Annotated in this window: 41 protein-coding genes (2 of these 41 running past the window's edge); 26 read left to right on the top strand and 15 right to left on the bottom strand. The window is 67.2% G+C overall.

The window, feature by feature from the left end; translation table 11 throughout:
• A protein-coding gene (locus tag ABE463_RS10680) for a TonB-dependent receptor (RefSeq protein ID WP_346468148.1) crosses the window boundary here: on the top strand, positions 1–1495 show its 3' portion. Its footprint begins 635 nt before the window's first position; only the last 1495 of its 2130 coding nucleotides appear in the window; its start codon lies off the left edge, out of view; it ends in the stop codon at positions 1493–1495.
• 1 nt (position 1496) lies between these two features.
• On the opposite strand, the gene ABE463_RS10675 is transcribed toward ABE463_RS10680, so the two are convergent.
• Positions 1497–1838 carry a hypothetical protein gene (locus ABE463_RS10675; protein ID WP_346468147.1) on the bottom strand — a complete coding sequence of 114 codons (342 nt, stop codon included), beginning with the start codon at positions 1836–1838 and terminating at the stop codon, positions 1497–1499.
• Positions 1839–1982: 144 nt separating this feature from the next.
• On the opposite strand from ABE463_RS10675, the gene ABE463_RS10670 reads away from it, so the two are divergent.
• The 3 genes from ABE463_RS10670 (at position 1983) to ligD (ending at position 5974) form a co-directional block, all read left to right on the top strand.
• Positions 1983–2378, top strand: a complete 396-nt coding sequence (locus ABE463_RS10670) for a hypothetical protein (protein WP_121043771.1) — start codon at positions 1983–1985, stop codon at positions 2376–2378.
• Between the two features lie 95 nt (positions 2379–2473).
• Complete coding sequence (locus ABE463_RS10665) at positions 2474–3415, top strand: Ku protein (protein ID WP_346468146.1); 942 nt, start codon at positions 2474–2476, stop codon at positions 3413–3415.
• 6 nt (positions 3416–3421) lie between these two features.
• A complete protein-coding gene (gene ligD / locus ABE463_RS10660) occupies positions 3422–5974 on the top strand; it encodes a DNA ligase D (RefSeq protein WP_346468145.1) in 2553 nt (850 codons plus the stop codon).
• Here ligD and ABE463_RS10655 read toward each other — a convergent pair whose 3' ends face one another.
• From ABE463_RS10655 to adh, 4 genes are all read right to left on the bottom strand, one after another.
• The gene (locus tag ABE463_RS10655) at positions 5975–6370 is read right to left on the bottom strand and encodes a hypothetical protein (protein ID WP_346468144.1); all 396 of its coding nucleotides are present in this window, start codon (positions 6368–6370) and stop codon (positions 5975–5977) included. It lies immediately after the preceding gene.
• 56 nt (positions 6371–6426) lie between these two features.
• Positions 6427–6804 carry a DUF779 domain-containing protein gene (locus ABE463_RS10650; protein ID WP_313210550.1) on the bottom strand — a complete coding sequence of 126 codons (378 nt, stop codon included), beginning with the start codon at positions 6802–6804 and terminating at the stop codon, positions 6427–6429.
• Between the two features lie 23 nt (positions 6805–6827).
• The gene (gene adhP / locus ABE463_RS10645; protein WP_346468143.1) at positions 6828–7856 is read right to left on the bottom strand and encodes an alcohol dehydrogenase AdhP; all 1029 of its coding nucleotides are present in this window, start codon (positions 7854–7856) and stop codon (positions 6828–6830) included.
• An 86-nt stretch (positions 7857–7942) separates the two neighbouring features.
• Positions 7943–9472, bottom strand: a complete 1530-nt coding sequence (gene adh / locus ABE463_RS10640) for an aldehyde dehydrogenase (protein WP_346468142.1) — start codon at positions 9470–9472, stop codon at positions 7943–7945.
• Positions 9473–9710: 238 nt separating this feature from the next.
• Between adh and ABE463_RS10635 the strand changes: the two genes are divergently transcribed.
• On the top strand, positions 9711–11594 hold the full coding sequence (locus ABE463_RS10635) for a sigma-54-dependent Fis family transcriptional regulator (RefSeq protein ID WP_346468141.1): 1884 nt from the start codon (positions 9711–9713) through the stop codon (positions 11592–11594).
• Between the two features lie 19 nt (positions 11595–11613).
• On the opposite strand, the gene eda is transcribed toward ABE463_RS10635, so the two are convergent.
• A complete protein-coding gene (gene eda, locus ABE463_RS10630) occupies positions 11614–12252 on the bottom strand; it encodes a bifunctional 4-hydroxy-2-oxoglutarate aldolase/2-dehydro-3-deoxy-phosphogluconate aldolase (protein WP_346468140.1) in 639 nt (212 codons plus the stop codon).
• On the bottom strand, positions 12239–13255 hold the full coding sequence (locus tag ABE463_RS10625; RefSeq protein WP_346468139.1) for a sugar kinase: 1017 nt from the start codon (positions 13253–13255) through the stop codon (positions 12239–12241). The genes eda and ABE463_RS10625 overlap by 14 nt, the downstream gene beginning before the upstream one ends.
• A 271-nt stretch (positions 13256–13526) precedes the next feature.
• Here ABE463_RS10625 and ABE463_RS10620 point away from each other — a divergent pair, with 271 nt between their 5' ends.
• From ABE463_RS10620 to ABE463_RS10610, 3 genes are all read left to right on the top strand, one after another.
• Positions 13527–16286: a TonB-dependent receptor gene (locus ABE463_RS10620; protein ID WP_346468138.1), complete on the top strand. Its 2760-nt coding sequence runs from the start codon at positions 13527–13529 to the stop codon at positions 16284–16286.
• Positions 16287–16551: 265 nt separating this feature from the next.
• Positions 16552–19731, top strand: a complete 3180-nt coding sequence (locus ABE463_RS10615) for a TonB-dependent receptor (protein ID WP_346468137.1) — start codon at positions 16552–16554, stop codon at positions 19729–19731.
• A 151-nt stretch (positions 19732–19882) separates the two neighbouring features.
• The gene (locus ABE463_RS10610) at positions 19883–23701 is read left to right on the top strand and encodes a LamG-like jellyroll fold domain-containing protein (protein WP_346468136.1); all 3819 of its coding nucleotides are present in this window, start codon (positions 19883–19885) and stop codon (positions 23699–23701) included.
• A 45-nt stretch (positions 23702–23746) separates the two neighbouring features.
• Here ABE463_RS10610 and ABE463_RS10605 read toward each other — a convergent pair whose 3' ends face one another.
• From ABE463_RS10605 to ABE463_RS10590, 4 genes are all read right to left on the bottom strand, one after another.
• Positions 23747–24337, bottom strand: a complete 591-nt coding sequence (locus ABE463_RS10605; protein ID WP_259260703.1) for a cysteine dioxygenase family protein — start codon at positions 24335–24337, stop codon at positions 23747–23749.
• Between the two features lie 116 nt (positions 24338–24453).
• Positions 24454–25272 (bottom strand): rhamnogalacturonan acetylesterase, encoded by an 819-nt coding sequence (locus tag ABE463_RS10600; protein WP_346468191.1) that lies wholly within the window; start codon positions 25270–25272, stop codon positions 24454–24456.
• 44 nt (positions 25273–25316) lie between these two features.
• A complete protein-coding gene (locus ABE463_RS10595) occupies positions 25317–26939 on the bottom strand; it encodes a carboxylesterase/lipase family protein (RefSeq protein ID WP_346468135.1) in 1623 nt (540 codons plus the stop codon).
• Positions 26932–27930: an alpha/beta hydrolase gene (locus ABE463_RS10590; protein ID WP_346468134.1), complete on the bottom strand. Its 999-nt coding sequence runs from the start codon at positions 27928–27930 to the stop codon at positions 26932–26934. The genes ABE463_RS10595 and ABE463_RS10590 overlap by 8 nt, the downstream gene beginning before the upstream one ends.
• A gap of 148 nt (positions 27931–28078) precedes the next feature.
• Here ABE463_RS10590 and ABE463_RS10585 point away from each other — a divergent pair, with 148 nt between their 5' ends.
• The 10 genes from ABE463_RS10585 to ABE463_RS10540 all read left to right on the top strand — a co-directional run bounded on the left by ABE463_RS10585 (position 28079) and on the right by ABE463_RS10540 (position 38639).
• Positions 28079–28900 (top strand): 2-keto-4-pentenoate hydratase, encoded by an 822-nt coding sequence (locus ABE463_RS10585; RefSeq protein ID WP_346468133.1) that lies wholly within the window; start codon positions 28079–28081, stop codon positions 28898–28900.
• Positions 28901–28937: 37 nt separating this feature from the next.
• Positions 28938–29942, top strand: coding sequence for a TRAP transporter substrate-binding protein (locus tag ABE463_RS10580; RefSeq protein ID WP_123730974.1), 1005 nt, complete (start codon positions 28938–28940; stop codon positions 29940–29942).
• A gap of 12 nt (positions 29943–29954) precedes the next feature.
• Positions 29955–30485 (top strand): TRAP transporter small permease, encoded by a 531-nt coding sequence (locus tag ABE463_RS10575; RefSeq protein WP_019184090.1) that lies wholly within the window; start codon positions 29955–29957, stop codon positions 30483–30485.
• A 3-nt stretch (positions 30486–30488) separates the two neighbouring features.
• Positions 30489–31772, top strand: coding sequence for a TRAP transporter large permease (locus ABE463_RS10570; protein ID WP_123730975.1), 1284 nt, complete (start codon positions 30489–30491; stop codon positions 31770–31772).
• Positions 31745–32902, top strand: a complete 1158-nt coding sequence (gene pelA / locus ABE463_RS10565) for a pectate lyase (protein ID WP_346468132.1) — start codon at positions 31745–31747, stop codon at positions 32900–32902. The genes ABE463_RS10570 and pelA overlap by 28 nt, the downstream gene beginning before the upstream one ends.
• Positions 32903–32940: 38 nt before the next feature.
• Entirely contained in the window at positions 32941–34521 is a 1581-nt protein-coding gene (locus tag ABE463_RS10560) for a family 43 glycosylhydrolase (protein ID WP_346468131.1), read from the top strand.
• A gap of 43 nt (positions 34522–34564) precedes the next feature.
• A complete protein-coding gene (locus ABE463_RS10555; protein WP_123731196.1) occupies positions 34565–35623 on the top strand; it encodes a LacI family DNA-binding transcriptional regulator in 1059 nt (352 codons plus the stop codon).
• 140 nt (positions 35624–35763) lie between these two features.
• On the top strand, positions 35764–36612 hold the full coding sequence (kduI, locus tag ABE463_RS10550) for a 5-dehydro-4-deoxy-D-glucuronate isomerase (protein ID WP_346468130.1): 849 nt from the start codon (positions 35764–35766) through the stop codon (positions 36610–36612).
• 66 nt (positions 36613–36678) lie between these two features.
• Positions 36679–37434, top strand: a complete 756-nt coding sequence (gene kduD, locus ABE463_RS10545; RefSeq protein ID WP_259260694.1) for a 2-dehydro-3-deoxy-D-gluconate 5-dehydrogenase KduD — start codon at positions 36679–36681, stop codon at positions 37432–37434.
• 101 nt (positions 37435–37535) lie between these two features.
• A complete protein-coding gene (locus ABE463_RS10540) occupies positions 37536–38639 on the top strand; it encodes a GDSL-type esterase/lipase family protein (protein WP_346468129.1) in 1104 nt (367 codons plus the stop codon).
• A 112-nt stretch (positions 38640–38751) separates the two neighbouring features.
• On the opposite strand, the gene phhA is transcribed toward ABE463_RS10540, so the two are convergent.
• The gene (gene phhA / locus ABE463_RS10535) at positions 38752–39648 is read right to left on the bottom strand and encodes a phenylalanine 4-monooxygenase (RefSeq protein ID WP_346468190.1); all 897 of its coding nucleotides are present in this window, start codon (positions 39646–39648) and stop codon (positions 38752–38754) included.
• A 127-nt stretch (positions 39649–39775) separates the two neighbouring features.
• Between phhA and ABE463_RS10530 the strand changes: the two genes are divergently transcribed.
• On the top strand, positions 39776–40258 hold the full coding sequence (locus ABE463_RS10530; protein ID WP_121043838.1) for an Lrp/AsnC family transcriptional regulator: 483 nt from the start codon (positions 39776–39778) through the stop codon (positions 40256–40258).
• Between the two features lie 30 nt (positions 40259–40288).
• Here the strand turns inward: ABE463_RS10530 and ABE463_RS10525 are convergent, their stop codons facing one another.
• Positions 40289–41284, bottom strand: coding sequence for a patatin-like phospholipase family protein (locus ABE463_RS10525; protein WP_346468189.1), 996 nt, complete (start codon positions 41282–41284; stop codon positions 40289–40291).
• 239 nt (positions 41285–41523) lie between these two features.
• On the opposite strand from ABE463_RS10525, the gene ABE463_RS10520 reads away from it, so the two are divergent.
• The gene (locus ABE463_RS10520) at positions 41524–43791 is read left to right on the top strand and encodes a TonB-dependent receptor (protein WP_179460615.1); all 2268 of its coding nucleotides are present in this window, start codon (positions 41524–41526) and stop codon (positions 43789–43791) included.
• A 215-nt stretch (positions 43792–44006) separates the two neighbouring features.
• Here the strand turns inward: ABE463_RS10520 and ABE463_RS10515 are convergent, their stop codons facing one another.
• Positions 44007–44855 carry a phosphatase PAP2 family protein gene (locus ABE463_RS10515; RefSeq protein ID WP_346468128.1) on the bottom strand — a complete coding sequence of 283 codons (849 nt, stop codon included), beginning with the start codon at positions 44853–44855 and terminating at the stop codon, positions 44007–44009.
• Between the two features lie 306 nt (positions 44856–45161).
• Between ABE463_RS10515 and ABE463_RS10510 the strand changes: the two genes are divergently transcribed.
• Entirely contained in the window at positions 45162–45995 is an 834-nt protein-coding gene (locus ABE463_RS10510; RefSeq protein ID WP_346468188.1) for a hypothetical protein, read from the top strand.
• A gap of 11 nt (positions 45996–46006) precedes the next feature.
• Positions 46007–47215: a DUF4785 domain-containing protein gene (locus tag ABE463_RS10505; RefSeq protein ID WP_346468127.1), complete on the top strand. Its 1209-nt coding sequence runs from the start codon at positions 46007–46009 to the stop codon at positions 47213–47215.
• Between the two features lie 10 nt (positions 47216–47225).
• On the opposite strand, the gene ABE463_RS10500 is transcribed toward ABE463_RS10505, so the two are convergent.
• Positions 47226–48056, bottom strand: a complete 831-nt coding sequence (locus tag ABE463_RS10500) for an ATP-binding cassette domain-containing protein (RefSeq protein ID WP_346468126.1) — start codon at positions 48054–48056, stop codon at positions 47226–47228.
• Positions 48057–48206: 150 nt separating this feature from the next.
• On the opposite strand from ABE463_RS10500, the gene ABE463_RS10495 reads away from it, so the two are divergent.
• The 4 genes from ABE463_RS10495 to ABE463_RS10480 all read left to right on the top strand — a co-directional run.
• Positions 48207–49409: a fatty acid desaturase gene (locus tag ABE463_RS10495; protein WP_346468125.1), complete on the top strand. Its 1203-nt coding sequence runs from the start codon at positions 48207–48209 to the stop codon at positions 49407–49409.
• A gap of 3 nt (positions 49410–49412) precedes the next feature.
• Complete coding sequence (locus ABE463_RS10490; protein ID WP_346468124.1) at positions 49413–49790, top strand: EF-hand domain-containing protein; 378 nt, start codon at positions 49413–49415, stop codon at positions 49788–49790.
• 595 nt (positions 49791–50385) lie between these two features.
• Entirely contained in the window at positions 50386–52107 is a 1722-nt protein-coding gene (locus ABE463_RS10485; protein WP_346468123.1) for a ShlB/FhaC/HecB family hemolysin secretion/activation protein, read from the top strand.
• Positions 52108–52144: 37 nt separating this feature from the next.
• On the top strand, positions 52145–57671 hold the 5' portion of the coding sequence (locus tag ABE463_RS10480; protein WP_346468122.1) for a hemagglutinin repeat-containing protein. Its footprint extends 6305 nt past the window's final position; only the first 5527 of its 11832 coding nucleotides appear in the window; it begins with the start codon at positions 52145–52147; the stop codon falls past the right edge of the window.

The following is a 57671-nucleotide window of genomic DNA, read 5'->3' as shown; positions in this document are numbered from 1 at the left end:
CACCGATGGCTGGCGCGATCACAGCCAGGCCCGGCGCGAATCGGTCAACGCCCGCTTGGGCACGGATGTCGGCGGCGGCCAGCTGGATCTGGTCCTGAACTACTTCGATGCGCCCGACGCACAGGATCCGCTCGGCCTCACCCGTGCCCAGGTGCGCGAGAACCCGCGTCAGGCGACCGCGGTGGCCACCCAGTACAACACCCGCAAATCCGTGCGCCAGGCCCAGGCCGGGCTGGTGTTCACCCGAACCAAGGGCGCGCAGACCTGGCGTGCGATGGGCTATGCCGGCCAGCGCAGCGTGGAGCAGTACCTAGCGATCCCGCCGGCGCCGCAGCTCAGCTCGCCGCTGCACGCTGGTGGGGTGATCGATCTGGACGGGGCCTATGGTGGTCTCGACGCGCGCTGGGCGTGGCACGGTGACTGGGCCGGTCGACCGCTGGATGTGGTGATCGGTGCCAATGCCGACCGTCAGCAGCAGGATCGTCGTGGTTACGAGAACTTCGTCGGGGATCAGGTCGGCATCAAGGGCCGCCTGCGCCGTGACCAGAGCGACCGGGTCGAGAACGTGGACCAGTTCGCCCAGGCGTGGTGGCAGTGGGCGCCGCGTTGGTCGTTGCTGCTGGGGGTGCGCCACAGCACGGTCCGTTTCCGCTCCAACGACCACTACATCACCGCTGGCAATCCGGACGACAGCGGTTCGCGTCGCTACGAAGCGACCACGCCGGTGGCCGGCGTGGTGTTCCGCGCCAGCGATGCGTGGCGGCTGTACGCGTCGGCCGGACGCGGCTTCGAAACGCCCACCTTCAACGAGCTCGGCTATCGCGCCGATGGCCAGGCCGGGCTGGCGCTGGATCTCTCGGCGGCCCGCAGCCGCAACCTGGAAGTCGGCAGCAAGTGGCATGGACAGAATGGCGCGCAGGTCGAAGCCGCGCTGTTCCGCGCCGACACCGATGACGAGCTGGCCGTGGCGAGCAACAGCGGCGGCCGCAGCACCTACCGCAACATCGGGCGCACGCGCCGCCAGGGCGCGGAGGCCAGCTATGTGCAGCCGCTGGGGGCGCAGGCGGATCTTTCGCTGGCCTACACCTGGATCGAAGCCACCGTGCGTGATCCGTATGCGCTGTGCGCGGCCGCTGGCTGCAACACGGTGACCGCCGGCTCACGCCTGCCGGGTGTACCCAAGAAGCAGTGGAACGCGCGGGTGCAGTACCGCCCGGGCCCGTGGCACTGGGCCGCCGAGGTGGTGGCCTCCAGCGACACCGTGGTCAACGATCTGGCCACCGAGCGCGCGCCGGGCTACGCGCTGCTGAATCTGGACCTATCGCGGCGCTGGACCACCGCGCAGGGCACGCTGCGGGCCTTCGCCCGGATCGACAACGCCCTGGACCAGCGCTACATCGGCTCGGTGATCGTCAACGACGGCAACCAGCGCTTCTTCGAACCCGGCCCGGACCGCCGTTACAACGTCGGGCTGCAGTGGCAGTGGGCGCCCTGATCTAGCCCGGCGGCTTGGCCGGCACGAACGGTGAGGTCGGGTCGCTGGCCGGGAAGGTCTCTTCCAGCGCCTCGTCCTGGTTGTCGCTGGCGTGTTCCTTGCGCTGGCGGCGCTGGTATTCATCTTCGCGGCGATGATGACCGGCCGGGCCTTTCTCGCCGGCCGCCGAATCCTTGCGGTCGCGCGGGACCGAGTCCGGGGTGACCGCCACGGGCAGGTGATCGGGTGCGTCGTCGGGCACGGACATGCCGGCACCGCGGTCTTCGGCGTCCTGGTTGTCATGTTTGGCGCGCTGCTCGCCGGGGACTGGGGCGGTGGCGTCGCGCAGGGGATCGCGGGGCATGGGAGTTCTCCAGTAGCGGTGCCCTCCAGTACAGCGCGCGGCGGGTGAAGTCGCTGCGAATCCCGCCGCAGCAACGAATCTGTCACGGCTGGATAACGGCGGCGGGTCTATTCCTGCTTGCCCCGCCGCTGTCGGAGTCGTGTCATGCCCCGCCTGGACCGCCGTGCCGCACCCGCGTTGTTCAACGCCTACCTGCAGCCGGAACGGAGCGGGCGCCGTGCGCGCCGTGACCGTGCCGAGGATGCACAGGCGGTTGCACAGGACTACCTGCAGTACATGCGCAGCGATTACGAGCAGCGCCGCAGTCATGGCCGGCGCAGCTGGCGCGACCTCTATCCCGCTTACGCGTTCGCACTGACCACGCACTACGCGGACTGGCCGCGCGGTGCCGATGACACCGATGGCGAGCTGGCCGAGCACTGGGAACAGATGCGCGGGCAGTCGCGACTGGGCTGGCACCAGGCCCGCGCCGTGGTCGAAGACGCGTGGCTGGCGCTGGACCACATGCCGGCGGCGGCGGTGCACGGCCTGCTGCAGTAGCCGCGGCGTGCAGCCGGCCTGCACAGCCCGGACACAGGCGTTTCACGTGCTGCGCGGTACAGCTGCCCTCCCTGTAGTGTTGGAGTGGCGCCACCATGGCCCGACCGATCTGGACCGGCACGCTGTCATTCGGGCTGCTCAATGTCCCGGTGTCGCTGATGTCCGGCGAGCGCAACGTCGATCTGCACTTCCGGATGCTGGATTCGCGCGACCGCAAGCCGATCCGCTTCGAGCGCGTCAACGCCGATACCGGCGAAGAAGTGCCGTGGAAGGACATCGTCAAAGCCTACGAGTACGACAAGGGAAGCTACGTCGTGCTGGAAGAGGACGACATCCGCTCGGCCGCGCCGGAAAGCCATGAGGCGGTCGAGGTGGAGACCTTCGTCGATGCCGGCACGATCGATCCGCGCTACTACGAGAAGCCCTACCTGCTGGTGCCCGCAAAGAAAGCCGAGAAAGGCTACGTGCTGCTGCGCGAGACGCTGCGCAGTACCGGCAAGGTCGGCATCGCGCGGGTGGTGGTGCGCACCCGCGAGTACCTGTGCGCGGTGATGCCGCACGGCGATGCGCTGGTGCTGATGATCCTGCGCTATCCGCAGGAACTGGTGGACCCGGAGGACTACAAGCTGCCCAGTGGCAGCCTGTCCGAGTACCGCATCACCAGCAAGGAAACGGCCATGGCCGAGCAGCTGATCGAGTCGATGTCCGGCGAGTGGAAGCCGGACGAGTACCACGATGAATTCCGCGAGCGCCTGCACACGTTGCTGAAGAAGCGGATCAAGGCCAAGGGCGGCACCACCAAGGTGGAGGAGGAGCCGGTCCCGCGCGAGGACGATGCGACGAACGTGGTCGATTTCATGTCGCTGCTGCAGAAGAGCCTGGATGCCAAGAAGCGCACGCCGGCCGCCAGAAAGACAGCGGCGAAGAAGGCCACGGCCAAGGTCGCCAAACCCACCGCCGCCAAAAAGGCGACCAAGACAGCAGGCAAGGCGGCCAAGAAGACCCCCAAGCGCGCGCCTGCGCGCAAAGCCGGGTAAGCCGCCGTGTCCCTGCAGGAATACCGCCGTAAACGCCGTTTCGACGGCACCCCCGAGCCGGACGCCGAGCGCCGCGGTGCGCCGGCGCGGCGACCGATCTTCGTGGTGCAGCTGCACCATGCCAGTTCGCGCCATTACGACGTCCGGCTGGAAGCTGACGGCGTGCTCAAGAGTTGGGCGGTACCGAAGGGCCCCTCGCTGCGTGTCGGCGAAAAACGGCTCGCCGTGGAGGTGGAGGATCACCCGCTGTCCTATGCGACGTTCGCCGGCGATATCCCCAGCGGCCACTACGGTGCCGGGCATGTGGACGTCTACGACCACGGTACCTGGGCCTGCGATGGCGATCCGCTGGAGGCGATCGCGGCTGGCAAGGTGGACTTCGTGCTGCACGGTGAGCGGCTCAAAGGTGGCTGGAAACTGGTGCGCACCGCCATGAAGGGCAAGCAGCACCAGTGGCTGCTGATCAAACGCGATGACGATGAGGCAAGGGATATGGAGGCCGATGATCTGTTGGAGGCGCCACCGAAGGCCGCCAAGCGCACGGGCACCAGGAAGGCCGCCGCTGCCAACACAACGGAGGCCGCCCCGGCCAGGAAAACCGCCCCCGCCAAGGCGGTGACGACCCGTGCCGCACGCAAGGTCGATGCGCGCTGGTCCAAACGCGCGCTGGCGCTTGAAGGGGCACGCGAGAGGCCCTACCCGCATGATTTCAAGCCGCAACTGACCGACCACCGTGCCACCGCGCCGGACGGCGAGCAGTGGCTGCACGAGATCAAATGGGACGGCTATCGCCTGCTCGCCGACGTACGCGAGGGCGTGGTTGCGCTGCGCTCGCGCGGCGGGTTGAACTGGACCGACGATTTCCCCGAGGTGGTGCAGGCGATCGAACGGCTGCCGGTGCGCGATCTGCGCCTGGACGGTGAACTGGTGGTGCTGGATGCGCAGGGCCGCAGTGACTTCACCGCGTTGCAGAAGGTCATCGACGGCACCGCGAAACAGCCACTGCGCTATGTGGTGTTCGATATGCCGGGCATCGCCGGTGTGGATGTCAGCCGGGTGCCGCTGCTGGAGCGCAAGGCGCTGCTCAAGGACCTGCTGGGCAGCAAGCCGGACACCCTGGCCTACAGCGATCATGTGCGCGACCACGGCCCGGCGGTGTTCGCCGCCAGTGGCGAGGCCGGGTTCGAAGGCATCATCAGCAAGCGGATCGATGCGCCCTACGTCAACGCACGCTCACGCGACTGGATCAAGATCAAGCACGAGAACACCGATGAGTTCCTCATCGTCGGCTATACCGAGCCCAAGGGATCGCGCAGCGGTTTCGGCTCGCTGCTGATGGCCACACCGGACAAGGGCGGGTTGCGTTATGTCGGCCGCGTCGGCACCGGCTTCGACGATGCCGCGCTGCGCGCGCTGACCAAGCAACTCACGCCCCTGACCGTGAAGGACGCAGTGGTGGAGCTGCCCGCGCATGTGCCGTTCACCGCGCGCAGCGTGCACTGGGTGAGGCCGGCGCTGGTGGCAGAGGTCGCTTTCCGCGGCTGGGCCAAGGAAGGGTTGCTGCGCCAGGCCAGCTTCAAGCGGCTGCGCGAAGACAAACAGCCGAAGGATCTGGGCGCGGCAGCCACCGCCACTGCCGCTGCCACCGCCACGCCGGCCAGAACCAGCGGCCGGAAGAAGGCCGCGGCTGCGCAGGAAGAGAGCACCGTGGCGATCAGCCGTCCCCAACGCGTGGTGTTCGCCAAGGCGAAGATCACCAAGGGCGAAGTGGCCGACTACTACCGGCGCATGGCGCGCTGGATCCTGCCCGAGGTGGCGCACCGTCCACTGTCGGTGCTGCGCTGCCCGGACGGGGTCGACAAGCCCTGCTTCTTCCAGAAGCACCATGGCACCGGGCTGGGCGGTGCGGTCAAGGCGATCCCGCTGGAGCAGAAGCGCGGGCGCGAGGACTACCTGTACATCGAGGATGTGGAGGGGCTGCTGCAGTTGGTGCAGATGAACACGCTGGAGCTGCATCCCTGGGGGGCCACTATCGAGGATCCCGAGCACCCGGACCGGCTGGTGTTCGATCTGGATCCCGGCGAAGGCGTGAACTGGACCCAGATCAAGGCCGCCGCACGCGATGTGCGCGCCCGCCTGCAGGAAGCCGGGCTGGAGAGCTTCGTCAGGCTCTCCGGCGGCAAGGGCGTGCACGTGGTGGTGCCGCTGCAGCCCAAGGCCGACTGGGCGCACGCCAAGGACTTCTGCGAGGCCTTCGCGCAGGCCATGGCGACGCAGGCACCGGAGCGCTATGTGGCGACGATGAGCAAGGCCAAGCGCGACGGGGTGATCTTCATCGATTGGCTGCGCAATGCGCGTGGCGCCACCAGTGTGAGCTCGTGGTCGCTGCGGGCGCGGCCGGGTGCCGGTGTGGCGGTGCCGTTGCGTTGGGAAGAACTGGGTCGCATCGCGGCGCCGGACGCCTTCCCGATGGCGAAGGCACTGCAGCGCGCGGAGCGGTTGAAGCAGGACCCGTGGGCGGGCATCGCGCAGGTGAAGCAGGCGCTGCCCGGCAGCTGATCAGGCGCGCGCTGGCCGGAACCGCGTGCCCACCCACAGGCCCACGAATGCCTGCACCGGCAGCGAGACCAGCAGGATCACCACGAACCAGAACGGGAAATCGCTGCCGAAATCCCAGGCGGTGTAGATCGATGCGGCCGCGATCACCGCCCACACCACGCCGCCGTGGCTACGCGGCCAGGTCGGCGCATAACGGCTGGCAAAGGCGATCGCGGCGATGCCGCTGAGGATCGTCCAGGCCAGGTCCCAGGCCAGCTGCGGCTCGCCGCCCGGCGGAATGCGCAGTAATGGCACCAGCCACGAACCGAGGCTGTTGACCAGCACCATCACCGCGAACGCGAACACGACGGCCAGCACGGACAGCAGTGGATTCTTCAGGGCGGACCACACAGGCATGGCGGCGACATCACGGCGGGAGAGCCGCCATTATGGACGGGTTGCCGCAGCGTGTTTCAGACCCGGCCGGCGGCCTTGAGCCGGGCGAACTCCTCATCGCTGAACAAACGTGAGCGGACCAGGAAGCGCACGCCCTCGCCGTTCTCCAGCGAAAACATGCCACCCCGGCCGGGCACCACGTCGATGATCAGCTGGGTGTGCTTCCAGTACTCGAACTGCGCGGGGCTGATGTAGAACGGCGCCCCGCCGATCTCGCCCATGCGCACGTCACGGTCGCCGACGATGAAATCGCCTTGGGCGAAACACATCGGCGAGGAGCCGTCGCAGCAGCCACCGGACTGGTGGAACAGCAGGTCGCCGTGGCGGGCCTGCAGTGTCTCGATCAGCTGCAGGGCCGGGAGGGTGGCCATCACCTGGAGCGGGAGGTCGGTCATGATCGGGGTGCCATGGGCGCCGGTTACGCGCTCATGTCCAGCACCACGCGGCCTTCGATCTTGCCGGCCTGCATGCGCGCGAAGATGTCGTTGATGTTCTCCAGCGAATCGCTGGTGACCGTCGCGGTGACCTTGCCCTGCTCGGCGAACGCCAGCGATTCCTGCAGGTCCAGGCGGGTGCCGACGATCGAGCCACGCACGGTGATGCCGTTGAGCACCATCCCGAAGATGTCCAGCGGGAAGTTGCCCGGCGGCAGGCCGTTCAACGAGACCGTGCCGCCGCGACGGACCATGCCCAGTGCCTGCTCGAAGGCCTTCGGCGAGACCGCGGTGACCAGTGCACCGTGCGCCCCGCCGATCTCCTTCTTCAGGAACGCGGCCGGATCGGTGTTGCGCGCGTTGACGGTGATCGTCGCGCCCAGCCGCTCGGCCAGGGCGAGCTTGCCGTCGTCGATATCCACTGCGGCCACGTTCAGGCCCATCGCCTTGGCGTACTGCACGGCCATGTGGCCCAGCCCGCCGATGCCGGAAATCACCACCCACTGGCCGGGCTTGGTATCGGTGACCTTCAGCCCCTTGTAGACCGTGACGCCGGCGCACAGGATCGGCGCGACCTCGATGAAGCCCACGCCCTTGGGCAGCAGGCCGACATACGCTGCATTGGCCAAGGCATATTCGGCGAAGCCACCGTTCACCGAGTAACCGGTGTTCTGCTGGGCTTCGCACAGGGTTTCCCAGCCGCCCAGGCAGTGCTCGCAGTAGCCGCACGCCGAATAAAGCCACGGGATGCCGACACGGTCGCCTTCGCGGATATGGCTGACCCCGGCGCCGACCGCCACCACATGGCCCACGCCCTCGTGGCCGGGAATGAAGGGCGGGTTGGGCTTGACCGGCCAGTCACCGTCCACCGCATGCAGGTCGGTGTGGCACACGCCGCAGGCTTCGATCTTCACCAGGATATCGCCGGGTCCCGGACGCGGCACCTCGACTTCCTCGATGCGCAACGGCTTTCCGAATTCGCGGACAACAGCGGCCTTCATGGTCTTGTTCATGCGTGGATCTCCGTGGATTGCCAATCACTGCACTGTGGCGCCGGCCGCATGCCGGCGCCTTGATCGGGATCAAGCCCGGGGCGGGCTCAGAAGAAGCCCAGCTTCTTGGGCGAGTAGCTGACCAGCAGGTTCTTGGTCTGCTGGTAGTGGTCGAGCATCATCTTGTGGTTCTCCCGGCCGATGCCCGACTGCTTGTAGCCACCGAAGGCGGCATGCGCCGGATAAGCGTGGTAGCAGTTGGTCCACACCCGCCCGGCCTGGATGCCGCGGCCCATGCGGTACAGGCGCGAGGCATCGCGGCTCCACACGCCGGCACCGAGGCCGTACAGGGTGTCGTTGGCCAGCTCCAGTGCTTCTTCCTCGGTCTTGAAGGTGGTCACCGAGACCACCGGCCCGAAGATCTCTTCCTGGAACACGCGCATCTTGTTGTGGCCCTTGAACACGGTCGGCTTCACGTAGAAGCCGCCGGCCAGGTCGCCCTCGAGCTTGGCCTGCTCACCGCCGATCAGCACCTGCGCCCCTTCCTGCCGGCCGATGTCGAAGTAGGAAAGGATCTTCTCCAGCTGCTCGGAGGAGGCCTGCGCACCGACCATGGTGTTGGGATCGAGCGGATTGCCCTGCTTGATCGCGGCCACGCGCTTGAGCGCACGTTCCATGAATTTCTCATAGATCGATTCCTGGATCAGCGCGCGCGAGGGGCAGGTGCAGACCTCGCCCTGGTTGAAGGCGAACAGCACGAAACCTTCCACGGCCTTGTCGAGGAAGTCATCGTCCTCGGCCATCACATCGGCGAAGAAGATGTTCGGCGACTTGCCGCCCAGCTCCAGCGTCACCGGGATCAGGTTCTGGCTGGCGTACTGCATGATCAGGCGGCCGGTGGTGGTCTCGCCGGTGAAGGCGATCTTGGCGATGCGCGGGTTGGAGGCCAGCGGCTTGCCCGCCTCCACGCCGAAGCCGTTGACCACGTTGAGCACGCCCTTGGGCAGCAGATCGCCGATCACCTCCATCAGCACCAGGATCGACGCCGGGGTCTGCTCGGCCGGCTTGAGCACCACGCAGTTGCCGGCGGCCAGCGCAGGCGCGAGCTTCCAGGCGGCCATCAGCATCGGGAAGTTCCACGGGATGATCTGCCCGACCACGCCGAGCGGCTCGTGGAAGTGGTAGGCGATGGTGTCCTTGTCGATCTCCGACAGGCTGCCTTCCTGCGCGCGCACCGCGCCGGCGAAGTAGCGGAAGTGATCGGCCATCAGCGGCACGTCGGCGTTGAGCGTTTCGCGGATCGGCTTGCCGTTGTCCCAGGTTTCGGCATGGGCGAGCAGCTCGAGGTTCTCCTCGATGCGGTCGGCGATCCGGTTGAGGATGTTGGCGCGCTCGGTGGTCGAGGTCTGGCCCCAGGCCGTCTTGGCCGCGTGGGCGGCGTCCAGCGCCGCTTCGATGTCCTCGGCGTTGGAACGGGCGACCTCGGTGAACACCTTGCCCGTCACCGGCGTGGTGTTCTCGAAATACTGGCCGCTGCGCGGGGCCACCCACTCCCCGCCGATGTAGTTGCCGTAGCGCGGCTTGAAGATGGACTGCGGATCGGTGGCGTGCGGCTTGGCGGATGTGACGGCATTCATGGTGCATCTCCGGATGGCGGTGGACAGGCCCGATAAGGGTCTGTTCCATGGCGCAAGGACGATGCCAGGTTCCGTGTGGTGCAGTGCGGCAAGGCGTCACCCGGCGTACCGGTTGATGAGGGGCTCGGAAACTGATGCGGTGCACCACGGCAGGTCATTGCGCGGTAACGCCGGGTGTGGTGTTTATCGGAACAGGCCCCGCTACAACTGTCGCAGATTGCGACACTGGAGAATCCAGGTGTCCCAGCTCCCGCTCCAGCACCGTGTCGGCAATGCGCGACGCTCCTTTTTCGAGCGTGGCGCGGCGCCGGTCGGCAGCGTGCCCGACACCATCCTGCAGTCGTGGCAGCGCTGCCAGCGCGGCGGGCTCTCGGTCGATGCACAGCCGGACGTGGAGCCGCTGCCGGACGCACGCCTGCGCGAGCTGCGCCAGCGCCAGGAAACGCTGTGGCGGCTGGCGCGGCCGGAGCTGGACGGCCTGGCCGCCGACATCGCCGCGACCGGCAGCATCGCGCTGCTGACCGACGAAGCCGGCTGGATCCTGGATGCCGAGGGCAACCCCGCCTTCCTGGACAAAGCCGGGCGAGTGGCGTTGATGCCAGGCGTGCGCTGGGATGAAACCACGGTGGGCACGAACGCGATCGGCACCGCCATCGTCGAAGGTCGCTCGGTGGAGGTACGTGGCGGCGAGCATTACTTCGCTCCGCACGCGATCCTGACCTGTTCGGCGACGCCGATCTTTGACCCGTACGGGCAGCGTGTGGGCGTGCTCGACATCTCCGGCGACGCGCGCCAGCAGCATTTGCACGCCCGCGTGCTGGCCCGGCAGGCGGTGGCGCATATCGAGCACCGCTACTTCGAGGCGGGACTGGGCGATTGCGAGGTGGTCCGCCTGCATCACGACGCCGGCCTGCTCGGTACCGCGCGCGAAGGCGTGCTGGGCTTCCGCAATGGCCGCCTGGTGGCCGCCAACCGTGCCGGGCTGGCCCTGTTCGGGCTGGACCACGGCGACATCGGCAGGGCGCCCTACGAGGCGCTGTTCGATGGTCCGCTCTCGCGGCTGCACGATGATGGCGCGCTGGTGGATCGCCAGGGACGCGCGCTGTACGGCCACGTGAGCCCTGCCGGCGGCGCCACGGTCCGCTCGCCGCTGCCCGCGCGTCCGACCCCCGCCGCACCCGCGCGTGCCGCCGCAGCGGCGGCGCGGGTGGATGCCAGCCCCCTGTTCGATGCCGCCCAGCAGCAGGTGCTCGAGCGGGCCTGCCGCGTGCTGGACGCGCAGCTGCCGGTGCTGCTGCAGGGCGAGACCGGCACCGGCAAGGAGGTGTTCGCACGCGAACTGCATCGGCGCAGCACGCGTGCCGACAAACCGTTCGTGGCGGTCAACTGCGCGGCGCTGCCGGAAGGCCTGATCGAAGCCGAGCTGTTCGGCTACGAGGAAGGTGCCTTCACCGGTGCGCGCAAGAGTGGCAATACCGGCCTGCTTCGCCAGGCCCAGGGCGGCGTGCTGTTCCTCGATGAGATCGGCGACATGCCGCTGGCGCTGCAGCCGCGCCTGCTGCGGGTGTTGCAGGAGCGCACGCTGTCACCGCTGGGCGGCGGCAAGCCGGTGCAACTGGATTTCGCCTTGATCTGCGCTACCCACCGCGATCTCGATCAGGCGATGGCCGCCGGTGACTTCCGCAGCGATCTCTACTACCGCATCGCCGATCACAGCGTGCGTCTGCCCGCCCTGCGCGAGCATGCCGACCGTGCGGTACTGGTGCAGGGCCTGTGGCAACGCCTTGGCCAGGGCCGACAACTGGAGGCCGCCGCGCTGGCCGCGCTGGCCGGCTACACATGGCCCGGCAATGTGCGGCAGCTGTGCTCGTGCCTGCGCACGCTGGTGGCGCTGAGTGATCCGGGTGAGGTGATCCGGCACGGCATGCTGCCGGCCCATCTGCAGACCGCGCCCACACCGGCCCTGCCATCCACCGCGGAAGGGTTGGAGGCAATGACCGAAACCGCGATGCGCGAAGCGCTGCGCGCCAGTCAGGGCAACGTCGCCCAAGCGGCCCGCGCGCTGGGCATCAGCCGCAGCACGCTGTACCGCCGGGTTGGTGCGACAGCCCGCCGCCACTGAGGCGGCAGGCCGTGCGGGATCAGCCGACCAGCGCCGCCGAATCGCGTGCCAGCTGCTCGATGCCGGTCCAGTCCTTGGCCTGCAGCAGGGCCCGCGTGGTGAGCCAGGAACCGCCCACGCACAGCACGTTGGGCAGGTGCAGGAAATCGCGCGCGGTCTGCGCGCTGATGCCGCCGGTCGGGCAGAACCGCACATCGCCGAACGGGCCGTTCCATGCCGACAGCATGGCCGCGCCGCCGGCCTGCACCGCCGGGAAGAACTTGAAGGTATCCAGGCCGTGCTCCAGGCCGAGCATCAGCTCCGAGGAGGTCGCCACGCCCGGCAGGAACGGCAGATCGGTATCGCGGGCGGCGGCGTACAGGCGCGCGGTCGCGCCGGGCGACACCGCAAAGCGCCCGCCCACCTGCTTGACCTTCTCCATCTGCGTGGCGGTCAGCACGGTGCCGGCGCCGATCACGGCATCGGGCACCGCTTCGACCATGGCCTGGATCGCGTCCATCGCCATCGGCGTGCGCAGCGTCACTTCGATCACCGGCAGGCCGCCGTTGAACAGTGCACGCGCGACCTCGACGGCATCCTCGACGCTTTCCGGGGTGAACACCGGAATCACCGGGGCCAGTTTCAGGACTGCGCGTACGCGCGGATCAGCGCCGGACATCGAATCGCTCCTCGCCCGTCAGGGCCATGATGTCAGCCTCGCTGACAGGGTTGAAGTCGCCGGGGATCGAGTGCTTCAGACAGCCTGCGGCCAGGCCGAAGCGCACGATCGCGTCCGGCGCGAAGCCGCGCATCATGCCATGCAGGATGCCGGCGGCGAAGGCGTCGCCACCGCCGATACGGTCCACGATGCCGAGCATTTCGCGGGTCGGTGCCACCGCGCGGGTGCCGTCGCGGCCGATCAGCATCGCCCCGAGGGCGTGGTTGTCCACACTGTGCGGCGTGCGCTGCGTGCAGGCCATCCACTGCAACCGCGGGAACGCGGCGAAGGCCTGCGCGGCGGCCGCATCGACACGCTCACGCACGTCGGCCTGCTCGAATTCACCCCCGAGCACCACGCCGATATCGCGGTAGTCAGCGAAGACCAGATCGGCGCAGGCGAACAGCTCGCGCAGGATGCCGGGTGCATCGCCCTGCCAGCGTGCCCACAGCGACGGGCGGAAGTTGCCGTCGAAGGACACCTTGACGCCACGCGCGCACGCCGCGCGTGCCGCGGCCAGCGTCGCCTGGGCCATGGCCGGGTTGAGCGCCGGGCTGACCCCGGACAGGTGCAGCCAGTCAGCGCCGGCCAGCAGCGCGTCCCAGTCGTAATCGGCGGCGCTGCTGTTGGCGAAGGCCGAATCGGCGCGGTCGTAGACCACCTCGCTGGCACGCTGCACGGCGCCGGTGGTCAGGAAGTACAGGCCCATGCGGCCGTCGCTGCGGCGCACGGCGGTGGTGTCCACGCCGTGGCGGCGCAGCTCGCCCAGCGCGAAGTCGCCCAACGGGTTGCACGGCACCGTGCTGACGACCGCTACCGCGTGCCCCAGGTGCGCCAGCGACACACCGACATTGGCTTCCGCGCCGCCCGCGTGGACCGCCAGCTGGGCGCTCTGCAGCAGCAGCTCGCGACCGGGTGCGCTCATGCGCAGCAACAACTCTCCGAAACAGACAACACGACTCATGGTCCTGGATCCTTGTGAGGGCTGCAGACGCCGCAGGGACGCACAGCAGCAATGGCTAGCGGTGTCATTCTAGCGATGGACGACCGCCCGTCCACCGGTCCTGAATGTCGGAAGCATTGTCCCGCAAGCGTCTAAGGGACAATAAAAGTCTGTTGCGGTGCAAGATGCCGGATCGGTAACGGGCTGTTAACGTCCGCCCTGACCAGCGGTGTCATTGCACTGACATGTCGTTGGATAGCTGTTTCATGTAGCACCTTGGGAGAGGGAAAACATGCAAGTCCAGAACACGAAGAAAAAGACACCGGTTACCTTGCTGGCATTGTCGATCGGCCTGGCGCTGAGTGGTACCGCGCTGGCCCAGGATGCGGGCACCAACCCCACCGACCTGGATACCGTCACCGTCACCGGCTATCGCGCCAGTGTCGAGAAGGCGCTGGACATCAAGCGCGGCGAAGCCGGCGTGGTCGATGCCATCGTCGCCGAGGACATCGGCAAGTTCCCGGATCTGAACCTGGCCGAATCGCTGCAGCGCATCCCCGGCGTGGTCATCACCCGTGAAGCCGGCGAAGGCCGCAACATCTCGGTGCGTGGCCTCGGCCCGGATTTCACCCGCGTGCGCATCAACGGCATGGAAGCGCTGACCACGGTCGGCGCCGGCGACCAGAGCGGCGGCACCAACCGCGGCCGCGGCTTCGATTTCAACGTGTTCGCCTCGGACCTGTTCTCGCAGCTGCTGGTGCGCAAGACCGCCTCGGCCGATGTCGAGGAAGGCTCGCTGGGCGCTACCGTCGACCTGCGCACCGCGCGCCCGTTCGACTATGACGGCTTCACCTTCGCCGCCAGCGGCCAGGCCGGCTACAACGCGATGGCCGAGAAAGCCGATCCGCGCATGGCCGCGCTGATCTCCAACACCTTCGCCGATGGCACCTTCGGGGCGCTGTTGTCGGTGGCCTATTCCGAGCGCCAGGCGCTGGAAGAAGGCTCCAACACCGGCCGCTGGGCCAACGGCCCGAGCAACGGCAACTTCAATGCGGCCTCGCCGTTCGCCGCCGCGCGCTCGGCCAACGTCTACCACCCGCGCTTCCCGCGCTACGTGCAGATGGAACATGAGCAGAAGCGCCTGGGCGTGACCGGCACCCTGCAGTGGAAGCCCAGCGATGCCACCGAGTTCTCGCTGGACGCGCTGTACTCCAAGATCGATGCGACCCGCGACGAGCACTACATCGAAGCGATCTCCTTCAGCCGTGGCGCCAACACCGCGCAGCCGCGCCTGGCCGGCAAGCCGGCGATGGTCGTCAAGAACGGCGTCATCGAGAACAACGCGCTGGTCTACGGCGAATTCGACAACGTCGACATCCGCTCGGAAAACCGTCACGACGAGTGGAGCACCGAATTCAAGCAGCTCAGCCTCAACGGCCAGCACCGTTTTGGCGACGACTTCACTTTGTCCGGCAAGCTCGGCATCTCGCGCTCCAAGCACGAAAACCCCGTGCAGACCACCATCATCATGGACAAGTACGACGTCGACAATTACAGCTACGACTACCGGGGCAACAGCCGGTTCCCGACGCTGAACTACGGCATCGACCCGACCAACCCGGCGGGCTGGGAACTGGCCGAGATCCGTCTGCGCCCGCAGTACGTGGACAATGACTTCGATACCGGCCAGCTGGATTTCAACTGGAACATCAGCCCGGGCTTCCGCCTGAAGGGTGGCGTGCTCGCCAAGGATTACACCTTCAAGACCACCGAGCTGCGTCGCGCCAGCGAACTGGCCGTGCCGACCTTCCCGGGTGGCACCCGCATCGTGCCGGTGGACATGACCGAGCAGGCCGGCCTGAAGGGCATCAACGGCAGCCCGTCCAACTGGGTGGTGCCGGATCTGAACGCCATCGCCGATCAGTTCGACATCTACAGCAACAGCGGCATCTTCGCCGTCGCCCCGCGCGCCAACAACGTGCGCAGCGTCGAAGAGAAGGACCGTGGCGCTTACCTGATGGGCGAGTTCTCCACCGAGATCGGCGCGCTGCCGCTGTCGGGTAACGTGGGTGTGCGCTACGTGCGCACCAAGCAGAGCTCCACCGGCCTGTCGACGCTGGCCACCGGTACGGTCTCCACCACCGAGAACCGCACCTACAACGACACCCTGCCCTCGTTCAACCTGGTGGCCGAAGTCAGCCCGGACTTCCTGATCCGCCTCGGCGCGGCCAAGGTGATGAGCCGCCCGGGTTTGGGCAGCCTGACGCCTGGCGCAACGGTGGCCGTGGCCGGTGGTGCTCGCACCATCTCCAGCGGCAACCCGGATCTGGAACCGATCCGCGCGACCAACGTCGACCTCGGCTTCGAGTGGTACTTCTCCGAAGGCGCGATGGCCGGTATCGGTCTGTTCTACAAGGACATCGAGAGCTTCGTGCAGACCACCCGCGAAGTGCGCCCGTACTCCGACAGCGGTCTGCCTGCGTCGCTGCTGATCGGCACCGGCGCCTCGCCTACGGATGACTTCACCTACAGCCGTCCGGTCAACACCCCGGGTGGTGAACTGCACGGCGTGGAAGCCAACTACACCCAGCCGTTCACCTTCCTGCCGGGCAAGTGGTCCAACCTTGGCGTGCAGTTGAACTACACCTGGGTGGAATCGCAGATCCAGTATCTCAACGCCGCTGGCCAGCCGGTGATGAAGACCGACCTGACCGGTCTGTCCAAGTCCTCCTGGAACGCCACGCTGTTCTACGAAGGCAAGGTCTTCTCCGGCCGCGTCTCGGCGACCAACCGCGATGACTACCTGACCCAGGCACCGGGTACGGAAACCGGCTTCAACCTCGACGGTTACCACGGCATGACCGGCACCACGGTCATCGATGCTTCGATCCGCTACACGATCAGCGACCAGCTCGAACTGAGTCTGGAAGGCATCAACCTGACCAACGAAGCCTCCGACGAGTGGGTCTACTCGCCGGCCACCGGTCAGCTGCCGCTGCAGTACACCGAAACCGGCCGCCAGTTCCTGCTCGGCGTGCGCTACAAGTTCTGATTCAACGGCACTACCCACCGGCGGCGTGAGCGATCACGCCGCCGGCTGCGCGCACGCCGCCATCGCTGCCATCCACGACCCTCATGCCACCTCGGCGCGCTGTTGCGGCGCAAGATGCCGCCGCGTGAAGGGTTTGTTACGTTCTGGATGACCAGCGGTATCACTGCGGCACATGCGCGACAGACGTTCCGGGGAGGCCGGACGTCCATGACTCATCTACATCACGGTCGCATGGCGGCGAACCCTGGGAGGGGGCTTACACACGATGGAACGACTCACTGCCCGTAAAAAGACTCCGGTTACCTTGCTTGCGGTCTCGATCGCGTTCGCGCTGCAGAGTGCCGCTGGCATCGCCGCAGCACAGCAGACGCCCGAAGCGGCCGCCTCACTCAACGCGGTGGATCTGGACAAGGTCGAGGTCAAGGCGACCTACCGCGAAAGCCTGCAGCAGTCGCTGGATGAAAAGCGCTACAGCGTTGAACAGGTCGATGCGATTTACGCCGAAGACATCGGCAAATTCCCGGATCTGAATCTGGCCGAGTCGATGCAGCGCATCGCCGGCGTCTCGATCGATCGTGAGGGTGGCGAAGGCCAGCAGATCTCCGTGCGCGGCTTGGGCTCGGATTTCACCCGCGTGCGCATCAACGGTCTGGAAGCGCTGTCCACCGCCGGCAGCGGCACCACCGGCGTCAACCGCAGCCGCGGCTTCGACTTCAATACCTTCGCCTCGGAGCTGTTCAGCCGGGTCAAGATCAACAAGACCCAGTCGGCGCAGACCGACGAGGGCTCGCTCGGCGCCACGGTCGATCTGCGCGGCTCGCGCCCGTTCGATTTCGAGGGCTTCCAGGCCTCGCTCGGTGGCCAGTACGGCTACAACGAGCTGTCAAAGAACAAGGATCCGCGCATCTCCGGCCTGATCAGCAACACCTGGGCCGATGGCCGGGTGGGTGCGTTGATGTCGGTGGCCTACAGCAAGCGCACCATCTTCGAGGAAGGCTACAACCCGGTCCGCTGGGAGCACGGCAACTACCGCAACTCCAACCAGAGCACCGCGGCCAACAATGGCACCTACGGCTTCTGCAGCCCGGCCGGCTACAACCCGCAGACGCCGCGCAATCCGCTGGCCAACGAGACCGCCGCCGGTGTCGGCAGCGCCGCCAACCAGGCGCGCAGCAATGGCTGGGGCAGCTACGGCATCGATGCCACCCACTGTGGCCCCGGCCTGGACCGCCCCGCTGCGACGGCCGAGAACATCGCCGCCTACGAGACCGCGACCAACGCCTGGATCCCGCGTTACCCGCGCTACATCCGCACCGAACACGAGATCGAGCGCCTGGGCGTCACCGGCGCGCTGCAGTTCAAGGTCAGCGACGATACGCAGCTGAACCTGGACATGCTGTATTCCAAGCTCGACAAGAACGTGCGCGAAGATTCCATCGGCGCCAACCTGCACCGCACCGCGCAGTACGGCGGCAAGACCCAGATCGTGGTCCGCGAAGCGCAGGCCGATGAACAGAACCGCCTGACCTACGGCGTGTTCGACAACGTGGATTTCCGCACCGAATCCACCGCGATCGAAGAGAGCACCGAGTTCAAGCAGTTCAGCCTGAACCTGGAACACCGCTTCAACGACGCGGTGCGCCTGGATGCGGTGATCGGCCACTCCGAATCCAACTACGAGCGGCCCGTCTTCTCGATGGTCAGCTTCGACAACAGCAACCTGGATGGCTTCGTGCTGGACATGCGCAACGGCAAGGTGCCGGCGATGTCCTTCCCGTTCGATCTCAACGCCGTGGACAACTGGAAGTGGCTGGGCTACGGCAGCACGCCGGTCAATGCCAACGGCACGGCGCGCGGCGGCAACATCAGCGAAGTGCGTTTGAACCCGCAGTACGTCGACAACGCCTTCGATACGGCCAAGGTCGACCTCACGTTCAACATCAACCCCACCTTCACCCTGCGCGGCGGTCTGGCCTACAAGGACTACGACATGAGCACGCAGGAGTTCCGCAACATCAGCTACGGGCGCCTGTCGCAGGCGCTGCCGGCCGGTGTGGGTGTGGGTGACCTGAGCAACACGCTGAGCGGCTTCGGCAAGGGCATGGACGGCAACCTGCCCAACGCGTGGCTGGTGCCGGACTTCAACCAGATCGCCAAGCTGCTGGACATCTACTGCAACTGCAACACCGGCACGCTCGGCGGTGATTACCGCCTGGCCAGCGTCGGTCACTTCGGGGCGTCCAACAACAACTTCGACGTCAACGAGAAGAGCTACGGCAGCTACCTGCAGCTGGACTTCAACACCGACCTGCTGGGCCGCGCGTTCCGCGGCAACCTGGGCGTGCGCTACGTGCAGACCCGCATCACCGCCGATGGCTATGCGCCGTGCACGGCCACCAACGCGAACGATCTGTCCTCGGCGTGCGAGCCGTTCTTCGGGGTGGCCAGCGCCACCGCCGATCCGGGCGAGCGCCTGCAGGTCGGCACCCGGGTCGGCCACAAGTACGACGACTGGCTGCCCTCGTTGAACCTGGCCTGGGACCTGAGCGACACCTTCGTGCTGCGCTTCGGCGCGGCCAAGACCATGGCCCGCCCGACCCTGTCCAACCTGTCGCCGAGCGTCAGCGGTGGTCCCACCGCCTACTTCGATGACGACCGCAGCTACTCGATCAACCTGGGCAACCCCAAGCTCGATCCGTTCCGCTCGACCAACTACGACCTGAGCGCGGAGTGGTACTTCGACGAAGGCGCGCTGCTGTCGGCCGCGGTGTTCTACAAGGACATCGAGAGCTACGTGCAGCGCACCCGCCTGCTCACCACGTGGGCGGACATGGGCTACTCGCTGGACCTGCTGCCGACCGGCTTCAGCCCGGACACGGTGTTCAACGTGCAGAGCTACTTCAACACCCCGGGCGGCCCGCTCAAGGGCTATGAGGTGTCCTACCAGCAGCCCTTCAGCTTCCTGCCCGGCGTCTGGAAGAACTTCGGCGTGCAGCTGAACTACACGCACGTCGAGTCCAAGATCAAGTACATGTTCAGCTCCGGAACCGGCAGCACGATCGTCACCACGTACACCGAGAACGACCTGCTGAACCTCTCGCCGAACTCGTACAACGCCACGCTGTACTACGACGACGGCCGCTTCAGCGCCCGCGTCTCCACCAGCTACCGCGACGCGTACATCAGCACCATCCTGTCGCAGGAGAACGTGTGGGACCTGGACGGCAACCAGTTCGCCACGGCCGATGTGCAGGGCAAGTACAGCGTGGAGAACGTGGATTTCAACATGTCCTACAAGGTCAACAAGAATCTCTCGCTGACCTTCGAGGCGATCAACCTGCTCGACACCGCCGATGAGCGCTATGTCGATTCGGCGTTGTCGCTGCCGGACCGCTACACCCACACCGGCCGCCAGTACTACCTCGGCCTGCGCTACAAGTTCTGACCGTGCTGCGCCTTCCGCCACCGCTATCGCGCCCGTCCCCGTCCTTCTCTCCGGGATGGCGGGCGCGGTGCCGGGGCGGGAGGCCACCATGAGCGGCTGACCCCCGCTGCTGGTTCCGCTGTACTGTTTCTGCTGTCGAAAGGAAGGTCTCATGCATCGCGTTGTCGCCCCCTCGATCCGCCCCTCCCGCCTGTCCGCCAGCGTGCTGGCGCTGCTGCTTGCGGGCAGTGGCACCGCCTGGGCGCAGACCGCGCCGCAGCTGCTGTTCCACGTGTCGGCCGACCAGAGTCTGCAGGCCGATACCGCCGCGGGTGATCCGGTCCCGAATTTCCAGGACAAGGTGAAGCGGGTGCCCAACGGCGCGCACGGCAGCGCGATCGAATGGGCCGATGACGGCGTGTTGTCGTGGAACGCACCGGGCAACATCCAGGCCCAGCGCGGCACACTCGGCTTCTTCTGGCGCTCACGGTATGCGGTGGGTGAAGCGCCGTTCGTGATCTTCCGGGTCGGCTATGCCGACCACAGCAGCTGGGACATGGCCTGGCTGCGCATCGACTGGAATGGCCACGGCTTCGATGCCTTCGTCACCGATACCAACCTGGCGCGCACGCGCGTGTCGTTCAAGCTCGACCAGAACCCCTCGCCCCAACAGTGGCAGCACATCGCCTTCGGCTGGGATGAGAACCACGGCGTGCGGCTGTACGTGGATGGCAAGGAGGTCGCCCGCCAGGAGACCACCGCCGACTACGACGCCGCACTGGATCAGCTTGGCCTGGCCGGACGCGTGATGGCGCCCTACCAGGTGCAGAGCCGCTACAACTTCCTGCGTGGCAGCGATTTCGACGAGATCCGCGTCTATGACCGCCTGCTCGACCCGGCCGGCATGGCCGCGCTGGCCCGCAATGCCGCGCCCCGCACGGCGGTGGCCGAGCCGGACCCGATGCGCGCCTGGCGCCATCGCCATGGCTGGGACGCTGCGCCGCCGCCGGCGCTGACCGCGCCGACCACCACGATCCGCAAGATCGAGTTCGCCGATACCAAGGACCACAAGCAGTGGATGTGGAAGGCGACCGACGGCATCGCCGAGACCACCTGGCCGGGCGTGTACAACCGCTCGCGGCTGGCCGGGCGCGATGATTACTTCCAGCTGCCCGATTGGAACACCTACGTTGACGGTGGCCAGCAGCTCGACCTGACCCTGCCGGCCGGCGAGACCGTCAACCGCATCGAAGTGCGCGGCGCCGCCTTCGGCGGGCTCAGCCACAGTGGGGACGGCCAGCCCGCGCAGACGCTGTTCGAGCGTCCGCAGGGTGTGGTGCGCAGCGTCGACACGATTCCCGCGCAGGACGGTGGCGTGCTGCATTTCCGCAACACGGCGCAGGAAACCCCGATCCAGGAGATCTGGGCCTACCAGGTGAGCGATGCCGCCGAGCCGGAGGGCACGGTCAAGCAGCGCTACCTGATCGACAGCCAGGCCCTGCCGGACTACACCAACATCGCCGCGCTGCGCGAGTACATCGACGGCCGCTACCCGGCGGCCGAACGCAGCACGGTGATGGCGCTGCCCAAGGGCGCCGGCTCACGCAAGCGCACGGCCGACACACTGCCCGCGCAGCCGTTGCCGATCGTGCACGTACTGATTCCCTCCGGCGTGAGCGACGCACCGGCCGCGCAGCCGCTGATCCGCAGCTGGGCGCACAGCTGGGAGAACATGTATGACGGCCTGGACGGCATCGCGATCGATCTGCCCAAGCTGGACCTGCCGGCGACCCATGACGGCCTGATCCCGCTGAACATCCGCATCAAGGACCCGCTGTGGCCGGCGCGCGACATGATCGACGTGTCGGTCTCGGTCAAGCCGGGCCAGAAGCGCACGCTGTGGCTGGACCTGCGCGATCGCATCCTGACCGCCGACAGCCTGTGGATCTCCGTCGCGTCGGCCGCACCGGGGTTCAACGCCACCTCGCTGGACGGTGCGGAAATCCGCATGGTCTACAAGGACCGCGACGAGGCGAAGAAAGAACACATCGCCGACCGCTTCAACCAGGTGCGCGACAACTGGGGCTTCCTGGTCGAAGAACACACCACTTCCAAGCGCCAGCGCCTGTACGCGCGCGTGTACGCCGATCTCAGCGACCTGCTGCGGGTGGACCCGGACCACGAGCTCGGCCGCCTGTACTGGAACTACATCAGCTACAACAGCCAGGGCAAACCGCCGTTCACCCAGCCCGAGGCGCCCAAGGGCGTACCGCTGTGGGCGTTCCGGCAGACCGAAGACCTCACCTACGTGCGCCGCTTCATCGAGTGGTGGATCGACAACCGCCAGATCGCCTACGGTGATTTCGGCGGCGGCATTTCCGACGATTCCGATCTGACCCAGCAGTGGCCGGGCCTGGCCTTGATGGGCGTGCAGCCGGACAAGCTCAATGCCTCGCTGACCGCGCTGTCCGATGCGGTGTACCGCAATGGCATGTTCAGCAACGGCTTGAGCACCATCGAAACCGATGAGCTGCACGCCTACGAGGAAGGCATCAACACCAACAGCGCGATGCTCTACCTCAACTGGGGCGATCCGCTCACCGTCGAGCGCCTGATGGAAACGGTGAAGGCCTTCGACGAGCGCATCATCCTGCCCAACCCGCAGGGCCATCTGCTGTTCTCCAGCAACTGGTTCGGCGGCAACAAGGTCTACCGCGAACCGAACTGGCAATGGCAGAAGCCGTATTCCTTCCCGGTCCTGCACCCGGCGTTCCTGATCGGCCAGTACAACGCCGATCCGACCGGCCGCAAGCTGGTTACCGGGCTGGCCGATGGCTACCTCGCCCACGCCTACACCGACGACAAGGGCCGCTGGGCACTGCCGAACGAGATCAACTGGGCAACTGGCAAGACCCGCGGCGGTGAGCTCAACAATGGCTCGGGCAGCGGCGACATCATGCACACCTTCTGGGCGGCATGGCGCTGGACCGGCGATGAAAAATACCTCAAGGCACTGGACTACCGCGTCGAGCGCGGTGGCCCGGGCGCCTTGTCCAACCTGGGCGAGAACTATGTCGAGGCCCTCGGCCGCGGCGCCGAGTGGAACCCGCGCTTCATCAGCGATGCCGACAGCGGCAGCACCGGCTTCGCCAGCCTGATGGCGTGGCAGGCCACCGGCGACAAGAAGTACCTGGAGGCGCTGCATGCCGATGGCATCCAGGCCAAGGCGCAGCGCGAATACATGAACACCGAAGGCCACTGGTGGTCCGACCGTGTCGAAGCGCCAAGCGAATTCCTGCAGCGTGCACGCCTGGGCGGCATCGCGCTCAAGCGCAACCAGAGCTGGCCGGGCCACACCGTGAGCTGGCGCTTCGCCCAGCCGCAGGCCGCCGAGCAGGTCGCGCTGCTGGTACATGCACCCTCGCCGGACCGCTTCAAGGTGATCGCCTACAACCTGGGCAAGCACGCAGTGGATGCGGAGATGAGCACCTGGAACGTCACCGCCGGGCAATGGCGGATGACCAGCGGCGTGGACCGCAACGGCGATGACACCATCGACGGCAAGGCCACCACGCGTGAGCTCACCCTGGAGCGCAGTGCCTCGACCACGCTGCGGTTCGTACCGGGCCAGAGCCAGGTGTTCGAGTTCGAGCTGGTGCAGGCCGGCACGCCGGTCGAACAGCGCGCCGACCTCGGCATCGGGCGGGGCGATGTGCGCGTGGACGGGCGTCAGGTGCAGGTGACCGTGCACAGCCTGGGCCATGTCGCGACCGGTGTGGGCGTGGCCGTGCTGGAAGATGCCAAGGGCCGTGAGCTGGCCCGCGTCGAGATTCCGAGCCTGGCCGCGCCGAGCGACCTGCTGCCGAAGACCACGATCGTCAGTCTGCCGTTGCCGGCCGGGGATCGCGGTGGCCTGCGCGTGCGTGTCATGCAGGCCGATGGTGCGGCGGAAGTGACCCAGCGCAACAACGTGGTGGCGCTCGACCCGTAGCGCCATGCCATGCAGGGCTGCTTCGGCGCCGGCACCCCGCCGGCGCTAGGCCGCGTCGGTTTCCATCACCTGCACGCGGCGTTGGTACCAGCCGTCGGCCTCGGGCTCGAAGATGGCGCTGCGGGTCATCTCGCCCTGGTAGACGTGCACCGAGATCGCCAGCTCATCGTCGCTGGTGTTGCGGATGGTGTGGTACTCGTGCGGCGGGATCAGGCTGCCGGCACTGCCGCAGTCGCCCAGCACGGGTGGCTCCGGGCGGAAACGGAAGCGCTCGCCGTCGCGCTCCAGCAGCTGGTACTGGGTGATCTCCAGCTGGCCCAGCCAGACCCCCTCCACGCACCACAGCCCGCTGTGGTCGTGCAGCGGCGTGCCCTGCCCCGGCCCCCAGCTCATCGCGACGATGCTGTAGCCGTGCACCGGGCTGCGGTACAGCTCGCGGCGGGCGTAGTGATCCTCGATCGGGTGGTGCACGCAGGCCGGCAGCTGGATGCGGCTGTCGGCGATCGCCTCGCGCAACGCCGCGCGCAGCGTGGCGGCGATCTGGTGCGCGTGCTCGTGCTGGACGGCATGGTCGACGGCGGCGATCAATCGATCACGGCCATGGAACGGAGGAAACGGGTTGCATTGCTCTTGCATGCCCCGAGTCTAGGCGATCCCGGTGAACAGCGTGTTTGACCTGAATCACATCCAATCGACCCACGATCCCCGACGTAGCGATCCATTCGAGAGTGTTCGAAGGGTCTGCCTATCGATCAGGGAATCAGCAGCGGTCGCAACGACGGGACTTGCCGGGCCAGTTCCTCGGTGACCAGCGTGGCGAACAACGCTGCGCCGTCGGGGCCCAGATGGGTGTAATCGAAGGCGACCTTGGCCTGCCCCATGGGCTCGGTGACGGCGTTGTTCTGCGCAGCCGGTGCGCCGGCCATGGGGGCGGCGCCCACGGTGGTCCCGCCCAGCGCCGCGCTGACCTGGGCGGGCGTGGCGGCCGCCTGCGCCAGCGGCATCGAAGCCACCGGCCCCAGCGCCTGCACCACCGCGCGGCTGCGCGCGTGCAGATCGACCAGCGGGACCTTCATCTCGCGCGCCACGGTCCGTACCGCCTCGGCCCACGGCGCCAGGTCATCGATCAGGACGCCATCGGCGAACTGGCGGCGGGTCAACGGGGTCAGCAGCACCGGCTGCGCACCGGCGGCCCGGATCTCATGCACATAGCGGCGCAGGTTGTCGGGGAACTCGCGCTGCAGATCGGTGGAACGGCCCGGCTTGCCGGGCTGGTCGTTGTGGCCGAACTGGACCAGCACCCACGTGCGCGCATAGCCGGGTGTGCGCATCTCGGCCTCGGCCAGTGCCCACGAGCCTTCGGCGCGGTAGTTGTAGGTACTGCGGCCGCCACGGGCCAGGTTGGTGCAGGTCAGGAACGAGGTCACGTGCCGGGCGCAGAACGCAGGGCCCCAGCCGCCCTGCACGGCCGTGGTGGAATCACCGACCAGCACGATCTTGCTGGCCCGGATCGGGGTCGGTGCCGGGCGATCCAGCACCGCCGGATCCACGGCGGCCTGCGCCGCGCTCATCAGGCCGAACAGCGCGCTGCCCAGCAGCCAGGACGTACACCGCATCAGAACGTACCTCGTTGAATGAAGGGGGCCTGCTGATACAGGCGACGCTCGCCACCGCGGGGGTCGTCAGCCTGCTGCGAGGGGGTATCGAACAGCATCGTTTCGCGGCGGGCGAGCGAATAGGTCTGCCAGCGCGGCAGTCCGCCATGATTCGGATCGCCATGGCGGGCGAAGGCGATCAAGGCCTCGCTCATCGTGGCCGCCACGCGGGTCGCCGCTTCGCTGTCACCGGTGCGCGAGCCGGGCCGATCGGTGGTATCGAACACCAGCGGGATATCCAGCGTGTGGAACGCGCCGAACTTGCCGCCGTCCAGCGGCGAGCCCCAATCGAGTTGATAGGCCCAGGTGGGTGCGCCCTGGCGCGCACGCGCCTCCAGTTCCTCCACCGCACCGCGCCACGAACGACCGGCGGTGGTGGCCGCGAAGAACACCTCCGATGGCGTGTAGTGCGGATACAGGCGGCGGTACTCGGCGATCACCACCGAGGGCAGCAGGTCTACGTACTGCTCTTTTTCCAGCTTGGCCGGCAGCGTCTCCCAGGTCAGCGCGAAGTTGGCCGGGTCGTTGCCGAGGAAGGCGCGGGTCTCATCGTGGGTGTTGCCGATCACCATCGGAATCCCGACGGACTGCGCGGGCGCCTCCGGCCAGAACGGATGCACCGGCAACGAACGCCCGTCGAGCACCGGCCCGACATACAGGCTGCTGTTCTCCACGCGCGAAGGGTCGCGCGCACGGGTGGCGGCCAGCAGTGCTTCCATCGGCATCGTGCGCAGCGCCTCGGCATCGGCCGCCCCGACCGCGTGCATCGCGATCTGCGCGCGCTGGGTGGCCGCCCGTGGGCCGGCGGCGGTCACCTGCTGCCCGCTCATGGTCCACGCCCGCTGGAACAGGCCACGCGCGGCGGGCATGGCCATCAGCGTGGCGATCTTCGCGCCGCCGCCGGATTGCCCCACCACGGTGATGTTGCCCGCATCGCCACCGAACTCGTGTGCATGCTGGCGAACCCACTGCAGCGCCTGGACCAGATCGAGCTGGCCGACGTTGCCGGAATCGGCGAAACGCGCATCGCCCAGCTGCGCCAGGTACAGATAGCCGAACACATTGAGGCGATGGTTGACCGTGACCACCACCACGTCACCGCGCCGGCACAAGGCACTGCCGTCGTACAGCGGGTCGCTGCCCGAGCCGTTGTTGTAGGCACCGCCATGGATGTAGAACACGATCGGGCGCTTGCCGCCATCGCGCAGTGCCGGGGTCCACACATTGAGGTAGAGGCAGTCTTCGCTGCCCGGCCCTTCGCTGCCGCCCTGCGGTGCGGCATTGCCGTACGCCAGTGCATCACGCACGCCGCGCCAGGTCGATTCCTGCACGGCCGGCTGGAAGCGCCGGGGCGCGGTATCGGCGCCGTAGGGAAGGCCGCGGAACACGTGGATGCCCTGCTCCAGCTGCCCGCGCACGCGTCCACCGCGCACGCGCGCCAGCGGCGCGGCATCGTGGCGCGGGCCGGGCACGCCGGCGAAGGCGGGCAGCAGCGGCAGGCTGGTCGCCCCCAGCATCAGCGCATAGCGCGCGCTGTCGCGCAGGAAACGGCGCCGCTGCAGATCGGCGGGAGAATCAGTCATGGCGCGCAGGCTCCGTGTGGCGCGAGGGTATCCAGCGCAGGGCCAGCGTGGGCCACTGCGCGACGGTCAAACCGGCCGGGATGCGCACGCCGAAGCCGTGGCCGCCGAACGGGAACAGGTGCATTTCAGCGGTGACGCCGGCGCGGAGCAGCGCCTGGTAATACACCAGGCTGTTGTGCACCGAGACCACGTTGTCGTCCTGCGCATGCACCAGGAAGGTCGGCGGCGTATCGACGCGGACCTGATCCTGCATGGAAAACTGCTGCTGCAGCGCCGCATCCGGATGCGGCCCGAGCAGACGGGTACGCGAGCCGGTATGCGCATGCGTGCCCATGTCGATCACCGGGTAGATCAGCAGCGCGACATCCGGCCGCGCGCTGAGCGCATCGATCGCATCGCGATGCGGGTAGGCCGGTGCATCGAAGCCGTTGCTCAACCGCGCGGCGACGTGCCCGCCGGCCGAAAAGCCCATCACCCCGACGCGCTGCGGATCAATCTGCCATCGCGCGGCATCGGCGCGGATCACCCGCATCGCACGCTGGGCATCGGCCAGTGCGGCCTGGCGATCACTGCGGCCGGCGGGCAGCCGGTAGCGCAGTACGAACAGGGTGACGCCACCGTGCTCCACGAAGGCCGGCACCAGGGCGGTGCCTTCCTTGTCGAGCACGATGCGTTGGTAGCCACCGCCGGGTACTACCAACAGGGCGCTGCCATTCGGACGCGTCGGCCGGTACACCACCAGGTAGGGTGCGCTCACGTTGTCCATGTAGCGGTCCGGCAGTGCCGGGTCGGTGCTGCGCTCGATCACCTCGGGCACGGTGGCCTGGCCGGCTTCGCCGGGCACCTGGCCGTCCGGCCACAGCGCAATGCGATCGGGGGCACCGGTGCCCGGTTCGGTCTCCGGCACGGCGCGCTCGGCGGCGTAGGTCGTGCCGCTGGTCAGCAGCACGAGGGTCAACAGCGGCATCAACACGGCGCGGGGTATCCGCATAGGTCCTTCCGGGCAGAGGGGAACGGGCATCGTGCCCGACCGGCAGCACTTCTGATGCGCTGCACATTGCCAATGACACCGGTTTACCATATACAGCACATCCAGCCACTGTCGATTGGCAGTGCAACAATTTTTCCGGGAGACCCGCTTGAGCAACGAACACGGCAAACAGGACCTGCAAGACCAGGGTTTGGGCGAGATCGCCCGCCACTTCGTCAGCGCCCGCCAACATGGCCAATCCCTGCCGGATTTCCCGGGAAACATCCCCGAGGACCTGGTCACCGCCTATCAGGTCCAGGACCAGGCCATCGCGTTGTGGGATGACCAGGTGGTGGGTTGGAAGGTCGGCTATATCGCTGCCGAACGCCGCGACGGCTCGGGCGACGACCGCCTGCTGGGCCCGATCTTCTCCCGTCAGCTCTGGAATGCTACCGGTGGAACACTGGAGATTCCGGTGTTCGTCGGCGGTTTCGGCGCAGTCGAGGCGGAGTACGTGATCCAGCTGCAGGAAGACGCACCGGCGCACAAGCTGCACTGGACCCCGGAAGAAGCCGAGGCGCTGGCCGCCAAGCTCTTCATCGGCGTGGAAGTGGCCAGCAGCCCGCTGGCGACGATCAACAAGCTCGGCCCGCGTGTGGTCGTGTCCGATTTCGGCAACAACAATGGTCTGGTGCTCGGCCCGGAGATTCCCGACTGGACCACTCTGGATGACGCGGACCTGCGTGCGGAAACCCGCATCGAGGGTGTGGTGGTCGGTACCGGCGGCGCGACCCTGCTGCCCGGCGGCCTGCGCACCGCCTACGCGTTCGCACTGGGCCGTTCGGCGCAGCGTGGGCGGCCGTTGAAGGCCGGCGATCTGATCGCCAGTGGCAACGCCACCGGCATTCACGATATTGCCGTGGGCCAGGAAGCATTGATCCGTTTCGTCGGTTACGGCGACATTACCTGCAAAGCCATCGCCGCCGGGTAAGCCCGCGGACATGGCGAACACGCTTGGGAGGGCGCAGATGTTCACTCGTAGAAATTTCCTGGCCACCAGTCTGGGCGCGCTTGCCGCGCCCGCGCTGACAGCCTGTTCGCGGTCATCCAACGCCGCACCGGCAGGCGCGCAGCTGTTGACCGCTACTGATGTCCACGTCGCCGACTACCCCACCGTGACCGCGGTGAAGTGGATCGGGCAGACCCTGGAAGAGAAGACCGGCGGCCGGCTGCGCCTGCGCCAGTACCACTCCGGCCAGCTCGGCCGTGAGTCCGAAGCGATCGACATGGCCCGCTTCGGCGCCATCGACATCACCCGCGTCTACTCCGGCGCGCTGAACAATGCGTTCCCGCTGACCCAGGGCCTGTGCCTGCCGTACGTGTTCGAGTCGGTGGCGCACATGCGCCGCGCCCTCGATGGCGGCGTCGCCGATACGGTCCTGCAGGGCTTTGAAACCCGTGATCTGGTCGGTCTGGCGATCTACGATTCCGGCGCGCGCTGCTTCTACAACACCAAGCACCCGATCGTGGAGCCCAAGGACCTGCACGGCCTCAAGCTGCGCGTGGCCTCCTCGGACATCTTCATCCAGCTGATGCGCCTGCTCGGTGCCAACCCGACCCCGATGTCGCTGGGTGACACCTTCTCGGGCATGGAAACGCACATGATCGACGGTGCGGAAAACAACATGCGCAGCTTCCATTCCAGCCGTCATTTCGAGGCCGCGCACTACTGGTCGCAGAGCGATCACTCCTACGCACCGGACGTGCTGCTGATGTCGCGCCAGAGCTTCGATGCGTTGAGCCCGGCCGACCGCACCCTGGTGATCGAGACCGCCCGCGAATCGGTGCAGGTGATGCGCGAGCAGTGGGATGCCTCGGAAAACACGGCCCGCCAGGCCGTGGCCGATTTCGGCATCAAATTCAACGAGGTCGACATGCCGGCCTTCCGCAAGGCCGCCGATCCGCTGCTGCAGCGTTACCTGCAGCAGCCGGAGCTGGCCGCCCTCACCCGTCGCATCCGCGACTTCGCCTGAGGCCCCGACGCGATGTCCGACTCGACTTCCGAAACCGTCATCACCCCCACCGCGCCACAGCGCCTGCTCAACGTCATCGCCGATGTGGCGATCTACATTGCCGTCATCGCCCTGCTCGGCCTGGTGGTGGTGCAGGGCTGGCAGGTGTTCGCCCGCTATGTGATCAATGATTCGCCCAGCTGGACCGAGCCGGTCACGCTGCTGCTGCTGGCCACGGCGATGAGCCTGGGTGCGGCCACCGGTGTGCATACCCGCCGCCACTTCGGCTTCTTCCTGCTGGCCGCGCACATGGGCCCGGGCCTGCGCCGCGCCGTCGATGTGTTCGCCGCGCTGGTGGTGGCCGTGCTGGGCGTGGTCATCGCCTGGTGGGCGGCCGTGCTGCTGATGGACGGCCTGGATATCAAGGCCGCCGGCGCCAACCTGCCGCAGAGCATCAACTACCTGCCCCTGTCGATCGGTGGCGCCTTGATGGCGATCTTCGCCGTGAACCAGATGGCGCTGGCTGTACGGCCGGCCGATGCCGTTGCCGAGGGAGATCGCTGAGTCATGGGTATTACCATTCTTTTCACCGTGTTCGCGGTGCTGTTGCTGCTCGGTGTGCCGGTTGCGTTCGCGCTGGCCGCCGCCGCCCTGGCCACCCTGTGGTACCTGGATCTGCCGACGCTGGTGCTGGTCCAGCAGATTTCCGCCGGTACCGGCTCGGCTTCACTGATCGCCATTCCTTTGTTCATCTTCGCCGGCGAAATCATGATGCGCGGCGGCATTTCCGAGCGTCTGATCTCGCTGGCCTCGTCGCTGGTCGGTCGCATGCGCGGTGGCTTGGGCCAGGTCTCGATCCTGTCCTCGCTGTTCTTCGGTGGTGTGTCCGGTTCGGCCATCGCCGACGTCTCGGCGGTCGGTGGCACGATGATCCCGCAGATGGTCAAGCGCGGTTACGACCGTGACTTCGCGGTCAACGTCAGCATCACCGCCGCGCTGGTCGCGCTGCTGGTGCCGCCGTCGCACAACCTGATCCTGTTCTCGGCCGCCGCCGGTGGTGGGCTGTCGATCGCCGATCTGTTCGCGGCCGGTATCGTGCCGGCGCTGCTGATGACCGTCGTCCTGATGATCACCGGTTATCTCGTGGCACGCCGCCGCGGTTACGGCGTGGAGATCTTCCCGGGCTGGCGTGCGGTGCTGCTGCGCCTGGTCTCGGCGCTGCCTGGCCTGGGCCTGGTCGCGCTGATCTTCATCGGTATCCGTGCCGGCATCTTCACCGCGGTGGAGAGCGCGGCGATCGCCGTGGTCTACGCGCTGCTGGTGACCACCGTGCTGTACCGCCAGCTCGACTGGCGTGAGTTCCTCGGCACGGTCACCCATGCCGCGCGCAGCACCGGCGTGATCCTGTTCGTGATCGCCACGGCGGCCGTGTTCGGCTGGCTGCTGGCGTACCTCGAAGTGCCGTCGGCCGCGGTCAACTTCCTGCAGTCGTTCGCGCACAGTCAGTTCATGGTGCTGTTGATGATCGTGATCATGCTGTTGCTGCTGGGCACCTTCATGGATCTGGCGCCGATGATCCTGATCTGCACGCCGATCTTCCTGCCGGTAGCCAAGGCCTACGGCATCGATCCGATCCACTTCGGCCTGGTGTTGGTGCTGACCGGTGGCCTGGGCCTGGTGACGCCGCCGGTGGGCTCGGTGCTGTTCATCGGTACCGCGATCGGCAAGATCAGCGTCGGTGAGAGCATGCGCTCGATCTGGCCGTTCTGGTTCGCCGCGCTGGGCGTGCTGTTGATCGTCACCTTCTTCCCGGAAATGTCGCTGTGGCTGCCCGCCCTGCTGCGCGCGTAAGCGTGCGGCGGTTGGCGGCCCTGCTGTGGATCGCCCTGCCCTGCGCCGTCATGGCGCAGGGCCAGGACATCCCGCTGCGCGGCTTCCAGGATGGCATCAACCATTGGCAGAGCGGGCACGGCACGGACTACCCGCGCTATGCCCCCGATCAGTACCGGCAGATCGCCGACACCCTGGTCGCACTGCAACGCCATGGCGGCGGCTGGGCGGTCAACCAGGATCCGCAGCGGATTCTCGACGATGCCGCCAAGGCACAGGTGCTGGCCGACCAGGCCACCCCCGGCGGCAGCTTCGACAACCGCAACATCTACACCCAGGTCAGCTACCTCGCCGAGGCCTTCGCGCGCAGCGGCGATGCCCGCTACCGCGACGCGGCCGTGCGTGGCCTGGACTTCATCCTCGCCGAGCAGATCCCCCGCTGTGGCGGCTGGCCGCACTCGGTGCCCTCGCGTACCTCGTACCACGGCCACATCACGTTCGCAGACGACGTCACCAGTGGCGTGCTGACCACGCTGCGGCGCATCCAGCGCGAGCCGGCGTTCGGGTTCGTCACTGCCGATCAGCGTGCCCGCGTGGACGCCGCCGTCACTGCCGGCGACGCCTGTCTGCTGCGCCTGCAGGTGCGCCAGGACGGCGTGCCGACGATCTGGGCCGGTCAGTACGACCGCACCACCCTGCTGCCCGCACAGGGAAGGAAATTTGAACTGCCGGCGCTGGTCACCGACGAGAGTGTCGGCGTGGTCCGCTACCTGATGTCGATCCCGGATCCTGCGCCGGAGGTGGTCGCCTCGGTCAACGCCGCGATGGCGTGGTTCCAGGCCCACGCGTTGACCGGGTGGCGGCTGGAGACCTTCGAGACGACGCCGGAACAGTTCGCGTTCCACCGCACCACGGTCGACCGCCGCCTGGTCGCTGATGCAGGCGCGCCGCTGCTGTGGGGCCGCTTCCACGACCTGCGCGACAGTTCGGTGCTGCTGGCCAACCGCGAGGGTGAACGCGTGGCCACGTTCAACGACATCCCGCGCGAGCGCCGCACCGGCTATCACTGGTACGGCACCTGGCCGCAGGCCCTGATCACCACCGAGTACCCGCGCTGGCAACAGCGTCTTGCCGGGCCCGGGGCGCGCTGAGCGCGGCCGGCCCACGATACGTTCTAGGGAGAAAGACGATGCACCTGAGGAAGACCCTGGCGAGCTTCGCCACCGCCTGCCTGCTGCTGGCCGGCGCCGGCCACGCCGCCGAGCCGGCCACCGCCTGGAAGCGCGGGATCGAGAACCAGCGCCAAGCCGATCTGGGCAATGGCACCTTCCTCAACCCGGTGTTCGCCGGTGATCGCCCGGACCCGTCGGTGCTCAAGGATGGGCAGGACTACTACCTCACCCTGTCTTCGTTCGATGCCTACCCCGGCCTGCCGATCTGGCACTCGCGCGATCTGGTCAACTGGCAGCCACTGGGCCACGCGATCACCAAGAACGTGGGTGCGATCTGGGCCCCGGACATCGTCAAGCACGGCAGCCGCTATTACATCTATTTCCCGGCCCGCACCGGCGAGACCCGCAGCAACTTCGTGGTCTGGGCCGACAGCATCAAGGGCCCGTGGAGCGAGCCGATCGACATCGGCCTGGGCGGCTACATCGATCCCGGCCATGCGGTGGGCGAAGACGGCAAGCGCTACCTGTTCCTCAGCGGTGGCGACTACGTGCAGCTGGCCGGTGACGGCCTGAGCGTGGTCGGCACGCCCAAGCACGTCTACGACGGCTGGAAGTACCCGGAAAGCTGGGACGTGGAGGCCTATGCGCAGGAAGGCCCGAAGATCAACTTCCGCGATGGCTGGTACTACATGACCACCGCTGTGGGTGGCACCGCCGGCCCGCCGACCGGGCACATGGTGATCACCGCGCGCTCGCGCTCGATCCACGGCCCGTGGGTGAACGCGCCGAACAACCCGATCATGCGCACCCAGTCGGCCGCCGAGCCGTGGTGGTCGCGCGGCCATGCCACGGTCATTGAAGGCACCGACGGGCGCTGGTGGATGATGTATCACGGCTACGAGAACGGGTACTGGACGCTGGGCCGCCAGGCGCTGCTGGAGCCGATCGAATGGACCGCCGATGGCTGGTTCGTCGCCAAGGGCGGCGACCTCGGCCAGCCGCTCGCCAAGCCGTCGGGGACCTCGGTCGGCCAGCACGGCATGGCCTTGTCCGACGATTTCCGCGGCAGCACGCTCGGTGCGCAGTGGTCGTTCTTCAATCCGGCCCAGGACGAGTACAAGCGCCTGCAGTTCACCGGCAAGGGCCTGGTCCTGCAGGGCAAGGGCGAAACCCCGCGCGACAGCTCGCCACTGACCGCCATCGCCGGCGACAAGGCCTACCAGTTCGAGGTCGAGATGGAGATCGCGCCCGGCGCGGTGGGCGGCGCCCTGCTCTTCTACAGCGACCGCCTGTACGTGGGCGTGGGCAGCAACGGTGAGAAGTTCATCATGCACCGCTACGGCGAGGAGCGCCCCACCCGGCTGGCCCCCAGCGCCACCGGCGGCAAGCTGTGGCTGCGGGTGACCAACAACCGCCATATCGTCACCATCCACTCCAGCACCGATGGCAAAACCTGGCAGAAGTACCCGGTTCAGATGGAAGTCTCCGGCTACCATCACAATGTGGCGGGCAAGTTCCTGGCCCTGAAGCCGGCGATCTATGCTGCCGGCGACGGCAAGGTCCAGTTCCGGAATTTCCGCTACCGCGCCCTCGATTGAGCTCCCCGCTAGAATCCCTTGACTCATCCCCGGTTTGAACGACATGTCATTGCGCAGCAAAACCGATCCGTCGCCGCACGGATTGACCAAAGGCAAGGCCGCCACGATCAACGACATCGCGCGTCTGTCCGGGGTATCGAAGAAGACCGTCTCGCGCATCATCAACAACTCGCCGCTGGTGCGTAAGGACACGCGCGAGAAGGTCGAAGCACTGATGCGCGAGGTCGGTTACACGCCGGACCCGCTGGCCCGTGGGCTGGCGTTCCGGCGCTCGTTCCTGATCGGGATGGTGTACGACAACCCGACCGCGCAGTACATCGTGGACATGCAGTACGGCGCGCTGGATGCGCTGCGCGGCTCCAGCTTCGAGCTGGTCGTGCACCCCTGCGATTCGCGCAGCCCCGGCTACATCGATGGCGTGCGCCGTTTCGTGCAGCAGCAGAAGCTGCACGGCGTGATCCTGGTACCACGTGCCTCCGAAGACCAGGCGCTGGTGGACATGCTCGATGAGATCGGCTGCCGCTTCACCCGGATCGCCTCGCTGCCGCTGGACGAAACCTCGCAGATGGTGGTCACCCACGACCGCGACGGTGCCGCCGAAGCGGCCGATTACCTGCTCTCGCTGGGCCACCGCGATATCGCCCTGGTCACTGGCCCGAGTGCCTACCGCTCGGCGCACGAACGCACCGCCGGCTTCATCGATGCCCTCGCCAAGCGCGGCATCGAGCTGCCGCCGGCACGCATCGTGGAGGCCGGGTACACCTTTGAATCCGGTGTGGCCGCGGCCGAGAAGCTGCTGCTGGGCAAGCAGCGCCCGACCGCCATCTTCACCGGAAACGATGAAATGGCCGCCGGTATCTACAAGGTCGCGCTGCGCGCGGGCATCAACATCCCGCGCCAGCTCTCGATCATCGGCTACGACGACAGCCCGCTGGCCTCGCGCCTGTGGCCGTCGCTGACCTCGGTGCGGCGCCACACCCGCGACACCGGCCGCACTGCTGCGGCCATGCTGATCCAGCCCGATGGCCAGGCCGTGATGCAGCACGCCAGCGTGCGCCCGCACCTGATCGTGCGCGATTCCTGCCAGCCGCCCGAGGATTGATATCCGCGGGAGATTCCGCCCGCCGGGGCCCGCCCCGACCTATCGTGCGCTGCAAAATGACACCGGTTTACCAACTGGCTACAATCAGCTGAAATCGTGCCGGGGCCGACCCATCGCCCCACCCCTGCTCTGGAGACGCCATGTACTGCAAGACCCATTACGCCACCCATCCCGACGCCATCAAGGGCGCCAGCAATGACGACCTGCGCGATCTGTACCTGCTCGACGGTCTGTTCAACGCCGATGCGGTGACCCTGAAGTACACCCACTACGAGCGCTTCGTGCTCGGCGGTGCGGCCCCGGTCAACGGCCCGGTCTCGCTGCCCAAGCAGACCGAACCGGCCTCGGCCGCCGGCCATGCCTTCCTGGAACGCCGCGAACTGGGCGTGATCAACGTCGGCGCCGGCAGCGGCACCGTCACGGTCGATGGCACCGTGTTCAAGCTCGGGCCGAAGGATGGCCTGTACGTGGCCATGGGCAGCACCGAGGTGGTGTTCGCCTCCGATGACGCCGCCACCCCGGCCCAGTTCTATCTGGCCTCGACCCCGGCGCATGCGCGCTTCGAGACCAAGGCGCTGTCGATCAAGGACGCTGTGGCCCTGGACCGTGGCGCGCTGGAAACCAGCAACGAGCGCACCATCTACCAGTACATCGTGCCGGCCACCTGCCAGTCCTCGCAGCTGTTGTTGGGCCTGACGGTGCTCAAGCCGGGCAGCGTGTGGAACACCATGCCGCCGCACCTGCACGACCGCCGCAGCGAAGTCTATTTCTACTTCGATCTGGGTCAGAACGACCGCGTGTACCACTTCATGGGTGAGCCCGAGGCGCAGCGCCACATCGTCATCCAGAACAACGAAGCCGTCGTGTCGCCGCCGTGGTCCATCCACATGGGCGCCGGCACCAGCAACTACGCCTTCATCTGGGCGATGGGCGGCGAGAACCTGGATTACACCGACATGCACGTGCTGGACATCTGCCAGCTCAAGTGACCCCGACGCGCCGCCGGCATCGCGCCGGCGGCGTCTGTTACGCATTGGACAAGGACTACATACGCAATGGCTAATCCGTTCAGTCTGGAAGGCAAGGTCGCCCTCGTCACCGGTGGCAACACCGGCCTGGGCCAGGGCATCGCGGTCGCATTGGCCCAGGCCGGTGCCGACGTCGCCGTGGCCGGCATCGCGCCCCCCACCGAGACCATCGCCAAGATCACCGCGCTGGGCCGCCGCTGCCTGGCGGTCGAAGCGAACCTGATCAGCATCGAGCCGGTCGAGCGCGTCATCCGCGAAACCATCGAAGGCCTGGGCGGCCTGGATATCCTGGTCAACAACGCCGGCCTGATCCGCCGCGCCGATGCCGTGGAGTTCAGCGAGCAGGACTGGGACGACGTGATGAACGTCAACATCAAGTCCGCGTTCTTCATCTCGCAGGCCGCCGGCAAGCATTTCATCGCCCAGGGCCGCGGCAAGATCATCAACATCGCCTCGATGCTGTCCTTCCAGGGCGGTATCCGCGTGCCGTCGTACACGGCCAGCAAGAGCGGCATCGCCGGCATCACCCGCCTGCTCGCCAACGAGTGGGCGAGCAAGGGCATCAACGTCAACGCGATCGCCCCCGGCTACATGGCGACCGACAACACCGCCGCGCTGCGCGCCGATGAGGACCGCAACAAGTCCATCCTTGATCGCATCCCGGCCGCACGCTGGGGCACCCCGGAAGACCTCGGCGGCACCGCCGTCTTCCTGGCCTCCAGCGCCTCGGACTACGTCAACGGCGCGGTCCTGCCGGTCGACGGTGGTTGGCTCGCCCGGTAACACCCTCGCTACGCGCTGGCGCGCCCACGATCTGCGCTGCAGATCGTGGGTGCCGGTAGTGCCGGCCGCCGGCCGTCAGCTCTCCACCCAGGAGCATGACCATGCTGCGTTTGCTGCTGTCCCTGTCGCTGCTGCTCGCGGCCCCCAGCGCGCTGTGCGCCCCGCACCGCATCTTCATTGCCGGGGATTCCACCGCCGCCGAGTACGGCCCGGAGCGCGCGCCACAGGCCGGCTGGGGCCAGGCCCTGCAGAGCTATCTCGATCCCGCTGTGTGGGAGGTCCGCAACCACGCCAAGGGCGGCCGCAGCACGCGCAGCTTCATCGATGAGAAGCGCCTGGACGCGATCGCCGCCGAGCTCCAGCGCGGTGACGTGCTGCTGATCCAGTTCGGTCACAACGACGCCAAGTTCGAAGATCCCACCCGCTATACCGATCCCGCTACGGCGTACCCGCAGTTCCTGATGCGCTATGTGCAGATGGCCCGCGACACGGGTGCCACGCCGGTGCTGATCACCCCGGTGGCGCGGCTGCTGTATGACTTCGGTTCGCTGCTGGATACGCACGGTGTGTACACCCAGGCGGTGAAAGCGCTGGCGACCCGCGAGCAGGTCGCGCTGATCGATCTCAACGACAGTTCCACGCGCTGGATCCGCGGGTTGGGCGAACAGGGCGCCAAGCCGTACTTCATGTTCGTGCCCGAGCAGAACAAGGCCGATGGCACGCACTTCAGCGTGGCCGGTGCGACGGCGGTGGCGTGCCTGGTGATGCGCGACTGGGTGGCGTTGCAGCCTGAACTAAAGTCGGCGCTGAGGCGCGATATCGACTGCGAGGTGCGCAGTGCAGGGCAGGGCAGTGATGCGGCGAAGCCCTCGCGTGTCGTGCACGAACGCGACATCGCGGTGACCCAGCCCGGCCCGCATGGTGGAGCGGGGCCGACCACGGCGTATCCGTTTTTCGCCGAGGACACGGACCTCCCGTTCGTGCTGCGCAAGCGCGTGCTGCACAAGGGCGCGGGGATCGGCCTGCATCCCCAGCACAAGGACGAGATCTACTACATCGTCAGCGGACAGGGCAGCTACGTGCTGGATGGGAAGCAGTACGACGTGGCAGCGGGGGATGCGCTGCTGACGAGAACGGGCAGCTCGCATGCGCTGCAGCAGGTGGGGGAGAGGGATCTGGTCGTGCTGCTGGCGTATCCGCGATGAAAAGCAGCAGCGCATGACCCGGCTCCACCCATTGCCAACCTTCAAAAGCTCCCGAAGCTTTTGAAGGTTAGGTGTCTAAACTTCAACCGCCCCGGTGAATTGCGTCACGACGTTACACGTCGCCGCCGTCTTCCCAGCCTTCGCCCGTGCCCTTCTGGAACACGCGGTCACCGTCCTGCACCTCACCGGCCGGCAGATGCTCCTTGGCCTCCAGCGCAGCATAGATCGGGGTGAAGTCCGGTGCGGTCGCCTCCATCAACTGCTCGAAGCTGTCGATGACGAAGTAGGTTTTCTGGAAGGTGTCGATGCGGTAGCGGGTGCGCATGATCCGCTCCAGATCGAAGCCGATCCGGTTCGGCGCCGCCGACTCCAGCGAGTACAGCGATTCGCCCTTGGAGGAGACGATGCCGGCACCGTAGATGCGCAGGCCTTCGTCGGTGTTGATCAGGCCGAACTCCACCGTGTACCAGTACAGGCGGGTCAGGTGCTGCAGCGCCTCCGGGCCGATCGCATGCGCCTTGACGCCGCCGCGGCCGTAGGCGGCCATGTAGTCGGCGAACACCGGATTCATCAGCAACGGCACATGCCCGAACAGGTCATGGAACATGTCCGGTTCGGCGATGTAGTCGATCTGGTCCGGGCGGCGGATCCACCACGTCACCGGGAAGCGCCGGTTGGCCAGGTGATCGAAGAAATCCAGCTCCGGCAGCAGGCCTTCCACCCCGACCAGGGTCCAGCCGGTCGCCGCGCCCAGCACCTCGTTGAGCTGGTCGAAGCGCGGGATCATGTGCGCACTCATGCCCATCTCGTCCTGCGCGTGCAGGAACTCCTTGCTGGCGCGGCCTTCCAGCAGCGCGCGCTGGCGCTGGTACAGCGTGCTCCAGGTGGCGTGGTCGTCGGCGCTGTAGCTGTCCCAGGGCTGTTCCACGATGGCGGTGGTATAGACCGGCACGTATCCCTTGTCGGTCTGCTGGTGTTCGACGCGGCGGGGGGCGGTGGCGGTTTCCATCGTGGTGGTCTCCTGGGAAGTCATCTGTCGATGCTAGGGCAGGGCACGCGCAAGAGGTTTGCAAAGTTGCGCGGATACGGGCTTCTGGCGCAAGATCATTGCGTCCACCTCATGTTGCGGGGCAGCAATGGCCGGAGATACCCAGTTCGACCGCACGGATCTGCGCTTGCTGGCGGAAATCCAGCAACACGGGCGCGCGACCAACGCCGAGTTGGCCGCCCGGGTGAATCTGTCCCCGTCGGCCTGCCTGCGACGGGTCCAGCGTCTGGAGAGCGAGGGCGTGATCGCCGGGTATGGTGCCCGGCTGGAGCCGCGCCAGATCGGCCTGGGCCTGCAGGCCTTCGTCCGGGTGCAGCTGGAGAAGCACGACCAGCACGCCATCGGCGTGTTCGCCGACAGCGTGCTGATATGGGATGAGGTGGTGGCCTGCCATGCGCTCACCGGCGACATGGATTACCTGCTGCACATCTACGTGCGCGACCTGGAGCACTTCTCCAGCTTCCTGCTCGACAAGCTGCTCAATGCCGCCGGCGTGGCCGACGTCAATTCCAGCTTCGTGCTGCGCACGGTGAAGGACTTCCGCGCGCTGCCGCTGTCGCAGCTGGAGTAAGGCAGCCGGGCAGCGCTTGGCGCTACCGGGTTACACGCACTTTTCCTTGCGCCCCATCAGCTTGCCCACGCGCGAAGGCTCATCGCACTTGGGCGTGGGCGGCGGCGGGGCCAGCGCGGCGGCACGCGCCTTCTGCAGCTGCTGGACCTTGGCGCGGATCTGCGGCATCGCCGCCATCGCGGCCTTCTCGCCTTCCAGGATCGCGTTGTTGCGCTGGCCGAAATCGGCGGCGCCGATGTCCAGCACCTTCGGCCGGATGATCACGTCCGCGCGCGCCAGTTCCTGCTCGCCCAGGCGCTGGCCCATGATCGAGATCGACTGGTTGACGATGCCGAGCATGCCGGTCGGCGCCTTGCCGCTGGCCTTGCTGGAGATGTCCACGGCGATCACGATGTCCGCGCCGAGCTGGCGCGCCGCATCCACCGGCACCGGGCTGACCACGCCGCCGTCGATGTAGTTGTACTTGCCGATCTTCACCGGCTCGAACACACCGGGGATGCTGCTGGAGGCGCGCACCGCCTGGCCGACATTGCCGCGCACGAACACGGTGCGCTCGCCGGTTTCCAGCTGGGTGGCGACCGCAGCGAAGGGCTTGCTCAGCTTCTCGGCCGGGCGGTTGTCGACCTGTGCGTTGACGTAATCCTGCAGCTTCTGGCCCTGCACCAGACCGCCGGAGAACAGCCGCACGTCGCGGATGCTGGCTTCATCCAGGGCTACCGCCTTGGACTGCATCTGAAACGCGTCCATGCCGCTGGCATACAGCGCGCCGACCACACTGCCGGCACTGGTGCCGGACACCACCACCGGCTCGAAGCCGTTGGCCTCCAGCATCTTGATCACACCGATATGGGCGAAGCCCTTGGCCGCGCCGCCGCCGAGCGCGATGCCGATCTTGACCGGCTTGGCCGGAGTCACCGGGATCGCCGCCGGCGGCGGGGTCGGGCGCACGGGATCACCGCCGCAGCCAGCCAGCAGGCCGAGCAGGGCAACGGACAGCATCAGGCGAGTACGGCGCAGTAAGGTCATCGGCGTGGCAACGTGAATGGGCATCGAGGGCCGCCAGCATACCGAAGCGATGGCGCGCCCGGCAGGACAGCGGGCAGGGCATTCAGGCCGTGACCGGGGAGGCCGGGCCGCGACCGGCGTCACAACGCGCGCTCCCGGAAGGGGGTAATGAATAGCGATTGTTTGCGGCTCTGTTGCTGTACTGCAACAATTGTCTGGTAGCGCCGGTCCACCACCCCTCCCAACACAGCCTAAACGCCATGTTCCCGAACCGCACTGCCCACGGCCGTTTCCCGTCCGTGCACCCGCTCGTTGTCGCCCTCGCCGCCCTGCTGCCATTGACGGCCGCAGCCCAGGACGCCCCCGCCACCAAGGATCCGGTGGCCCTCGATACGCTGCAGGTCACGGCGCAACGCCGCGTCGAAAACGCCAAGGACGTTCCGGTGTCGATCTCGGCCATCCAGGGTGAGAAGCTCGACGTGCTCGGTTCGGCTGGCGATGACATCCGCTTCCTGTCGGCGCGTGTGCCGAGCCTGAACATTGAATCGTCCTACGGTCGTGCCTTCCCGCGTTTCTACATCCGCGGCCTGGGCAACACCGATTTCGACCTCAATGCCTCGCAGCCGGTCTCGCTGGTGTATGACGATGTGGTGCAGGAAAGCCCGCTGCTGAAGGGCTTCCCGCTGTTCGACCTGGCCGGTGTGGAAGTGCTGCGTGGCCCGCAGGGCACGCTGTTCGGCCGCAACACCCCGGCGGGCGTGGTGAAGTTCGATTCGGCGCGTCCCTCGCAGGATGCCGACGGTTACATCAAGGTCGCCTACGGCAGCTACAACACCTGGAACACGCAGGGCGCCTATGGCGGCCCGTTGACCGACCGCTGGTCGGCGCGCGTGTCCGCGCTGTACCAGCGCCGCGACGATTGGGTCACCAACACCCGCCAGGGCGCCCCGGCGCAGGGCTTTGAAGGCTACGACGAAGCCGCCGCCCGCGTGCAGTTCCTGTACGAAGGCGACGACGTCGAAGCGCTGTTCAACCTGCACAAGCGCAAGCTCAACGGCACCGCGCGCCTGTTCCGCGCCAACATCCTCAAGCCGGGCACCAACCAGCTGGTCGAGAACTTCGACCGCGATGAAGTCTCCACCGATGGCCAGAACTTCTCCGACCTGGAAACCTGGGGCGGCAGCGCGCGCCTGAAGTGGGATCTGGGCCGCGTGACGCTGCACTCGATCACCGGTTACGAGACCGCCGAATCGCTGAACCATGGCGACATCGACGGCGGTTACGGTGCCAGCTTCCTGGGCGCCGGCAACTACGGCCCGGGCAACATCCCGTTCGCCTCCGAATCGGCCGATGGCCTGCCGCACCACCGCCAGTGGACCCAGGAATTCCGCGTGGAATCCAATGAGTGGGGCCGCTTCGACTGGCAGGCCGGCGTGTTCTACTTCGATGAAGATGTCACCATCGACAGCTTCAACTACGACTCGCTGACCCCGGGCAATCCGCAGACCGGTCACGCCGTGCAGCAGCAGCGCAACAAGGCGTGGGCCGCGTTCGCCTCCGGCGATTTCGACGTGACCGAGCGCTTCAAGCTGCGCGGTGGCGTGCGCTACACGCAGGACAAGAAGGACTTCAGCGCCAGCGTGCTGCAGGCCGTGCCGTTCGGCACCCCGGTCAGCGGCCCGTACATCGCCAAGACCGACGTCAACGACGTCAGCTGGGACCTGAGCGGCGTCTACCAGATCACCGACAACCTCAACGCGTATGCCCGCGTGGCCAAGGGCTTCCGCGCGCCGTCGATCCAGGGCCGCCTGGCCTTTGGTGGCGTCTCGCAGGCGGATTCGGAGAAGGTGATCTCCTACGAGGCCGGCATCAAGGCCGACCTGTTCGACCGTCGCGCACGCCTGGGCTTCAACGTGTTCCGCTACAACGTTGATGGTCAGCAGCTGATCGCCGTGGGTGGCACCAACAACACCGCGACCCTGCTCAATGCCGACAAGACCCTCGGCCAGGGTGCGGAGCTGGACTTCGAAGCCTACCTGACCGACCACGTCCTGCTGACCCTGGGCAGCAGCTACAACGACACCGAGATCAAGGACAAGGATCTGGCGGTGGCGATCTGTGGCGGCGGCTGCACCATCACCGACCCGACCACGGTCATCGATGGCGGCACCTACGCACTGGTCAACGGCAACCCGCTGCCGCAGGCGCCGAAGTGGATCCACAACCTGACGTTGCGCGCCGGCTTCCCCGTCAACGATGCCAGCGAGTTCTACGTCTACACCGACTGGGCCTACCGCAGCGAAGTGAACTTCTTCCTGTACGAGTCGCCGGAGTTCCGCAGCCGCTCCTCGCTGGAAGGCGGCCTGCGCCTGGGCTACAACTGGGATTACGGCCAGTACGACGTGGCCGTGTACGGTCGCAACCTGACCGACCAGGTGCGCGTGGTCGGCGCGATCGACTTCAACAACCTGACCGGCTTCCTCAACGAGCCGCGCACGTTCGGTCTGGAGTTCACCGCGAAGTTCTGATGCACGTCATGCGGTAAGTGCCCACCGTTGGTGGGCACGTTGAAAAACGAAAACGGCGCGGAGAAATCCGCGCCGTTTTCTGTTCTGAGCTGATGTTGTTGAACGCGGATGGGTAGTGCCGGCCGCTGGCCGGCTCCGCATCGTCCTGATCGAGATCGCGGAGAGCCGGCCAGCGGCCGGCACTACCCACAATGCCATCGACAGGTGGCGCCGCCTTACAACGCGCTTGCCGGCCGCACCTTCAATACCGCTTCCTCAGCCGCACAATCCCGCGCCGAATGCAGCCCTGCCTTTCGCGCCGCCGCGATCTCCTTGCGCGCCGCCAGCAGGTCACTGTTGAACGCGGCGTTGTCATGCAGGCGTGCCACAGCAGCGGCGCCCATGAAACGGCCTTCCAGGATGTCGCTCTGCCAATGCACGTTGCAGACCAGGCGGCTCTCGCCGTAGTTGCGGCCGCGTGCCTGGATCGCATCGGCGCGGTCCGGGGCGATCTCCGAGAGGATCAGCGCCCAGGCCCAGCCGATTGAGGTGTGGCCGGACGGATAGGAGCCATTGCCGCGCAGGTCCTGCTCGTCTTCCGGCGAGCAGGTGGGCTCACCATTGACCATGAACGGCCGCGCGCGCTGGTAGTGCTTCTTCGCGGTGCGGGTGGCCGCGCTGGCATCGATCCGGCTGCGTTCGAGCAGGCGGTACAGGGCCGGCGTCTTCACCGCATCCACGTCGACATCGATCGCGCAGGAGAACTGGTTGGCACCGGCCGGGAAGGCGAGTTCCGCATCGCGGTGGGCCTGTTCGAAGCGCGGGCTGCCGCGCAGGGCACGGGCTTCACGGCTGACCTGTTCGTCCAGTGCGAAGCCGGCAGAACCGGCGGCCGGCGGTGACGGTACCAGGGCCAGGCTGTCCGGTACGGCCGTGCTCTGCAGGTAGCCGACCGCCTTGGTCGTGACCGAGGCCTCCACCGCCGTGGTGCGCGGTGCGGCCGTGGACGCGCAGCCGGCGAGCGCGGCGAGCAGGGCAGTCACCAGCAGCGGGCGAGCGGCAGCGGAGCGCAGGGACGAGGACATCGGCAGGTCTCGAAGAAGAGGGGAGCGGCATGATCGCAGCTTCATCCTTCAACGACAGCGGCCGTTCGTCATCCGGCCAGATCCGGCATGGCCGTGCCCCGGATGACGGAAACCCGCGACTGGTTCACGGATTTCATGGATCGCACGACATAGCGTCATCGCAGGCGCCATCGTTCGTCATATCTGCATGGATACATGCACCCCATGGCAACGCGGCAGCGCCGGTCATCAGGGGGATCACCTGCAAGGAGACAGCGGATGCGAAGCAACGCAGGAAGGTGGGGTGGCGGTATCGCCCTGGGAGTGATGCTGGCGTGCGGCAGTGTTCACGCGGCCGATGTGGTGGGGGTGGCGTTCGTGCATGGCACCGGCAAACAGACCGATGCGCGCGTGGACTACTGGCAGCCGGGCATCATCGATACCGTGCGCCAGGGATTGCCCAACAGCAGCAACTACACCGTCATCAACTGCGATTTCGAGCAGTACATGTGGAAGCCGGAGGCAGCCGGCTGCCTGGCCGGGCAGCTGACCAGCTTCATCAACAGCCGTGGCATCACCAAGCTGGTGGTGATCACGCATTCCAACGGCGGCAACGTGGTGCGCTGGATCCTGTCCAACCCCACCTATGACAGCCGTTATCCGAAGATCATCCAGACGGTCAGCAAGGTCACCGCCCTTGCGCCGTCCTCGGCCGGTACGCCGCTGGCCGATGCGGTGCTCAATGGCAACATGTTCGAAACCTCGGTGGGCTGGCTGCTGGGCTACAAGAGCGATGCCGTGCGCCAGCAGCAGGTGGGCCACATGGCCACCTACAACGCGCAGAACCTGTATGGCACGGCCGGCCGGCCTGCATTGCCCAGGCCGTTCCGCGCGGTGGTCGGCTCGGATGTGGAATCGGCGGTGTGGGACAGCAACAGCTACTGCGGTGGCTATGCGCAGAACGTGGGCCTGGAGTTCACCCAGAACTGGTTGAACAGCTGCTCCGATGGCTTCCTGGAGTGCAGCAGCCAGAAGGCGGCCGGCACCACCTGGTTCACCGACACGCAGCGCACCAAAGGCGCCGAGCCACTCAGCCACAACCAGAGCCGGCGCGAGTGCTTCGGCCTGGGCACGATCCTGCGCAACGACCTGACCCTGTGAGGAGCCCCCCGATGATGCGACAGACGACGATCGCGGTGGCCCTGCTCGCCGCCCTGGCAGCCCTGCCACTGCAGGCGGCACAGCCGCTGCTGGCCGCCCGCGCCAGCGACCAGGTGCCACGCGCGGTGGAGCGTGCGCCCTTGCCGGCCGGGCCGGTGGAGCAGGCGCCGGTGAGCTTTGCCTGGGCGCTGGATCCGACCCAGGCGCTGACCCCTGCGCCGGTCTTCATGGCCAGCAGCCGCAGCTACTGGGAGATGGTGGACGCACCGGCGCTGCAGCAGGGCCTGGTGTTGCCGCTGACCGCGCCCGACGCGGTGATCCAGCTCAGTCCGGTGCAGGGCGCGCGTGCGCTGGATACCACCCAATGGCAGGTACGTGACCCGGCCGGCGCACTGGCGGTGGCCAAGGTGGTCGATGACCAGCAGCTGCGCGCGGCCGGGATGTCGGTCGGCACGGGCACGGCCATGCTCCGCACGGGCATCACGGCGGCGGTGGGCGACTACCGCCTGCAGAGCACGCAGGCCCAGGGCCGCTATGTGGTGCAGGTGCTCGAACCCAACAGCCTGATCGCCCTGCAGCTGCAGGCGAGCGGCGAACGGGTGCTGGCCGGTGGCACGCTCACGTTGAGCGCGCGTCTGGTCAACGACGGCGGTGCGGCAGCGGCGCAGCTTGGCCGTGCCAGCGCGCGGCCGCTGCCGGCCGTGGGCGAGGCCCTGCTGGTGGCGCCCGATGGCCGCAGCTGGCCGGTGCCGCTGGTCGCTGGCAAAGACGGTCTGCGTGCACAGGTGACCGTGCCGCAGGACATCGGCACGGCGCAGGGGCTGTGGGAACTGCAGGCCTTCGTCAGTGCCGACGGCGTGCAGCGCGATGCCAAGGTGGCGTTCGCCGTGGCGCAACCGACGGCGCGCTTCCAGGGCCAGGTCGAGGCGGATGCCAGCCGCCGCGAGCTGCGCCTGCCGTTGCAGATCGGTGCGCCCGGCCGCTACGAGGCGCGCGGCACGCTGTATGCCACCGGCCCCGACGGGACGCTGCGGCCAGTGGCGCAGGCACACAGTGCGGCGTGGTTCGCGACGGCGGGGGCGGGTGAGCTGCGGCTGCCGTTCGCCAGCGTGGCACTTCCGCGTGGCTATGCCGCCCCGTTCGAAGTGCGCGACCTGCAGTTGCAGGACCAGAGCCGGATGGCCCCGATCGAATCACGCGCGGTGGCGGTGAGGTTCTAGGCTGCGTGACCTAACCCGCGAACGCACTCAACCGGCCGGCCTGATCCACCACGCGGATCGGGCCGCCGAACAGCTCGGACAACGGCGCATCGCGCAGCAGTTCCGCGCGCGGGCCATCGGCGAGGATCTTGCCACCGCGCAGCATCACCACCCGCTCGATCTCGGGAATGATCTCCTCGATGTGGTGGGTCACCAGCACCAGGGTGATGCCCTGGCGGGCGAGCTCGCGCATGGTGGCGATCAGCTGCTCGCGGGCGATGAGGTCCAGCCCGGTGGAGGGTTCATCCAGCAGCAGCGCCTGCGGCCGGTTCACCAGCGCCCGGGCGATCAGCACGCGCCGGGTTTCGCCGGCCGAGAGTTCGGCATAGCCGCGCTGCAGCAGGGGCAGGGCACCGGTCATCGCCAGGGTTTCACGCGCGCGTTCGCGCATCTCCGGGCTCACCTCGCGGAAGGCCGGCACCACGAAGCTGGCGAAGAAGCCGGTCAGCACTGCCTCTTCCACGGTCAGCCCGGGCATGTCCGAGAGGTTGCTGCTCAGGTCCCCGGTGACGATGCCCAGCTGCGAGCGCAGCCGGTCCACCTGCCAGCGGTTCTGGCCGAGTACGCGCACCGCCACCGTGCCATCACCGTGCGCCAGCGGGTAGAGCTCGCGGGTGATCAGCTTGATGAAGGACGACTTGCCGCAGCCATTGGGGCCGAGCAGGGCGGTGTGCTGGCCCTGTTCGATGCGCAGGCTGAGATCGTGCAGGACCCGGACCTGGCCGCGGATGACACAGGCGCGGTCGAGCTCGATCAGGGGGACGGAGGAGGCCGGCACCGCCGGCGAGGCTGCGACTGTCATGAATGCGGGGGCATGCTCACGAAGGTAAGGGGAGAACTGAATGACTGCGCAAAAATGGCATCGAAGGGATGAAGTTTGCAACGTCTGGCCCCATCATGTCTGGAGGTATCCCTGTTTCCTTGACGGCCGACTGCGGCCCGGAGTCCTGCGATGTTCGATACGCTCCTCAACTTCCTGACCGGCGGTGTCGTCGGCCTCGGCTGGTGGGGCATGGGCCTGGTGCTGCTGGTGTTCACCCAGCTGACCATCTTCGCCGTGACCCTGTATCTGCACCGCAGCCAGGCGCACCGCGGGGTGGATTTCCACCCGGTGATCGCGCACTTCTTCCGGTTCTGGACCTGGCTCACCACCTCCATGATCACCAAGGAGTGGGTGGCGATCCATCGCAAGCACCACGCCAAGGTGGAAACCGATGAAGACCCGCACAGTCCGGTGACCAAGGGCATCGGCATGGTGTTCTGGCGGGGCGTGGAGCTGTACCGCGAGGCCCGCGCGATGCGCGCGGATATCGAGCAGTACGGCCGGGGTGCCCCGGACGACTGGATCGAGCGCCACCTGTACACCCCGCACGCCAATCTCGGCCCGGTCGCGCTGCTGGTCATCAACAGCATGCTGTTCGGCCTGCCCGGCGTGGCCCTTTGGGCGATCCAGATGGCGTGGATCCCGTTCTGGGCGGCCGGCGTCATCAATGGCCTGGGCCACTGGTGGGGCTACCGCAACTTCGAATCGGCCGATACCTCCACCAATCTGACGCCGTGGGCGTTCTGGGTGGGCGGTGAAGAGCTGCACAACAACCACCATGCCTTCCCGAGCTCGGCCCGCTTCTCGATGCGCCGCTGGGAGTTCGATATCGGCTGGGCGGTGATCCGCGGCCTGCAGGCGGTGCGTCTGGCCAAGGTGCTGCGCGTGGCGCCGAGCATGGACGTGCGGCCGAACATCGCCGTGCCGGATGCGGAAACCCTCAAGGCCCTGCTGTCGCACCGTTTCCAGGCGATGACCGATTACCAGCGCAACGTGTTCGTGCCGGCCCTGCGCGAAGAGGCCGCGATGGCCGGCGCCAAGCTGCGCAAGCTGCTGCCGCGCCGCATGCGCCGCGGCCTGGTCAACGACGGCCGCTGGCTCAAGCCGGATTGCCGCGCCCAGCTCAGCACGTGGGTCGAACAGCGCCCGCGCATCCGCGTGCTGGTGGAACACCGCGCCCGTCTGGCGGCCCTGCTGGAAGCGCGCGGCAATGACGCCGCCGAGCGCCTGAAGCTGCTGCAGGCCTGGTGCCACGAAGCCGAAGCCAGTGGCATCGCCGCGCTGCAGAACTACGCCGCGCGCCTGAAGGGCTACGCACTGACGGCGCACTGATCGATGCGCTTCCCAACCGGGAACGTCTCCGCGAAACGCCGCCTTGTGCGGCGTTTTGCGTGTCTGGGCCTGGCCGTTGGCGTGCTGGGCCCGACGGCACAGGCGCAGGTCACCGACACCGGCAGCTATCTGCAGCGGATGGACACCGACGGCGACGGCCGGGTCAGCGTGGAGGAATACGTGCAGTGGCTGCTGTACGCCTTTGATCGCATGGACCGCAACGGCGATGGCGTGCTCAGCGCCGATGAGCTGCCCGGTGGCAAGGGCCCGCCGATCACGCGGGAGCAGCAGCGGCAGACGCTGATCCAGCGGTTCCACAAACAGGATGCCAATGGCGACGGATATTTGAGTGCGCGCGAGTTGGCTGCGCCGCCGCGATGAGCTGAGCTGAATTGCCGCCGTGACGTTGTAAATACGGTCGGGAATGTGACGCTGATCTCATTTCTGCCGCTCCGCTGAACGAACCCGTGCTTTACATTTCATTAACTTTTGGTAGGTTGCGCCCATTGGCAGACGAACGCGAAGCGTTCCCCATCGCCTCCAACCTGGTACTTCAGCACGGTGTTGGGAGCGGATATGTGTTCCGGAGGCGATGCCGAGGTACATGGAGCTGCACGCAGGCAATGGAAGGCAACACAGGCAAGGCAAGAGCGGGTTGCAGTTTGACTTCGCAGTTCTCGCACATTGACAGGCAACGCTCAGGCATGGGGCTACACCTTCATGCTTGCCGACGTCCAATGGCTTGAATGGCGATGGCAGCCTGGTACAGGGGGCAGCACTGAAACGGCGGTCCATCGATGGCACCGCGTGCGCAGACTGCTGAAACATCACAGTCCCGTTGACATGGCAGTTGAACGAGGTGCGTTGCACGCTTGACCTGTAGGCCGCGGAAAAGGCGGCGGAAAGGACACGGATGTCGTGCAGTACACCCGCGAAGGTGCCCATGAACGGGGCTTCGGTTGGATGGTCTGATTGAATGGATGCAATTGCAGTGTCATCGCCACGGCGCCTGAGTGCGTTGTTTTTCGTTTTGATCCTGGGTCTGACGGCTCCCGTTGCGACGTTGGCGCAGGCGGGTCAGCCAACGCTGGCCGATCAGCAGGAACTGCGCGACCGTGCCGAGCGCGAAGCGCGTGAGCGCGCTGAACGGCAAGCGATTCCTGAAGTTGTAGGCCCTGCCGCACCAGCTGCCGCCAACTACCATTCCACGGACCTGCCCGACGAATCGCCCTGCTTCCGCATCGATGCCATCGTGCTCGATGGAGCGCATCGCGACCGGTTTGCCTTTGCTCAACGCTACCTGGACAAGTACCAGGGACGCTGCATTGGCCAGGAGGGCATCGCGCAGATGGTGCGCAGAGCATCGGACCTGATCCTGGCCAAGGGCTATGTCACCACCCGCATCGGCCTGCCCGAGCAGAATCTGGGCGCAGGCACCCTGCGCCTGCAACTGGTAGCGGGCACCATCCGTCAGATCCGTTTCGCCGATGGCCCTCCTCGCGATGCCATGTGGAAAAGTGCCTTCCCGGCGCGCGCTGGCGATGTGCTCAACCTCCGCGCGCTGGAGCAGGGCCTTGAGCAGCTCAAGCGGGTGCCATCGCAGGATGTGGAGATGGAACTGGTGCCCGGCGCGCAGCCTGGCGAGTCGGACGTGGTGATTACTCTGAAGGCCACGCGGCGCTGGCGCAGTGCATTGTCGCTGGACGATGGGGGTAGTGAAGGTACCGGCAAGCAACAGGCCGGCACCACCGTATGGGCCGACAACCTGCTGGGCATCAACGACCTGTTGAGCATGGGCATCAACAGCGATGGCAGCGCCGAGCACGGCAAGGGCACGCATGGTTACAACGCATCCTGGAGCGCGCCGCTGGGCAACTGGCGTTTCTCGACCAGCACGTACGGCTCGCGTTATGCGCAGATCATTCGCGGCAACAACGACGACTTCAGCAGCACCGGCCGTTCGCGCAGCCTGGATCTGACGGTGGAACGCCTGCTCACGCGCGGCCAGAGTTATCGCACCGCCATGGAGCTGCGCCTTGCCCAGCGCCACTCGCGTAGCTTCGTCGAAGGCGTTGAACTGCGAGGCCAGCGCCGCAGGACCACCTCGGCGGAACTGGCCCTGCTGCATCGTCAGTACGTGGGCAGCCTGCAGGCAGATCTGCGCCTGGCCCACCGACGTGGCCTGCCGTGGCTGGGCGGCGATGACGATGGCCCAGGACGCGATGACGAAGCCCCCACCTTCCGTTACCGCATCACCACGCTGGATATCGGTGTCGGCGCTCCGGTGCTGCAGGGCCCCCGCCCAATCTATTGGAACAGCGCGCTGCGCTATCAGTGGACCTCCGACCCGCTGTACGGCGCCGAATTCATCAGCATTGGTGGCCGCTACACCGTCAACGGCTTCGACGGCGAAGTGATGATGGGTGGGGCGACCGGTGGCTACTGGCGCAACAGTCTCAACTTCAGCCTGCACCGCCGCTTCTCGCCTTACGTCGGCGTGGATGTGGGCCATATCGCCAGCAATGCGGTGCAGGGAATCGCCGGTGGCGACATGGTCGGTGCCCACGTAGGCGCCCGAGGCCAGGCGCTCAGCCTGGACTGGGATGTCTTTGTTGGTTTTCCGCTGGAAGCGCCACGTGCGATCCGCGCGCAGAGCGATGCGCGGGTAGTCGGGTTCCGGCTCGCAACACAGTTCTGAAAACGAAGTACCTCGCCTTACACATGGATGACCTGTCATGAAGACCCGCCTCGTTGACGTCCGTCGCACTGTTGCCCGTCCCATCTCCAGCTCCCGCTGGCGGATCGGCCTGCTGGCCGCCGTAGTGACCGTTGTTTTCGGCGGGCCCTTCAGCTCGTTCGCACAGGTGCAGCCGCAGGCCGGCAGCCAGGCACGGCAGGAGCAGGCGGCCAACGGCGTCCCGGTGGTCCAGATCGCCGCGCCGAACGCCGCCGGTGTCTCGCACAACCAGTACGAGCAGTACAACGTGGGGCGGCAGGGACAGGTACTCAACAACAGCGCGACCACCACACAGACCCAGCTGGCCGGCTATATCCAGGGCAACGCCAACCTGCAGCCTGGGCAAGCGGCGCGGCTGATCCTCAACGAAGTCACTTCCAGCAATCGTTCGTTGCTGCAGGGCCACGTGGAAGTGGCCGGCGCGGCCGCGCAGGTGATCATCGCCAATCCGAACGGCATCACCTGCGACGGCTGCGGCTTCATCAACACCACCCGTGGCGTGCTTACCACCGGCACGCCGCTGTTCGGCGGCGACGGGAGCCTGTCGGCGTTCCAGGTTGGCCGCGGCAGCATCCGCATCGAAGGCGCGGGGCTGGATGCAGACAACCTGCAGCGTATCGACCTGCTTGCGCGCGCCGTGGAAATCAACGCCGGCCTGTGGGCCAAGGACGCCAACGTGGTGGTGGGTGCCAACCACATCGACTACGACAGCCTTGCCACGCGCGCGATCCAAGGCGACGGTGCGGCACAGGGCTTCGGCCTGGACGTCGCCGCGCTGGGCGGCATGTATGCCGGCAAGATCCGCCTGGTGGGAACCGAGGCCGGCGTCGGCGTGCGCAGTGCGGGCGCACTGGTCGCCACGGGCGGCGACTTCGTCCTCACCAGCGCGGGTGACGTGCAGCTGACCGGTCGCACGGCGGCGGCAGGCAACATCATCGTCGACAGCGCTGGCACCCTCGCCGCCACGGGCGCGACGCAGGCCGGTGCGGACATGCGGCTGAGCGGTCGCGACGTACAGCTTGCGGGGACCGCATACGCGGCAGGCGTGCTCGATGCCCGCGCATCGCAGACCCTGGACGCCTCGGGCAACCTCCTTGCCGGGCGCCTGCAACTGGCTGCCGATGGCAACCTGCGACTGGCCGGGCAGGCCGAAAGTCGCGGCGACATCGACCTGCGCGCGGGTCAGCAGCTGGAAAATACCGGGCAGGTGATTGCCGCAAACCAGTTGCAGGCGCGTGCCGCCAGCATCGTGCAGCAGCAGGGCGCGCGACTGGCGGCGCAGGGCGCGCTGCAGTTGCAGGCGAACGGCCACATCGACAACGCCGGCGTGGTGATCGGCAGCACCGGCACCCGCATCGAGGCCGGCAGCCTGGCCAACCGGGGACAGCTCTACGGCCAACGGGACGCCACGCTGGCGGTCAGTGGTCGGATCGACAACAGCGGGCTGATCGGCGCCGCGCAGACCTTGACCGTCACCGCCGTCGAGCTGCAGCAGGCCGCATCGGCCGAGCTTTCCGCCGGCACCGACGTCACCCTGGATGTTACCGGTGAGCTGGCCAACGCCGGCCAGCTCATCGCCGAGCGCACGTTGACCGCACGGGCAGACCGCCTGACCAACACCGGCACCACGGCCGCCAGTGACACCCGCCTGACCGTGGGTGCACTCGACAACCGCGGCCTCGTGCTGGGCTCAGGCACGTTGGACGTCGATGCATCCCGTCGCATCGACAACGCGGCCGCCGCGCGCCTGCGCGCCGGCCAGACGATCAATCTGCGTGCCGCGCAGCTGGACAACGCTGGCGAGATCATCAGCGACGGCGACCTGCGCATCCGTGCGGACACCATCGCCAACCGGCAGCGGCTGGAAGCAGCGCAGCAGCTCCAGCTCGATGCGCGCACCCTCAGCCAGACCCGGGATGGCCTGGCGCTGGGTCGCCAGCTGACGGCCACCACCACCGGCCAGCTCGATAACGCCGGGCGTCTGCACGCTACCGAGCGCATGACGCTCAACGCGGGCGCTCTGGACAACACCGGTACCGTCTACAGCGCCCGAGACCTGCGCCTGGACAGCAGCGGCATCCTGCGCAACGCGGGCATCATTGCCAGCGACGCGGCGGTCACGCTGCGTGCGCAGACGCTGGAAAATCTCGCCGACGGCGACATTTCCAGTGCGGACCTGTTCGACATCGACGTGCTGCAGGCCGCCAGCAACGCTGGCAACCTTTACGCACGGCGCGCGCTGGAACTGCGTGCCGCGCGCATCGACAACAGCGGCGCCGTCTACAGTGCAGGACGTGCCGACTTGGTGGCCAACGACGTGCTGACCAACCAAGGCAGCCTGGTGTCCGTGCAGACGCTGGACGTGCAGGCTGCCTCGCTGGACAGCAGCGGCGATCTCGGCAGCGAGCAGTCCGACGTGCGCCTGACCACCACCGGTGATCTGGCCCTGACCGGCAAAACCATCGCCGCCGGACAGCTCAACGCCGAGGCGGGCGGCACGTTGCGCCAGAGTGGCAAAGCCTACGCTGCCACCGGCGTGACCCTGCGCGCCCAGCGTGACCTGCAGTTGGCGGGCAACCTGGACAGCAGCGCGGACATCACCCTGCATGCCGGCCAAGCACTTACCAGCGACGGCGATGTATACGCTACCGGTGGGATCAGCGCGGATGCGGGCACCGTCCTGCGCAACGCCGGCAGCATGCAGGCCGCCGCTGTCACCCTGCAGTCCGCTGCGGTTGAGAACCGTGGCCGACTGCTGGCCAGCGGCAACGTCACCGTCAGTGGCGACACCGTCGACAACAGCGGCCAGATTGTGGGCGGCCTTGCGGCAAATGGCGTCTTGGGCAGCACCGGCCAGGTCAGCCTGACCGCGAACACCCTGCTGTTGCAATCCGGCAAAGTGCACGCCGGCCAGCGCGTGGCGCTGCAAGGCAGTGGCTTGGACCTGCGCAATGGCCTGGTGTGGTCCGGTGGCGAGCTGGTGGCACGCGCCACCGGCGGCACGCTGGACAACAGCAACGGCACCCTGGTCGCTACAGGCACGCTGCAGTTGGAAACCACCGGCGAACTGATCAACCAGGGCGGCTCGTTGCAGGCAGCGCGCCTTGGCATCCTGGCCGCAGCGCTGGACAACCGCGCCGGCGAGCTGATCCAGACCGGCAACGACGCATTGACGCTCGCCTTCAGCGGTGCGCTGCGCAATGACGGTGGCCGCATTGCCGCCAACGCAACTGACCTGACCTTGGAGGTGGCGACCCTCCTCAACAACGGCGGGCGCATCGAGCACGCCGGCACCGGCACCGCGACCGTGCGCGCTGGCGCGCTGGGCAACACCAACGGCGGCCTGATTGTCGGCAACGGCGCCGTGTTGGTCGATGTCTCCGGCGACTTGACCAATACCACCGGCAGCCAGATCAGTGCCGGCCGCGGCGCCGATATCCGCGCGCGCCAGATCGACAACAGCGGCGGCCGCATCGATGCCGTCGGCAACCTGCAGCTGCGCGCCACCGAAGCCCTTCAGAACGTGGCCGGCACGCTGGCCCAGCGTCAGGCAGGCACCCTGCAGATCCAGGCGGCCAGCGTGGACAACCGCACCGGCCTGATCGGTGCCGAGGGCAATGCAAGCGTCATCACGGCCAGCCTGGGCAACCAAGGTGGCAACCTGTACGCCAAGCAGAATCTGACGCTGGACATCAACGGCGACCTGCGCAATGGCGGCGGTCTGCTGTATGCCGGCGGTCAACTGCAGCTGGACGCCGAGGGCGTGCTCGACAACCAGAGCGGCAGCATCGAAGCCTATGCAGCGGCCGGCATCACGGCGGGTGCGGTGGACAACCGCAGCGGTCGCCTGGTGGTGGATGGCAGCAACACGCTGGCCGTCACCACCGGCGGTGCGCTCGACAACAGCGATGGTGTGCTCGGCAGCACCCAAGGCAACATCGCGCTCAGCGCCGCCACCGTCAACAACCAGCGCGGCAAGCTGGTCGCGGGCCAGAGCGCCACCCTGCAGACCACCCAGCTGGACAACCGCAGCGGGCGCGTCCACGCCGGCGCCGACCTGACCTTGGACAACGCATCGGCCACCGTCCTCAACGGTGCGGGCGAGCTTTCCGCAGGCAATCTGTTCACCCTGCGCGCCGCCAGCCTGGACAACACCGGGGGCCGCCTGATTACCCGCAGTAGCACCCTGTACCTTGGGGCGCTGAACAACGGCAATGGCGAAATCAGTGCCTACCAGCAGTTGTGGGCACAGCTGCAGACCTTCCAGGGCAACAATGGCCGCCTGTTCGGCGGCGCCGACCTGGAACTGCACCTGGCCGGGGACTACCTGCACCAGAACGCACAGCAGCTGCAGAGCAACGGGCGCCTGGCGCTGAACGTTGCGGGCACGCTGATCAACCAGGGCCGCATCGAGACCAGCGGCACCCTGGAGCTCAATGCCACGCAGATCGACAACACTGCGGCGGGCACCATCAGCGCCGGCAACGGCGCCGGTACGGCCAGCGCGACGCTCACCGCCAGCCAGGGCATCAACAATGCCGGCCGCATCGACGGGGACCGTGTGCAGGCCACCAGCAGCTGGTTCACCAACACCGGTACGGTGATGGGCGACCAGGTCACGCTGAGCGCCGGCACTGTCACCAACGGTCGCGAACTGGGCAGTACCGTGCCCGTGCGCGACTACAACGAGGGCCTGCTTGCCACCACCGGTACATTGGCCATCAACGCCGACGTCTTCAACAACCTCGACGGCGAGCTGTACAGCATCGGCGACATCCGCATCGGCGGCCGCTGGGGTGGCAACGCGCAGCAGATCGTGAACCGCTCGGGCCGCATCCAAGCCGAACGCGACCTCGTGCTGCTGGCGCTGGGCGTGCGAAACGAGCGGCGTGTGCTGCAGTACGAACAGAAGACGTACACCGCGGAGGATCAGGCGGGGGATCCGGATGCCGGCCGGTTCGACGGTGGTGGCACGCCGTATGAAATCTACCAGCGGTACTGTGGCAATTCACAATCGCCCTGTTTCATCTGGCGTGACCACGGCGTCACCAACACAGATACCGTACTGCAGGGCACGCGCATCACTGCCTTCACTGCGGCCGGCCAGTTCCTGTCCGGCCGCGACATGCTGATCAGCGGCGGGAGCGTGGACAACATCTACTCGTCCATTGCCGCCGGCACCAACCTGACCATCAATGGTCGCGGTTCATCCAACAGCGACAATCCGGCCGATTGGGCGGGCGTGGTCAACAACGTCGCCCTCACCGCCACCAAGACCATCCAGCGCGTCTCCGAATATGAAGTGGAGTACCAGACCTGCCGTGCCGGCCTGACCTGCCACGAAGAGCCACGGTGGGCAAATGGTGTATTGAGCACCACTACCGTCACCAAGGAAGTGGCCGTGCCCGGCGGCAACGCCAGCATCACCGCCGGCCGCAACGTCGTCATTGAAGCCCGCGACGTCAACAACACGGTGGTCAACGCGGGCAGCGGCGGCGGGCCAGCCGACATCGGCGGCTGGAACG

This window comes from Stenotrophomonas sp. TWI819, assembly GCF_039673075.1.
Taxonomy (GTDB): domain Bacteria; phylum Pseudomonadota; class Gammaproteobacteria; order Xanthomonadales; family Xanthomonadaceae; genus Stenotrophomonas; species Stenotrophomonas rhizophila_B.
Note: the sequence above shows the minus strand (reverse complement) of the source record. Positions and strands in the feature narration are given on the sequence as shown.

Bases quoted from the DNA above. Each gene is read 5' to 3' on its own strand.
- ABE463_RS10675 (WP_346468147.1), bottom strand. From the start codon at position 1,838: ATGCCCCGCGATCCCCTGCGCGACGCCACCGCCCCAGTCCCCGGCGAG.
- ABE463_RS10670 (WP_121043771.1), top strand. From the start codon at position 1,983: ATGCCCCGCCTGGACCGCCGTGCCGCACCCGCGTTGTTCAACGCCTAC.
- ABE463_RS10665 (WP_346468146.1), top strand. From the start codon at position 2,474: ATGGCCCGACCGATCTGGACCGGCACGCTGTCATTCGGGCTGCTCAAT.
- ABE463_RS10655 (WP_346468144.1), bottom strand. From the start codon at position 6,370: ATGCCTGTGTGGTCCGCCCTGAAGAATCCACTGCTGTCCGTGCTGGCC.
- ABE463_RS10650 (WP_313210550.1), bottom strand. From the start codon at position 6,804: ATGACCGACCTCCCGCTCCAGGTGATGGCCACCCTCCCGGCCCTGCAG.
- adhP (WP_346468143.1), bottom strand. From the start codon at position 7,856: ATGAACAAGACCATGAAGGCCGCTGTTGTCCGCGAATTCGGAAAGCCG.
- adh (WP_346468142.1), bottom strand. From the start codon at position 9,472: ATGAATGCCGTCACATCCGCCAAGCCGCACGCCACCGATCCGCAGTCC.
- eda (WP_346468140.1), bottom strand. From the start codon at position 12,252: ATGTCCGGCGCTGATCCGCGCGTACGCGCAGTCCTGAAACTGGCCCCG.
- ABE463_RS10625 (WP_346468139.1), bottom strand. From the start codon at position 13,255: ATGAGTCGTGTTGTCTGTTTCGGAGAGTTGTTGCTGCGCATGAGCGCA.
- ABE463_RS10620 (WP_346468138.1), top strand. From the start codon at position 13,527: ATGCAAGTCCAGAACACGAAGAAAAAGACACCGGTTACCTTGCTGGCA.
- ABE463_RS10615 (WP_346468137.1), top strand. From the start codon at position 16,552: ATGGAACGACTCACTGCCCGTAAAAAGACTCCGGTTACCTTGCTTGCG.
- ABE463_RS10610 (WP_346468136.1), top strand. From the start codon at position 19,883: ATGCATCGCGTTGTCGCCCCCTCGATCCGCCCCTCCCGCCTGTCCGCC.
- ABE463_RS10605 (WP_259260703.1), bottom strand. From the start codon at position 24,337: ATGCAAGAGCAATGCAACCCGTTTCCTCCGTTCCATGGCCGTGATCGA.
- ABE463_RS10600 (WP_346468191.1), bottom strand. From the start codon at position 25,272: ATGAGCGCGGCGCAGGCCGCCGTGGATCCGGCGGTGCTGGATCGCCCG.
- ABE463_RS10595 (WP_346468135.1), bottom strand. From the start codon at position 26,939: ATGACTGATTCTCCCGCCGATCTGCAGCGGCGCCGTTTCCTGCGCGAC.
- ABE463_RS10590 (WP_346468134.1), bottom strand. From the start codon at position 27,930: ATGCGGATACCCCGCGCCGTGTTGATGCCGCTGTTGACCCTCGTGCTG.
- ABE463_RS10580 (WP_123730974.1), top strand. From the start codon at position 28,938: ATGTTCACTCGTAGAAATTTCCTGGCCACCAGTCTGGGCGCGCTTGCC.
- ABE463_RS10575 (WP_019184090.1), top strand. From the start codon at position 29,955: ATGTCCGACTCGACTTCCGAAACCGTCATCACCCCCACCGCGCCACAG.
- ABE463_RS10570 (WP_123730975.1), top strand. From the start codon at position 30,489: ATGGGTATTACCATTCTTTTCACCGTGTTCGCGGTGCTGTTGCTGCTC.
- ABE463_RS10560 (WP_346468131.1), top strand. From the start codon at position 32,941: ATGCACCTGAGGAAGACCCTGGCGAGCTTCGCCACCGCCTGCCTGCTG.
- ABE463_RS10555 (WP_123731196.1), top strand. From the start codon at position 34,565: ATGTCATTGCGCAGCAAAACCGATCCGTCGCCGCACGGATTGACCAAA.
- kduI (WP_346468130.1), top strand. From the start codon at position 35,764: ATGTACTGCAAGACCCATTACGCCACCCATCCCGACGCCATCAAGGGC.
- kduD (WP_259260694.1), top strand. From the start codon at position 36,679: ATGGCTAATCCGTTCAGTCTGGAAGGCAAGGTCGCCCTCGTCACCGGT.
- ABE463_RS10540 (WP_346468129.1), top strand. From the start codon at position 37,536: ATGCTGCGTTTGCTGCTGTCCCTGTCGCTGCTGCTCGCGGCCCCCAGC.
- phhA (WP_346468190.1), bottom strand. From the start codon at position 39,648: ATGGAAACCGCCACCGCCCCCCGCCGCGTCGAACACCAGCAGACCGAC.
- ABE463_RS10530 (WP_121043838.1), top strand. From the start codon at position 39,776: ATGGCCGGAGATACCCAGTTCGACCGCACGGATCTGCGCTTGCTGGCG.
- ABE463_RS10525 (WP_346468189.1), bottom strand. From the start codon at position 41,284: ATGACCTTACTGCGCCGTACTCGCCTGATGCTGTCCGTTGCCCTGCTC.
- ABE463_RS10520 (WP_179460615.1), top strand. From the start codon at position 41,524: ATGTTCCCGAACCGCACTGCCCACGGCCGTTTCCCGTCCGTGCACCCG.
- ABE463_RS10515 (WP_346468128.1), bottom strand. From the start codon at position 44,855: ATGTCCTCGTCCCTGCGCTCCGCTGCCGCTCGCCCGCTGCTGGTGACT.
- ABE463_RS10510 (WP_346468188.1), top strand. From the start codon at position 45,162: ATGCTGGCGTGCGGCAGTGTTCACGCGGCCGATGTGGTGGGGGTGGCG.
- ABE463_RS10505 (WP_346468127.1), top strand. From the start codon at position 46,007: ATGATGCGACAGACGACGATCGCGGTGGCCCTGCTCGCCGCCCTGGCA.
- ABE463_RS10500 (WP_346468126.1), bottom strand. From the start codon at position 48,056: ATGACAGTCGCAGCCTCGCCGGCGGTGCCGGCCTCCTCCGTCCCCCTG.
- ABE463_RS10495 (WP_346468125.1), top strand. From the start codon at position 48,207: ATGTTCGATACGCTCCTCAACTTCCTGACCGGCGGTGTCGTCGGCCTC.
- ABE463_RS10490 (WP_346468124.1), top strand. From the start codon at position 49,413: ATGCGCTTCCCAACCGGGAACGTCTCCGCGAAACGCCGCCTTGTGCGG.
- ABE463_RS10485 (WP_346468123.1), top strand. From the start codon at position 50,386: ATGGATGCAATTGCAGTGTCATCGCCACGGCGCCTGAGTGCGTTGTTT.